The organism is Chloroflexota bacterium (assembly GCA_018829775.1).
GTDB lineage: Bacteria > Chloroflexota > Dehalococcoidia > Dehalococcoidales > RBG-16-60-22 > E44-bin89.
On the sequence record JAHJTL010000075.1, the window covers coordinates 1 to 54695 of the forward strand.

At 53.9% G+C, this 54695-nt stretch carries 70 protein-coding genes, 1 tRNA gene and 1 riboswitch (1 of these 72 running past the window's edge); of the genes, 29 read left to right on the plus strand and 42 right to left on the minus strand.

Annotated elements, in window-relative coordinates; translation table 11 throughout:
* The 6 genes from secA to KKD83_06985 all read left to right on the plus strand — a co-directional run.
* Positions 1-2523, plus strand: a 2523-nt coding sequence (gene secA / locus KKD83_06960; GenBank protein MBU2535886.1) for a preprotein translocase subunit SecA, incomplete at its 5' end; no start/stop codon positions are given.
* A gap of 9 nt (positions 2524-2532) precedes the next feature.
* Positions 2533-2865 carry a hypothetical protein gene (locus KKD83_06965; GenBank protein ID MBU2535887.1) on the plus strand — a complete coding sequence of 111 codons (333 nt, stop codon included), beginning with the start codon at positions 2533-2535 and terminating at the stop codon, positions 2863-2865.
* Between the two features lie 16 nt (positions 2866-2881).
* Entirely contained in the window at positions 2882-3793 is a 912-nt protein-coding gene (locus tag KKD83_06970) for a site-specific DNA-methyltransferase (protein MBU2535888.1), read from the plus strand.
* The gene (locus KKD83_06975; GenBank protein ID MBU2535889.1) at positions 3793-4599 is read left to right on the plus strand and encodes an MvaI/BcnI restriction endonuclease family protein; all 807 of its coding nucleotides are present in this window, start codon (positions 3793-3795) and stop codon (positions 4597-4599) included. The genes KKD83_06970 and KKD83_06975 overlap by 1 nt, the downstream gene beginning before the upstream one ends.
* Before the next feature lie 63 nt (positions 4600-4662).
* Entirely contained in the window at positions 4663-4956 is a 294-nt protein-coding gene (locus KKD83_06980) for a hypothetical protein (protein ID MBU2535890.1), read from the plus strand.
* A gap of 2 nt (positions 4957-4958) precedes the next feature.
* A complete protein-coding gene (locus tag KKD83_06985; protein MBU2535891.1) occupies positions 4959-5702 on the plus strand; it encodes a hypothetical protein in 744 nt (247 codons plus the stop codon).
* A 16-nt stretch (positions 5703-5718) separates the two neighbouring features.
* Here KKD83_06985 and KKD83_06990 read toward each other — a convergent pair whose 3' ends face one another.
* From KKD83_06990 to KKD83_07075, 18 genes are all read right to left on the minus strand, one after another.
* Positions 5719-6195 carry a universal stress protein gene (locus tag KKD83_06990; protein MBU2535892.1) on the minus strand — a complete coding sequence of 159 codons (477 nt, stop codon included), beginning with the start codon at positions 6193-6195 and terminating at the stop codon, positions 5719-5721.
* An 11-nt stretch (positions 6196-6206) separates the two neighbouring features.
* Entirely contained in the window at positions 6207-8879 is a 2673-nt protein-coding gene (locus tag KKD83_06995) for a valine--tRNA ligase (protein MBU2535893.1), read from the minus strand.
* Positions 8880-8987: 108 nt separating this feature from the next.
* On the minus strand, positions 8988-9416 hold the full coding sequence (locus tag KKD83_07000; GenBank protein ID MBU2535894.1) for a hypothetical protein: 429 nt from the start codon (positions 9414-9416) through the stop codon (positions 8988-8990).
* 24 nt (positions 9417-9440) lie between these two features.
* A complete protein-coding gene (locus KKD83_07005) occupies positions 9441-9662 on the minus strand; it encodes a helix-turn-helix domain-containing protein (GenBank protein ID MBU2535895.1) in 222 nt (73 codons plus the stop codon).
* Positions 9663-9673: 11 nt separating this feature from the next.
* The gene (coaBC, locus tag KKD83_07010) at positions 9674-10864 is read right to left on the minus strand and encodes a bifunctional phosphopantothenoylcysteine decarboxylase/phosphopantothenate--cysteine ligase CoaBC (protein MBU2535896.1); all 1191 of its coding nucleotides are present in this window, start codon (positions 10862-10864) and stop codon (positions 9674-9676) included.
* Between the two features lie 32 nt (positions 10865-10896).
* Positions 10897-11664: a type III pantothenate kinase gene (locus tag KKD83_07015; GenBank protein ID MBU2535897.1), complete on the minus strand. Its 768-nt coding sequence runs from the start codon at positions 11662-11664 to the stop codon at positions 10897-10899.
* Positions 11665-11690: 26 nt separating this feature from the next.
* Positions 11691-13253, minus strand: a complete 1563-nt coding sequence (locus KKD83_07020; GenBank protein MBU2535898.1) for an NAD(P)H-hydrate dehydratase — start codon at positions 13251-13253, stop codon at positions 11691-11693.
* Positions 13254-13343: 90 nt separating this feature from the next.
* Positions 13344-14390, minus strand: a complete 1047-nt coding sequence (locus KKD83_07025) for an aldo/keto reductase (protein MBU2535899.1) — start codon at positions 14388-14390, stop codon at positions 13344-13346.
* Positions 14391-14424: 34 nt separating this feature from the next.
* Complete coding sequence (locus tag KKD83_07030) at positions 14425-14862, minus strand: DUF1893 domain-containing protein (GenBank protein MBU2535900.1); 438 nt, start codon at positions 14860-14862, stop codon at positions 14425-14427.
* Positions 14863-14925: 63 nt separating this feature from the next.
* Entirely contained in the window at positions 14926-15909 is a 984-nt protein-coding gene (locus tag KKD83_07035) for a sugar kinase (GenBank protein ID MBU2535901.1), read from the minus strand.
* Between the two features lie 26 nt (positions 15910-15935).
* Complete coding sequence (gene eda, locus KKD83_07040; protein ID MBU2535902.1) at positions 15936-16586, minus strand: bifunctional 4-hydroxy-2-oxoglutarate aldolase/2-dehydro-3-deoxy-phosphogluconate aldolase; 651 nt, start codon at positions 16584-16586, stop codon at positions 15936-15938.
* Between the two features lie 57 nt (positions 16587-16643).
* Positions 16644-17177 carry a Mut7-C RNAse domain-containing protein gene (locus KKD83_07045; GenBank protein ID MBU2535903.1) on the minus strand — a complete coding sequence of 178 codons (534 nt, stop codon included), beginning with the start codon at positions 17175-17177 and terminating at the stop codon, positions 16644-16646.
* Positions 17152-17922, minus strand: coding sequence for an MBL fold metallo-hydrolase (locus KKD83_07050; GenBank protein ID MBU2535904.1), 771 nt, complete (start codon positions 17920-17922; stop codon positions 17152-17154). The genes KKD83_07045 and KKD83_07050 overlap by 26 nt, the downstream gene beginning before the upstream one ends.
* An 18-nt stretch (positions 17923-17940) precedes the next feature.
* Entirely contained in the window at positions 17941-18606 is a 666-nt protein-coding gene (locus KKD83_07055) for a queuosine precursor transporter (GenBank protein ID MBU2535905.1), read from the minus strand.
* Between the two features lies 1 nt (position 18607).
* Positions 18608-19570, minus strand: a complete 963-nt coding sequence (corA, locus tag KKD83_07060) for a magnesium/cobalt transporter CorA (protein ID MBU2535906.1) — start codon at positions 19568-19570, stop codon at positions 18608-18610.
* Positions 19571-19634: 64 nt separating this feature from the next.
* The gene (locus KKD83_07065) at positions 19635-20393 is read right to left on the minus strand and encodes an SDR family oxidoreductase (GenBank protein MBU2535907.1); all 759 of its coding nucleotides are present in this window, start codon (positions 20391-20393) and stop codon (positions 19635-19637) included.
* Positions 20394-20433: 40 nt separating this feature from the next.
* A complete protein-coding gene (locus KKD83_07070) occupies positions 20434-21285 on the minus strand; it encodes a 3-hydroxybutyryl-CoA dehydrogenase (protein ID MBU2535908.1) in 852 nt (283 codons plus the stop codon).
* A 20-nt stretch (positions 21286-21305) separates the two neighbouring features.
* Positions 21306-22079 carry an enoyl-CoA hydratase/isomerase family protein gene (locus tag KKD83_07075; protein ID MBU2535909.1) on the minus strand — a complete coding sequence of 258 codons (774 nt, stop codon included), beginning with the start codon at positions 22077-22079 and terminating at the stop codon, positions 21306-21308.
* A gap of 246 nt (positions 22080-22325) precedes the next feature.
* Positions 22326-22446: riboswitch (molybdenum cofactor riboswitch) on the plus strand.
* Positions 22447-22628: 182 nt separating this feature from the next.
* On the opposite strand from KKD83_07075, the gene KKD83_07080 reads away from it, so the two are divergent.
* The 6 genes from KKD83_07080 (at position 22629) to KKD83_07105 (ending at position 26135) form a co-directional block, all read left to right on the plus strand.
* Positions 22629-23480, plus strand: coding sequence for a substrate-binding domain-containing protein (locus tag KKD83_07080; GenBank protein ID MBU2535910.1), 852 nt, complete (start codon positions 22629-22631; stop codon positions 23478-23480).
* Between the two features lie 21 nt (positions 23481-23501).
* Positions 23502-23633: a zinc-ribbon domain-containing protein gene (locus KKD83_07085; GenBank protein MBU2535911.1), complete on the plus strand. Its 132-nt coding sequence runs from the start codon at positions 23502-23504 to the stop codon at positions 23631-23633.
* An 11-nt stretch (positions 23634-23644) separates the two neighbouring features.
* A complete protein-coding gene (locus tag KKD83_07090) occupies positions 23645-24331 on the plus strand; it encodes an ABC transporter permease (GenBank protein MBU2535912.1) in 687 nt (228 codons plus the stop codon).
* An 8-nt stretch (positions 24332-24339) separates the two neighbouring features.
* Entirely contained in the window at positions 24340-25413 is a 1074-nt protein-coding gene (locus tag KKD83_07095) for an ABC transporter ATP-binding protein (protein ID MBU2535913.1), read from the plus strand.
* A 36-nt stretch (positions 25414-25449) separates the two neighbouring features.
* Positions 25450-25521: transfer RNA gene (locus KKD83_07100), tRNA-Met, on the plus strand.
* Positions 25522-25721: 200 nt separating this feature from the next.
* On the plus strand, positions 25722-26135 hold the full coding sequence (locus KKD83_07105) for a hypothetical protein (protein MBU2535914.1): 414 nt from the start codon (positions 25722-25724) through the stop codon (positions 26133-26135).
* A gap of 65 nt (positions 26136-26200) precedes the next feature.
* Here the strand turns inward: KKD83_07105 and KKD83_07110 are convergent, their stop codons facing one another.
* The 5 genes from KKD83_07110 to KKD83_07130 all read right to left on the minus strand — a co-directional run bounded on the left by KKD83_07110 (position 26201) and on the right by KKD83_07130 (position 29193).
* Positions 26201-26530, minus strand: a complete 330-nt coding sequence (locus KKD83_07110) for a nitrous oxide-stimulated promoter family protein (protein ID MBU2535915.1) — start codon at positions 26528-26530, stop codon at positions 26201-26203.
* A gap of 32 nt (positions 26531-26562) precedes the next feature.
* Entirely contained in the window at positions 26563-26829 is a 267-nt protein-coding gene (locus KKD83_07115; GenBank protein ID MBU2535916.1) for a TIGR04076 family protein, read from the minus strand.
* 280 nt (positions 26830-27109) lie between these two features.
* A complete protein-coding gene (locus KKD83_07120; protein ID MBU2535917.1) occupies positions 27110-27976 on the minus strand; it encodes a DUF72 domain-containing protein in 867 nt (288 codons plus the stop codon).
* A gap of 18 nt (positions 27977-27994) precedes the next feature.
* Positions 27995-28816: a class I SAM-dependent methyltransferase gene (locus tag KKD83_07125; protein MBU2535918.1), complete on the minus strand. Its 822-nt coding sequence runs from the start codon at positions 28814-28816 to the stop codon at positions 27995-27997.
* 44 nt (positions 28817-28860) lie between these two features.
* Complete coding sequence (locus tag KKD83_07130) at positions 28861-29193, minus strand: hypothetical protein (GenBank protein ID MBU2535919.1); 333 nt, start codon at positions 29191-29193, stop codon at positions 28861-28863.
* Positions 29194-29284: 91 nt separating this feature from the next.
* Here KKD83_07130 and KKD83_07135 point away from each other — a divergent pair, with 91 nt between their 5' ends.
* The gene (locus KKD83_07135) at positions 29285-29512 is read left to right on the plus strand and encodes a hypothetical protein (protein MBU2535920.1); all 228 of its coding nucleotides are present in this window, start codon (positions 29285-29287) and stop codon (positions 29510-29512) included.
* Positions 29513-29541: 29 nt separating this feature from the next.
* Here KKD83_07135 and KKD83_07140 read toward each other — a convergent pair whose 3' ends face one another.
* From KKD83_07140 to KKD83_07190, 11 genes are all read right to left on the minus strand, one after another.
* Positions 29542-30663 (minus strand): hypothetical protein, encoded by a 1122-nt coding sequence (locus KKD83_07140; GenBank protein ID MBU2535921.1) that lies wholly within the window; start codon positions 30661-30663, stop codon positions 29542-29544.
* Positions 30664-30682: 19 nt separating this feature from the next.
* Positions 30683-31438, minus strand: a complete 756-nt coding sequence (locus tag KKD83_07145) for an ABC transporter permease (GenBank protein ID MBU2535922.1) — start codon at positions 31436-31438, stop codon at positions 30683-30685.
* A gap of 3 nt (positions 31439-31441) precedes the next feature.
* The gene (locus KKD83_07150) at positions 31442-32539 is read right to left on the minus strand and encodes a betaine/proline/choline family ABC transporter ATP-binding protein (protein MBU2535923.1); all 1098 of its coding nucleotides are present in this window, start codon (positions 32537-32539) and stop codon (positions 31442-31444) included.
* A complete protein-coding gene (locus KKD83_07155; GenBank protein ID MBU2535924.1) occupies positions 32536-33720 on the minus strand; it encodes an ABC transporter permease in 1185 nt (394 codons plus the stop codon). The genes KKD83_07150 and KKD83_07155 overlap by 4 nt, the downstream gene beginning before the upstream one ends.
* A 20-nt stretch (positions 33721-33740) precedes the next feature.
* Positions 33741-34658, minus strand: a complete 918-nt coding sequence (locus tag KKD83_07160; protein ID MBU2535925.1) for an ABC transporter substrate-binding protein — start codon at positions 34656-34658, stop codon at positions 33741-33743.
* A gap of 76 nt (positions 34659-34734) precedes the next feature.
* Positions 34735-35784: a selenide, water dikinase SelD gene (gene selD / locus KKD83_07165; GenBank protein ID MBU2535926.1), complete on the minus strand. Its 1050-nt coding sequence runs from the start codon at positions 35782-35784 to the stop codon at positions 34735-34737.
* A gap of 75 nt (positions 35785-35859) precedes the next feature.
* Positions 35860-36009, minus strand: coding sequence for a hypothetical protein (locus tag KKD83_07170; protein MBU2535927.1), 150 nt, complete (start codon positions 36007-36009; stop codon positions 35860-35862).
* 100 nt (positions 36010-36109) lie between these two features.
* Complete coding sequence (locus KKD83_07175; GenBank protein ID MBU2535928.1) at positions 36110-36355, minus strand: hypothetical protein; 246 nt, start codon at positions 36353-36355, stop codon at positions 36110-36112.
* 20 nt (positions 36356-36375) lie between these two features.
* Entirely contained in the window at positions 36376-37014 is a 639-nt protein-coding gene (locus KKD83_07180; GenBank protein MBU2535929.1) for a hypothetical protein, read from the minus strand.
* Between the two features lie 52 nt (positions 37015-37066).
* Entirely contained in the window at positions 37067-37633 is a 567-nt protein-coding gene (locus KKD83_07185; protein MBU2535930.1) for a superoxide dismutase, read from the minus strand.
* Positions 37634-37662: 29 nt separating this feature from the next.
* On the minus strand, positions 37663-38133 hold the full coding sequence (locus tag KKD83_07190; protein MBU2535931.1) for a universal stress protein: 471 nt from the start codon (positions 38131-38133) through the stop codon (positions 37663-37665).
* A gap of 248 nt (positions 38134-38381) precedes the next feature.
* Here KKD83_07190 and KKD83_07195 point away from each other — a divergent pair, with 248 nt between their 5' ends.
* Together KKD83_07195 and KKD83_07200 are read left to right on the plus strand one after the other, a co-directional pair.
* Entirely contained in the window at positions 38382-38831 is a 450-nt protein-coding gene (locus KKD83_07195; GenBank protein ID MBU2535932.1) for a 3'-phosphoesterase, read from the plus strand.
* 34 nt (positions 38832-38865) lie between these two features.
* Positions 38866-39435, plus strand: a complete 570-nt coding sequence (locus KKD83_07200; GenBank protein MBU2535933.1) for a flavodoxin family protein — start codon at positions 38866-38868, stop codon at positions 39433-39435.
* Here KKD83_07200 and KKD83_07205 read toward each other — a convergent pair.
* The gene (locus KKD83_07205) at positions 39432-41891 is read right to left on the minus strand and encodes an AAA family ATPase (protein ID MBU2535934.1); all 2460 of its coding nucleotides are present in this window, start codon (positions 41889-41891) and stop codon (positions 39432-39434) included. The two genes, KKD83_07200 and KKD83_07205, sit on opposite strands and share 4 nt — an antisense overlap.
* 314 nt (positions 41892-42205) lie before the next feature.
* Here KKD83_07205 and KKD83_07210 point away from each other — a divergent pair, with 314 nt between their 5' ends.
* From KKD83_07210 to KKD83_07275, 14 genes are read left to right on the plus strand one after another with little or no spacing between them, the layout of a single operon-like run.
* The gene (locus KKD83_07210; GenBank protein MBU2535935.1) at positions 42206-42718 is read left to right on the plus strand and encodes a Na+/H+ antiporter subunit E; all 513 of its coding nucleotides are present in this window, start codon (positions 42206-42208) and stop codon (positions 42716-42718) included.
* On the plus strand, positions 42718-42969 hold the full coding sequence (locus tag KKD83_07215) for a cation:proton antiporter (protein ID MBU2535936.1): 252 nt from the start codon (positions 42718-42720) through the stop codon (positions 42967-42969). Before KKD83_07210 ends, KKD83_07215 begins: the two co-directional genes overlap by 1 nt.
* The gene (gene mnhG / locus KKD83_07220; protein ID MBU2535937.1) at positions 42970-43338 is read left to right on the plus strand and encodes a monovalent cation/H(+) antiporter subunit G; all 369 of its coding nucleotides are present in this window, start codon (positions 42970-42972) and stop codon (positions 43336-43338) included.
* On the plus strand, positions 43331-43576 hold the full coding sequence (locus KKD83_07225) for a DUF4040 domain-containing protein (GenBank protein MBU2535938.1): 246 nt from the start codon (positions 43331-43333) through the stop codon (positions 43574-43576). The genes mnhG and KKD83_07225 overlap by 8 nt, the downstream gene beginning before the upstream one ends.
* 2 nt (positions 43577-43578) lie before the next feature.
* Complete coding sequence (locus tag KKD83_07230; protein ID MBU2535939.1) at positions 43579-43857, plus strand: hypothetical protein; 279 nt, start codon at positions 43579-43581, stop codon at positions 43855-43857.
* The gene (locus KKD83_07235; protein MBU2535940.1) at positions 43858-44319 is read left to right on the plus strand and encodes a sodium:proton antiporter; all 462 of its coding nucleotides are present in this window, start codon (positions 43858-43860) and stop codon (positions 44317-44319) included.
* Positions 44319-44672 carry a cation:proton antiporter subunit C gene (locus tag KKD83_07240; GenBank protein ID MBU2535941.1) on the plus strand — a complete coding sequence of 118 codons (354 nt, stop codon included), beginning with the start codon at positions 44319-44321 and terminating at the stop codon, positions 44670-44672. The genes KKD83_07235 and KKD83_07240 overlap by 1 nt, the downstream gene beginning before the upstream one ends.
* A gap of 3 nt (positions 44673-44675) precedes the next feature.
* The gene (locus KKD83_07245) at positions 44676-46244 is read left to right on the plus strand and encodes an NADH:ubiquinone oxidoreductase (protein ID MBU2535942.1); all 1569 of its coding nucleotides are present in this window, start codon (positions 44676-44678) and stop codon (positions 46242-46244) included.
* Positions 46245-46291: 47 nt separating this feature from the next.
* Positions 46292-46630 (plus strand): hydrogenase, encoded by a 339-nt coding sequence (locus KKD83_07250; GenBank protein MBU2535943.1) that lies wholly within the window; start codon positions 46292-46294, stop codon positions 46628-46630.
* Positions 46631-46657: 27 nt separating this feature from the next.
* Positions 46658-47092, plus strand: coding sequence for an NADH-quinone oxidoreductase subunit B family protein (locus KKD83_07255; GenBank protein ID MBU2535944.1), 435 nt, complete (start codon positions 46658-46660; stop codon positions 47090-47092).
* Complete coding sequence (locus tag KKD83_07260; GenBank protein ID MBU2535945.1) at positions 47093-47656, plus strand: NADH-quinone oxidoreductase subunit C; 564 nt, start codon at positions 47093-47095, stop codon at positions 47654-47656.
* An 8-nt stretch (positions 47657-47664) separates the two neighbouring features.
* The gene (locus KKD83_07265) at positions 47665-48909 is read left to right on the plus strand and encodes a nickel-dependent hydrogenase large subunit (GenBank protein MBU2535946.1); all 1245 of its coding nucleotides are present in this window, start codon (positions 47665-47667) and stop codon (positions 48907-48909) included.
* Positions 48906-49922 carry an NADH-quinone oxidoreductase subunit H gene (locus KKD83_07270; protein ID MBU2535947.1) on the plus strand — a complete coding sequence of 339 codons (1017 nt, stop codon included), beginning with the start codon at positions 48906-48908 and terminating at the stop codon, positions 49920-49922. Before KKD83_07265 ends, KKD83_07270 begins: the two co-directional genes overlap by 4 nt.
* Before the next feature lie 8 nt (positions 49923-49930).
* Positions 49931-50404 (plus strand): 4Fe-4S dicluster domain-containing protein, encoded by a 474-nt coding sequence (locus KKD83_07275; protein ID MBU2535948.1) that lies wholly within the window; start codon positions 49931-49933, stop codon positions 50402-50404.
* 19 nt (positions 50405-50423) lie between these two features.
* On the opposite strand, the gene hycI is transcribed toward KKD83_07275, so the two are convergent.
* The 7 genes from hycI to KKD83_07310 form a co-directional block, all read right to left on the minus strand.
* Positions 50424-50918: a hydrogenase maturation peptidase HycI gene (gene hycI / locus KKD83_07280; protein MBU2535949.1), complete on the minus strand. Its 495-nt coding sequence runs from the start codon at positions 50916-50918 to the stop codon at positions 50424-50426.
* A 31-nt stretch (positions 50919-50949) separates the two neighbouring features.
* Positions 50950-51702, minus strand: coding sequence for a 4Fe-4S binding protein (locus KKD83_07285; protein MBU2535950.1), 753 nt, complete (start codon positions 51700-51702; stop codon positions 50950-50952).
* Positions 51703-51704: 2 nt separating this feature from the next.
* Positions 51705-51950: a phosphohydrolase gene (locus KKD83_07290; GenBank protein MBU2535951.1), complete on the minus strand. Its 246-nt coding sequence runs from the start codon at positions 51948-51950 to the stop codon at positions 51705-51707.
* Positions 51951-52100: 150 nt separating this feature from the next.
* Positions 52101-52781, minus strand: coding sequence for a Crp/Fnr family transcriptional regulator (locus KKD83_07295; GenBank protein ID MBU2535952.1), 681 nt, complete (start codon positions 52779-52781; stop codon positions 52101-52103).
* 33 nt (positions 52782-52814) lie between these two features.
* Entirely contained in the window at positions 52815-53498 is a 684-nt protein-coding gene (locus KKD83_07300; GenBank protein MBU2535953.1) for a TIGR00730 family Rossman fold protein, read from the minus strand.
* Between the two features lie 29 nt (positions 53499-53527).
* On the minus strand, positions 53528-54463 hold the full coding sequence (locus KKD83_07305; GenBank protein ID MBU2535954.1) for an alpha/beta hydrolase family protein: 936 nt from the start codon (positions 54461-54463) through the stop codon (positions 53528-53530).
* Between the two features lie 6 nt (positions 54464-54469).
* Positions 54470-54695, minus strand: the final stretch of a protein-coding gene (locus KKD83_07310; GenBank protein ID MBU2535955.1) for a C-GCAxxG-C-C family protein. 317 nt of this gene lie beyond the right edge of the window; 226 of the gene's 543 nt are visible here — the last part of the coding sequence; its start codon lies beyond the right edge, outside the window — the gene reads right to left on this strand; its stop codon occupies positions 54470-54472.

The window sequence follows — 54695 nt, forward strand, 5'->3', positions numbered from 1 at the left end:
CTGCGGGCCAAGACGGATGAGTTCAGGGCACGTCTGAAGGACGGTGAGACGCTCGACCAGCTTTTGCCCGAGGCCTATGCCGCCGTGCGCGAGGCGGCCAAGCGGACTATCGGCCAGCGCCACTTTGACGTCCAGCTGACGGGGGGCATTGTCCTGCATCAGGGGAAAACCGCCGAGATGAAGACCGGCGAGGGGAAAACGCTGGTGGCTACCCTTCCCCTCTACCTGAATGCATTGACCGGCGGCGGCTGTCATCTGGTGACGGTGAACGATTACCTGTCCCGGCGCGACCCGTACTGGATGGGGACAATTTATCACCTGCTGGGATTGACCGTGGCCAGCATCTATCCGCAACAGACGCCGGACGAACACCAGCCATCGCGACTTTATGACCCGGAATATGATTCCGGAGAAAGCCGTTGGCAGCATTTTCGCCCTGTTTCCCGCAAGGAGGCGTATGAAGCTGACATAACCTATGGGACGAGCAGCGAATTTGGCTTTGATTACCTGCGGGACAATATGGTGGTGGACCTGTCACAGTGCGTGCAGCGCGAGCTGAACTACGCCATCGTGGATGAGGTGGATAACCTGCTCATCGATGAAGCCCGCACCCCTCTGATTATCAGCGGTCCGGCCGAGGAATCCGGCCAGATATACAACGTGTTTGCCCGCCTTATCCCTCGCTTCAAAGCGCAGATTGATTACATCGTTGACGAGAAGGAGAGGAACGTCAGCCTGACCGATGCTGGCATCAACACCATGGAGGCGATGCTGAAAAGGGAGGGATTGCTGAAGTCGCCGAACCTCTATGACCCGGCCAACTATATTTTCACCCGTTTTCTGGACAACGCCCTGAAGGCACACGTGCTTTTCAAGCGTGATAAGGAGTACGTGGTCAAGGACGGCGAGGTTATCATCGTTGATGAGTTTACCGGGCGGCTGATGTTCGGTCGGCGCTATTCCGAGGGACTGCACCAGGCGATTGAGGCGAAGGAGAACGTAAAGGTGCAGCGGGAAACTAAAACCTATGCCACCATCACCATCCAGAATTACTTTCGCATGTACGGGAAGCTGGCCGGGATGACCGGTACTGCCGCCACCGAAGCGGAGGAGTTTCATAAAATATACGGCCTGGAAGTTATGGAAATCCCAACAAATGAGAAGATGATACGTGATGACTTCCCCGACCAGATTTACAAGAACGAGCGGGGCAAGTTCAATGCCGTGGTGCGTGAAATCGAGCAGATGCACCGGGAAGGGCGTCCGGTGCTGCTCGGCACCGTTTCCATTGAGAAATCGGAATACCTGAGCGACCTCCTGAAGCGAAAAGGCATTCCCCATGAAGTGCTCAACGCCAAGCAGCACGAAAAGGAAGCCTCAATCATTGCCCGGGCGGGAGAACCGGGGGTGGTTACCGTGGCCACCAATATGGCGGGCCGGGGCGTTGACATTGTGCTCGGGGGGAGTCTGGACGGCCAGAGTGAAACCGAATGGCAGGAGAAGCATAACCAGGTGGTATCAAATGGAGGGCTGCACGTTATCGGCACGGAGCGCCACGAGGCACGGCGGATTGATAACCAGCTTCGAGGCCGGTCAGGGCGACAGGGCGACCCGGGAAGTTCGCGCTTTTTCGTTTCCCTTGAGGATGAAGTGGTGCGGCGTTTCGGCGGCGAGCGCATTAAAGGCATTATGGACTGGGTGGGGATGGACGAAAGCATGCCCATTGAGAACAAGCTGGTGAACCGCTCCATCGAGGGTTCCCAGGTCAGGGTGGAGGGATTCCACTTTGACATGCGCAAGCACCTGGTCGAGTATGATGACGTGGTCAACAAGCACCGCGAGCTTATTTATGCGGAACGCCGGAAAATCCTTGACGGCACCGACCTCAAGACCAACATTCTGCCCATGGTGCGGGATGAGATACGGAATATGGTGGGCAGACACATGGCCGATGAGCACGGACTTGGCTGGGACGTGGAAGGTCTGCTCGCCGATGTGGCCACGGTCTTTCCTATACCTCCAGCATTGACCCCAGACTCATTACTGGAAACAAAACCCAAGCAGATTGAAGAGAAACTCACCGAGTTGGCGGAGACGCTTTATGATGAGCGGGAAAAGGAGCTGGGGCCGGAAAACATGCGGGTGCTCGAGCGACTGGTCATGCTGCGCATCATTGATAGCCTGTGGGTGGAACACCTGACGGCGATGGAGAATATGCGCCTCCAGGCGGGGTGGCAGACGCTGCGCCAGACGCGGGCGGTAGATGCCTACAAGAGCGAGGGCTACCGGCAGTTTCAGACGCTGCTCGAAACCATCCAGCATGATGTGGTGCATACCATCTACCACGTGAACATTGCCAGGAAAGAACCGTCGGCGCAGGCACCGTCGCCGATGGCCCAGGTGGTCGGGCGGGATGCTGCCAGCAAAAAGCAGAAAGCCAGGGTAGGCGGCAGGAAGATAGGGCGCAATGAACCCTGCCCCTGCGGGAGCGGTAAGAAATACAAACACTGCTGTGGAAGGTGATATGAGAGCATGATAAGTGAGGAACAGTTAAAGGAATTGCGTCAGGAAGTAAGCGGAGAGATGGACGGGTTGGCCAATCTGGAAAGGCCGCTCACCAAAGAAGAGGAAAAGCACCGGAAAAAGCTGCAGTTCAGGAAGTACGTCCTGGATAAGATAAAGGAAGCCAGGGACAAGAACCAGAAAAGCGACGAGCTTTACAATACCACCTACTATCAGATGCTGGTGCCGTGGGGCGAGAAACACCCTGTTCTGTTCTTCCTCTGGATGCGCATTATCAGGGCGAGGTGGTGGGGTGTAACGGCATATAATTACGGGGATGCGTGGAAGGGGAAAGAGAAATAAAGATGGGGAATTCATTATGGTAATAATGGAAATGCCTACAACAATACGTGAAGGTAACAGCCTTCATAGAGCGAAATTAAATATCGGTTATAAAAGAACCTGTGCTTGTAAAACGAGCCATATTAATTGTATGACAGCAAAGCAATGGCTTAAGAGTCAGCTTGGTGTATGGCAGTTTAATTATGAAGCAAGGGATATTCGCAAAAAAACTATTCATCCAGCTACTTTCCCTATCTCCCTAGCTAAAAAAGTTATTGAGTTGTTCACTCATGAAGGTGAGCTTGTACTGGATCCGTTTGTTGGCAGTGGTACTACTCTAGTTGCCGCAGGGGATACAAACAGAAGCGCTGTTGGGTTTGACCTGCAAGGGAGTTATATTGATTTATGTGAAAAACGCCTTGCTCAATCTAGTCTTCTTGCAGAAACTAAGCAGATAGCTGTTCAAGATGATGCCATATTCATACAAGAATACTTTGAGCCAGAAACAATTAGTCTTATAGTAACGTCACCACCCTATGCGAATCTTCTGAATAGGGTACGACAGAATAAGTCTAGAAGATTCAGAAAGAACGAGCAGTTGGGTAAAATAGAGCAATATTCTCAAGATCCCAGAGACCTCGGGACAATGAATCTTGATGAATATACAATAGCTATGGGTAATATATTCGAATCACTCTTGACGCTGCTCCGACCAAAGGCACATTGTGTAATAAATGTGCCAGATATGTGGTGGGAAAACACTAGAATCACGATACACGTTTCGCTCATTGAAGAGTTAAGAAAACGCGGATATGAACTTAGAAACATAATAATCTGGGATAGAACAAATCTTGTCAACAAGATTGGAATATTTGGCTGGCCAAGCAATTACATTACTATGGGTGTAACCTTCGAATACCTTCTAGACTTTTGGAGACCGCCGAAATAATGAAGCTATATACGAAAGAACAACTTATCGAAGCTGCACGTGAGGTTTTTCGGCAGGGTTGGCACAAAAGTGTAAAAGAAACTTACGGTGCACGAAATGATGGTGCGGTGGGAAATACATTAGAAATGTTGCTCGGTATAGAGGAAAACAATTTACCAATACCCAACGCGTCCGAGTGGGAGTTAAAAGGGCAAAGGTCTCGTACAAGTTCATTAATTACTCTAAAACATGTTGAACCATCGCCCACCGCTGTGGGAATCGTGCCTAACTTACTACTTCCGTATTACGGCTGGAAGCATAAACAAGCTGGTAAGAAATATCCACCAACGGAGATGAGTTTTAGATCAACTACTAGTGCAACAGACTATACTAGTAGAGGTTTTATAATAGTCGCTGATAAGAAGCAGCAAAAGCTGCGCTTTGTATTTAACTCTACGAAAGCCAATATAAGCGATCCAGGGGTTACGTCGTGGTTGAGGACAGTAGAAGGAAGGGTTGGCCTTGACCCTCTTGAACCAGAACCTTATTGGGGATTTGAGGACTTGAGATATGTAATTGGGTCTAAGATCAGGAATTGTTTCTACGTCGTTGCGGACAGTAAAGTAGAAGCTTCGAGGGAGTTCTTCCTTTATAGAGAGCTGCATGTCCTATCTGGTTTCTCATTTGAAAGTTTCATTAGATGTATTGAAGATGGTTCAATTCTTGTCGATTTCGATGCGAGGACTGGGCACAACCACGGTACTAAATTCCGGATGAAACAAGGCCATTGGAGGGATCTTTACGAAGATGTCCAGCGTGTTATCTAAAGCACAGCAATGAAATTATGAAAGCTAACGAAGGTGGCATGGCTAGGAAAGAGGCTCTTCAAAATGACTAACTCTGAAATCGCTCAAATCTTTCTTGAAATCGCGGAGCTTTTAAAGCTCAAGAAGGACAACATCTTCAAGATACGGGCGTATGAGAAGGCGGCGTGGGCTATAGAGGAGCTGCCGGTGGATGCGGGGCAGCTCGTGGCGGAGGATAGGCTAAAGGAAATCCCGGGGGTGGGGGAGGCGATAAATAAAAAAGTAATTGAGCTGGTGACCACGGGAAAGCTGGACTTCTACGAAAGGCTGAAGGCCGAGTTTCCGGAAAAAGAGGGCTCTGTTCGGGGAAAAGGGTAATAATGAAGGTTGCATCGGAACAGGCGACATCTTCGAAATCGCTTCTGGCCAGCGATGCCGAGGCCATCAGGCACCTGGAACAGGAGATTGCCGGCGGCAGGCACTGGTATGTCGCCCTGCTGGAGGCGATGGGGATGTGGAGCTCCGCGATAGAAGACCATCAAGGCAGGATATACCGATACCTCATTGCCGGGGAGGCCTTCGACTGGCTGCTGCTGGCGGAGCGACTCTGCGGGACGGTTGACGACCTTCTGCCGGTGGACGAGAAAGAAGCGCTCCTTTTCTACGCCAGACCGCCCCTGAAACTCAATCCCGAAGAAGTCAGGGCGCTTATCGGACAGAGCAAATACAACCAGTACCTGAACTACTTCTACGGCGTCACTGTGGAGGGGGCAATGATAATGGCCGTCGAGGAGGAGGTGCTCAAAGAGAGGCGGGTATCCGGCTTTAACAACGATAGTGACGTCAACAACGAGGCATACCGTCGGATTTATGGGGAGAGCAGGCAGGTATTGCTCAAGTGCTTCCGGAAGGAAGCAGGTTATCCGCAACTGAGGTCAATCACGCTGGCCGAGATGAAGGAATTTTCCTACTGGCTGTTCAAATATCGTGTTGAGCAGTGTGAGCGTGCCAAGGTGGCCAGCGATACCAGGAAGGCGCTTGAATATCTGAAACGGCAATGGGCTCATAAAGGGATTTTTAGCGTGTTGGCGGCTGAGGATTTGGCCGCCGGGCGCAGGCATTGAGGTATCACTTCGCTCGCTAGGCATTCACTGTTTCTTTTGGCGCGCGTACCACCAGCACCGGTACACCTGCCGTACGCAGGACCTTGTCGGTGATGCTGCCGAAGGTAAGCCGGCTGAGCCCCGAACGACCGTGGGTTGACATGGCAATGAGGTCGACCTTGAGCTCATCCGCCGCTTTGACAATTTCTTCCGCCGCTTTCCCTGAAGCCGCTTTCGTTTTAACGTTGATGCCTTTGCTTTTAAGGCTTTCTCCGGTCTTATTCAGGTATTCCTTGGCCTTCTTTGTAATGTGTGTTATCTCTTTATCCGTATAGGGCACCTGAACGCTTGCCTCTCCGGCAATCACGTAATGGGCCAGCGAGGTCATTACCTGGAAAAGAATTACCTCGGTCTTTACGTCCGGTGCTATCTTGGAGATGAGCCTCTCCACGTGGTCCAGGGCCGCTTCGCCTACTTTAGAACCGTCCAGTGGGACCAGAATTCTCTCGAACATCTCCCACCTCCTCAGAGTTTACTGATCTGCTCTTTCAGTCGCTCCAGCCTGTCAATTATAGTGTACAGCTTCTGGCGCTCCTTATCAATAACTGATTTTGGCGCTTTGGCTAAAAATTCCTGGTTATCCAGCCGGGCTTTCAGGCGGTCCATCTCAACTTGGCTCTGGTCTATCTCCTTTTGCAGTCGCTTTTTCTCCGTTTCAAGGTCGAACATGCTGGACATGGGGATGATGACCTCGGCCTCCTTCAGGACCGATACCAGTGATTCTTTCCGTGAGGCACCTTCATCGCGTTGCTTTAAAAAGACGACTGGCCTGGCCCGTGCCAGCATCTGGATGGTCTCGGAATAGGGAACGATAGACGTGGTTAGCTTGTCGGCGTAAATCTGCGCCTCTACCCAGCGGTTGCTCTCCACGCCGTGATGAGCCCTGGCATTGCGGATGGCGCGGACGATTTCTATTATTGTCTCCATTACCCGTTCCGCCTCCCGGTCAACCGCCTTTTTGTTGGCCTCAGGATAAGCAGCAATCATTACGGACTCGGCTTCCTGCCAGCCGTCAGGCAGGGAACGTTTCAGGTTCTGCCACAACTCTTCAGTGACGAAGGGCATATAGGGATGCAGCAACCGCAGCGAGGTATCAAGCACGTGAATCAGGACCGGTAGCGGCGATGGCAGGTCGCTATCGGGGCGGAGGCGGATTTTGGCGAACTCAATGTACCAGTCGCAATACTCGCTCCAGAGAAAATCGTGTATCTGGCGCAGGGCTTCGCCAAGCTGGAATTCATTTATCAAGCTGCTCACACTGGCTACGGTGCGATTGAGTCGACTAAGAATCCAGAGGTCTTCAAGCGGCAGATGGTCCGGCATTTCGAGAGCGGTCGTTCCGGGTTCAATACTGCGGATTACAAATCGGGCAGCGTTCCACAACTTGTTGGCGAAGCTGCGGCCGGCTTCCAGCCTGGATGTGGCCAACTTGATATCATTGCCGGGTGCCGTGCCAGTGGAGAGGGCAAAGCGCAGGGCATCGGTGCCGTACTGCTCGAGCAGGACGATGGGGTTGAGCACGTTGCCCCTGACTTTGCTCATCTTCTCCCCCTTTTCATCGCGAATGAGGCCATGCAGGAAAACGGTGTGAAAGGGAATATCATCGCAGTCGGCAATCCCCATCATTATCATGCGGGCCACCCAGAAGAAAAGGATGTCGTAGCCGGTCTCCATGACCGAGGTCGGGTAGAAGTAGCGGAGGTCTTCGGTGTCGTCCGGCCAGCCGAGCGTAGAATGCGTCCACAGTGCCGAGCTGAACCAGGTATCCAGGACATCGGGGTCCTGCTCCAGCCTGGCTGAGCCGCATTTCTGACAGGCGGTGGGCTCCTCGACGGAAACGGTAAGCTCATCGCAGTCCTGGCAGTACCATACCGGGATGCGGTGTCCCCACCACAGCTGGCGGCTGATGCACCAGTCGCGGATGTTCTCCATCCAGTTGAGATATACCTTGGTGAAACGCTGAGGAACGATGGTTATCCGCCCGCTGGTTACTGCTTCAATAGCCGGTTTCGCCACGGGTTCCGCACTGACAAACCACTGCTGGCTGGCGATGGGCTCAATCATCGTCTGGCAGCGGATGCAGTGTCCCACGGCGTGGGAATGCGGCTCAACCTTGATGAAGAGCCCTTCTTTCTCCAGGTCTTCTATAATCGCTTTACGGCAGGCGAAGCGGTCCATCCCAACGTAGGGACCGGCATTTTCGTTCATGGTGGCGTCATCGTTCAGGATGTTAACCAGTGGCAGACCGTGGCGCTGGGCCACCTCAAAGTCTGTCGGGTCATGCGACGGCGTGATTTTCACCGCGCCGGTGCCGAATTTGGGGTCAACCGCCTCGTCGGCGATAATGGGGATGACGCGGTTTACGGCGGGCAGGATTGCCTTTTTACCAATCATATTTTTAAAGCGCTTATCTTTCGGATTGACGGCTACCGCCGTATCACCGAGTATCGTTTCCGGCCGGGTGGTGGCCACGGTGATAAATTCATTATCGCTATCGACAAGAGGATAGCGGACATGGTACAGGTGTCCGCTGATATCCCTGTGCTCCGTTTCAAGGTCGGAGAGGGCGGTGGAACAGCGGGGACACCAGTTGATGATGCGCTCACCCCGGTAAATCAATCCCCTCTCGTAGAGCCTGACAAAGGCGGTGCGTACCGCCCGGCTCGGGCCCTCGTCCAGTGTGAACACCTCCCGGTCCCAGTCGCAGGAGACACCAAGCCGCTGGTGCTGTTCCGAGATGGTGCCGCGGCAGCTATTGGCCCACTGCCACATCCTCTCCAGGAACTTGTCCCGGCCCATCTCATGGCGGTTTAATCCTTCTGATGCCAGCATCTTCTCCACCACCACCTGCGCCGCGATACCGGCATGGTCGACCCCGGGCAGCCAGAGCGTCGGCTCGCCCTTCATGCGATGCCAGCGGGTCAGAATATCCTCCATGGTGGCGGTCAGCGCGTGGCCGAGATGCAGCTCGCCGGTAACGTTGGGCGGGGGCATGATGATAACGAAAGGCTTCTTGTCCGGGTTTATTTCCGGCTTGAAGTAGCCCTTATCCATCCAGAACCGGTACCACTTCTGCTCTACCTTACCAGGCTCGTACGCCTTGGGCATTTCCTGTTGAGTATTAACTGAGTCTGCCATAACGACCTTTCTAGATTTGCTTTGGTAACCTCTCCCCCTTAATCCCCCTCTCCTTACGAAGGGCTTTGTATCATAACTGCCTTCTGTATCAAAAGTCGGGTAGTTGTATCAAAAGTCACCTACTTCTCTAGCAACCAACTGGAATATTCTCAACACATTCCATGCAGTAAGAGGCATAGGTGGCCCTGGTAAGAACCGCTTAATTCCAGCCTCTTTGAGTCTGACATCTTGTTCAGGCCGCCAAACCCAGATAGTCTTTGGGTCTAGCCTCATAATAGCTTTCCAATCCTCTCCAGTATCCTCTCCATAATCATATCGGTCTTCTTCCGTCATCTCATAAGCTGTCTCATGAACAACTGCACACCCTACAATGGCGCCTTCTATCTCAAAGAAAGCAAGAGAATTTGATGGCACGTCAAACACTCTGGCTAGCAGATATATACCATCTTTCCTTAAGCCTTTATCTAACCAACTTCGTAAATCCTCTTTACTATGGAATCCGCCTTTCTTACTATGAGAAAATAATCTAGCTTCCATACTGTTATTCCTCCTTCTCCTATATTAGCGGCTACCTTTAACGTAGCGCCTCTGTTTTGGTATTCGCCTCTTCTTCAACAGTTTATCCAACATTGCCAAGATAGCCTTAGCGTTAGTAGCGTTCCTATGACCAGCCCTCCAGTTTTCTACAGTGTCAGCCTTGACCCCTAATTCATCCGCAATAGATGCTAGTGTCCAACCATTCTCTGTTAACTGTGCTATTTTTGTTTGTATCTCGCTATTCATTTGTTTGCTCCCTACCTCTCACCTAGTAGCTCCACCACCTTATCCAGTATCTTTTCCGCAACCTCTCTCTTTGTCAGGAGAGGCAGGTTTTCTGCTTCCCCTTTTTTGTCAATGATGGTGACTTTATTGGTATCCACGCCGAAGCCGCTATCGGCGCTGGTGATATCGTTGGCCACTATCAAGTCGAGGTTTTTCTTCTGTAGCTTCTGCCGGGCGTTGGCGACCACATCCTCGCTTTCCGCGGCAAAGCCGACCCTGATAAATTTTCCCTCTACCTCGGTTATAATATCGGGCGTCCTGACCAGTTCCAGAGTCAAGCTATCGGACGCTTTCTTAATTTTGGACCTTGACGTGCTCTTCGGCTGGTAATCGGCGACGGCGGCGGCCATAATCAGGGTATCGGCTTTACCAACCGCTTTGGCGACCGCATCCTTCATCTGGCGGGCGGTCTGGATGTGAACCATTTCAATACCAGTTGGGTCGGGCAGGGAGGTGGGGGCAGTAACCAGTGTTACTTCCGCGCCTCTATCCCGCGCTGCCTCCGCCACGGCATAGCCCATCTTTCCCGAGGAGCGATTGCCGATGTGCCGTACCGGGTCAATCGGCTCCTGTGTTCCGCCTGCGGTGACCACGATGCGCCTGCCAGCCAGGTCTCCTTTCCTGCCCAGCACCTGTTTGATGGTACCGAGGATAACCTCGATATCGGCCAGGCGACCGTGTCCCATCTTGCCCGAAGCGAGGCGACCGTAGCCGGGTTCAACTATTATGAATCCCCGCGCTTTCAGTTTGGCTACATTTTCCTGCGTGACCGGGTTTTCCCACATGTTCACGTTCATCGCCGGGGCAATTATAACCGGCGACCTGGTGGCCAACACGATGCCGGTCAGCATATTATCCGCCATGCCGGCTGCTATCTTGGCAATGGTGTTGGCCGTGGCCGGGGCGATGACAACCGCGTCAGCGGCTTCCGACAATGATATATGCGTCTCGCCGTATTCAATGGGTGCGGTAAACATATCGGTGATAACTTTTGTGTGCGTCAGGGTACGAAAGGTGAGGGGTGCTACAAGCTTGGTGGCGGCCTCGGTCATGACCACTTCGACCCTGGCGCCGCCCTGCGTCAATTTGCTCGCTAGGTCGGCTGCCTTGTAGGCGGCAATGCCGCCAGTTACGCCTAATATTATGGTCTTATCATTTAACATAATGCCTCCTCAGCACCTGGACCGAGAGGATATCAGGTCTGATTCATATCATAGATCAATTTCAAGCCGATAAGCGTGATATCGTGGTTTACGGTATTGATAATGCTCGTCTCATTAGCGATTAAATCGGCATAGCCTCCGGTTGCGACCACCGCTGTCTTTTCACCCAGTTCCTCTTGAATTCGGGACACTATACCCTCAACCAGCCCGATGTAGCCGTAAATTATACCCGACTGCATCGCAGAGGTGGTATTGGTGCCAATAACGTGACTGGGGCGTACCAGTTCCACCCTCGGCAGCATGGCGGCGCGCATGAACAGCGCCTCGGCAGCGGTCCCGATCCCCGGCGCAATGACGCCGCCCAGATAGTCGCCTTCCTTGGAAACGGTATCAAAGGTGGTGGCGGTGCCGAAGTCGGTGATGATGACCGGTCCGCCGTAGAGACGGTGGGCAGCGGCAGCGTTGACGATGCGGTCGGCACCAACCTCGCGGGGGTTATCCATGCGGATACGCACACCAGTTTTTGCGCCCGCACCGACCACAAGCGGGGTCACATTGAAATACCGGTGACACAAATCAACAAATGTGGAGAGCAGCGGCGGTACCACGCAGCATAATGCTATCTCCTTGATGTTTTCCAGCTTCATATTCTGGTGCTGGAGCAGGTTCATCATCAGGGCAGCATATTCATCAGCCACGCGGTGAATCCGGGTGGCCAGATGCCAGGTCGCCCGAAGCTCTTCGCCCTCGAAGACTCCGAGTGAAATCTCAGTATTACCGATATCTATTGCCATCAACATTGTATCTATATTCTACAACAAAGTGTCTATCTGTTTTTAGCCGTTTCCCGAAGCTGTTTTATCACCAATGGCAGGACAGGCAGCAGGTCGGAGGCGAGCATACCGGTATCTCCTATGAGGTCTCTGATTACCTCACCGGCTTTGCCGTGCAGGTAAACACCGAGTGCCGCGGCGTCGTAAAGGGAAAGGCCCTGCGCCAGCAGGCCGGCGATAGCGCCGGTGAGCACGTCCCCGGTTCCCCCCGACGCCAGCCCCGGATTGGCAAAAGGACTGACCCGGCAACTGCCGTCCGGTGAGGCAATAACCGTGAAAGCCCCTTTGAGGACAATCGTTTTACCCCATTCCCGGGCATATTTTCGGGCGATGCCAACTCTGTCCGGCTGTGTTTCGGCGACGGTGAGACCGCTCAATCGTACCATCTCACCCGGGTGTGGCGTCAGTATGGCATCGCTGTGGAGCTTCTGCCACCACTCGGGGATTTGGGACAGCGCATTGAGCCCATCGGCATCAAGGACGAGCGGGGGCAGTTTTTCCCGGAAGAGCAGGGAGGGAATGAACTCACTCACCGACTCGCTCTGCCCCAGGCCGCAGCCGAGCAGCAGGACATCGTATGATTTCAGGTTATCGTTTATTATCTTAGCCGCTTCTTTAGCAATTATGCCCGCTTCAGCTTCGGGCAGCGGCAAGTAGGTTGTTTCTGTCAGTTTGGAGGCCAGGGCCGGCTGCAGGCTCGATGCCGTGGCCAAAGTCACCAGGCCAGCGCCAACACGAAGGGCACCATTACAGGCCAGGTAGGCCGCTCCGATATAGTTGACCGAACCGGCAACCGCCAGCACCCGCCCGAAAGTCCCCTTGTTGGCGTCGAGAGGACGTTTGGGGAGCACATTTACTGCCCAATCATCTGTAAGCAGTTCAAGGTTTATATCATCGGCTAGCTCAGCCGGAATGCCGATGTCCGCTATGCTCAATTTGCCCACCCTCTCTGCCCCGGGGAAACGGAACAGGCCGAGCTTGGGAAAAGCAAGGGTAACGGTATAATCGGCGAAAGGACAGACCGGGTCTACCTCACCAGTGTCGGCGTTGAGGCCGGAGGGCAGGTCAACGGCAATAAGCACCAGCGCCGGTTTTTTCTGTTTTAATTGGTTTACCCTGTCCAGAACCTGCGCGAGAACCCCCCGAATGGGACGGGCTTTGCCGGTGCCGAAAAGCGCGTCGACCACGCAATCGACCGATGTCAGCATTTCACTGAACTGGGACAGGTCCTTATCCTGGGCGGCGTCAATGCAGGGTATGTTTCGCTGCTGCACCTGCTCAAGGTTGGCGTCATCTTCTGGTCGCTGGCTGCACAGGCAGACGCTCACCTGAGCTCTCCAGTCGTGCAGGTAGCGTGTGACCACCAGCCCATCACCACCGTTATTGCCCGGCCCGACCAGAATCAGGAACTGCTTTTGCTCTATCGGCCCCAGAATTCGTCTGGCCTCTTCGGCGACGGCTCGGCCGGCGTTCTCCATCAGCACGTGCCCGGGCGTGCCGCGGCGGATGCATTCCCGGTCTATCTGCCGCATCTGTTCGCTGGTGACGATTTTCATGATGAAAAATCCATTACGTTGCTTATGTGAAGTGTAGCAATAACCTGAGGCACGGTCAAGATGTGGCAAGCAGGGGAGGGCACTTTGACCCTAACGTGAAGCAAGCTGCTTCTCGTATTCCCTTTTGCCCGCCTGGTGCATTTTCACGTGCTCCTTCATCATATCCCTGATGGACAGGTTGTAGGGGCAGCGTTCCTCGCACTCGCCGCAGTCGGTGCATTCGTCCGCTTTGACAAATGACTCGGCAAACTTGCCGGTGTAAAGGCGGACCTCAGGCAGGCGTTTGGCGAGGTTGGGGAACGACATTACATCCGCGATGGGTATTTCCGCCTGGCAGGGCTGGCAGTAATCGCAGCGACGGCAGAACCTGGCACCGAGCTCCTGTCTGATACGCTCTATCTCCTGCTTTTCCCCGGCTGTCATCTCCTTCGGCCCCTCGAATACCCGGGCGATTTCCTCTATTTCAGGCACCCGTTCAATGCCGGGGATAAGCACTATATCAGGAAACTGGAGCAGGTATTTAATGGCAATGGCGGCGTTATCTATCATCCCGCCGGCCAGCGGTTTCATGGCGATGAAGCCGACATCGTGCTGTTTGCACAAGGACAGCAGTTCTTCCTTGCCTTCGTAGGACATGAAGTTTAATGGAAACATGAGGGTCTCAAAGAGGCCGGTCTTCACCGCATCTTTGGCGATGTCAATCTGATGAGAGGTTATGCCAATGTGCTTCACCAGGCCGGCTTTTTTGGCGTCTTCGACTGCGCCTCGCGGGCCATCGGGGTCGAGAACGGTTTCCAGCGCTTTGGCATCGCTGATGTTGTGGAGCTGGTAGAGGTCTATGTAATCAACGCCGAGCCTCTCCAGACTTAGTTTGAGGTGTTTCTCGATATCTTCTCGGGTGCGGGCCAACGACTTTGTGGCCAGAAAGATTCCTTCACGATTTCCTTTAATTGCCTTGCCGATTCTCTCCTCGCTGGTGGTGTAACCGTTGGCCGTGTCCAGGAAGTTGATGCCCAGTTCCAGACATTTATGGACCACGGCGATGGCTTCCTCTTCGGGGACTCTCTGGATGGGGATGCCCCCGAATCCGAGTCCGGTCACCATCATCTCAGTTCTGCCCAGCCTTATCTTTCCCATAGATTTCCCTACTCCGTTTCGGTATGACTTTAACTTAAGAGCCCCTGGTTGCCGACCTGTTGATGATTTCCACCATGGTCTGGTAGAACTCTTCGGGTTCTTTGCCTATGGATAGTTTCTCCATAGGGCACATGTCCTCCCCATCGGCTCGCTGGATGGTGGGGACAATTCTGGCGAAGTTATAATTAATCCCGTATTTTTCCAGCGTATGTATGGCAAGCTCGCTGCCCAGTGGACTGAATACTTCCCGGCACTTCGCCCTGACAGCAAGCAGGGCTGCAGCATTGCCGATAATTTTATCGAAGATAACCACCCCTTCATGCTCCGGGGCGAAGCGGTCAAGGTATTCCATCAGCGGCAGCAACCGGTCTTTTCTGGAAGAGAAGACAAGCTTATCGCCTTCAAATACCCGCAGGGTATCATCACTGTTAACGAATTCCTGAAAGACCTGTTCGTACATCACCATATTCATTGTAAATGGGTTGCCCTGCCGCTGGCAAATGACGGCTTCAAAAATGTTAGCGAAGTCCGTTAATCAGCGACTGATGCGCAGGCCGCCGCCTTTGAGCAGGTTCTCCACCTCCTGCAGCGTCGCCCAGTTGGTATCACTGGGGATGGAGTGCTTCAGGGCCGAGAAGGCGTTCCCGTACTTGACGCCCTTTTCCACATCGCCGGTGAGGTAGCCATAAATGAACCCGGCAGTGTACGAATCGCCGGCACCAACGCGGTCCACTATCTCCACGTCGTAAGTCCGGTCGTCGTATATCTTGCCCGCTGCGTAGGCAATCGCCGTCCAGCGATTTCTCAACACAGATACGTCCTCGCGCAGGGTGATGCAGACGACCTCGAAGTTGAATTTTTCCGCCAATTTCTGGGCTACTTCGCGATAATCCTTGCCGGTGATGCCGAGTACCCTTCTGGTATCCTCCTCCGTTGACAGGAGAACATCGATATACTCCATCAACGGTTCCTGACATTTCCGGGCTTCCTCTTCCGTCCAGAGTCGGGCGCGGTAGTTGAGGTCGTAGCTTACCTTACAGCCGGCCTTCTTGGCGGTCTGCAGTGCCTCGGTGGTGACCTGGGCGGCACCGGGGCTCAGTGCCGGTGTGATGCCGCTGGTATGGAACCACTTGGCGCCCTTCAGGACTTCCTCCCAGTTTATCTCCCCGGGCTTTATCTGGCTGATGGCGGAGTGGGAGCGGTCATAGAGAACGCTGCTCGGTCTGGGCGTGGCGCCGAATTCCACGAAATAAATCCCGTTGCGGTCGCCTTTGGTCCAGACGATGTGTGAGGTATCCACGCCCTGCTCGCGAGCTTTATTGCGAATCATGCGGCCGAGGGCGTTGTCCGTCAGCCGTGAAACCCAGGCCGTGCTGATGCCCAGCCGGCTCAGGTCAGCGGCCACATTCCACTCCGCACCGCCGATATTAACATCGAGCACGTGAGTCTGTTCCAGCCTGAGGTAATCTGGCGGGGAAAGCCGCAACATGGTTTCGCCAAAAGTAACAACGTCAGCCATTTTTCAACTCCTCCTGTATTATTTAACTAACCTCCCCTTGCCTGCCTCACCGCTTCGCAGAATTTCTGTGCGGTCTCCGTGATGACAGCCCAGTTTTTCTCGCTCACCGCTTTCTTATCCACCAGCGATGAACCGGCAGCCACCGCCACCGCGCCGGCCTTGATGAATTCCGGCGTGGTCTGCAGGTTCACCCCGCCGGTGGGCACCAGCTTCACCTGAGGCAGTGGCCCCAGAATGTCCTTAAGGTATCCGGGGCCGCCTACCGATGCCGGGAACACCTTGACGATGTCCGCACCGGCCTCCCAGGCGGTCAGTATCTCAGTGGGGGTGAAGGTGCCGGGGATGACAATCTTGCTGTAGCGACGGCAGACCTTGATGACCTCGAGGTTAAGGGTGGGGCTGACGATGAACTCGGCGCCAGCCAGGATACAGGCGCGGGCCGTTTCCGGATCGAGCACGGTACCGGCGCCAACCAGTACCTCCTCCTTTACCGCGCTTCTGAATTCCCTGATGGCATCGATGGCACCGGGGACGGTCATGGTCACCTCAATCGGTTTAACACCGCCTTTGGCAATGGCCTGGCATACGTCCACCGCTTCCTGGGCGCTGCTGACCCTGACAATGGCCACCACGCCACAGTCTATGATGGTCTGTAAATTCTTCTCCTTATCACTCATAGCTGCCCTCCATCATTGATTATCCTGACAGTCAAATCGCAGCAATATCTTGGACTATTAGCGGCGCTTTGTCAATCGTTCCAGTTTGCCGAGCATCGCCTGCCAGTGCGTGCCGCGCCAGTAGATTCTATGGCAAACGGGGCACTCCATGTACTGCTGCTGTGTCTTGAAAACGTAGGACGGCACGCGGTCTTTGATTTCTTCTTTGCTCCTCTCCTCCAGTGGATTATTGCACTCAAGGCAGATGGTGAACGGCCTGGACTGGAAATCAAGGTGTAACGTTTCAATTACCTGGAGTACCTGCGGCTCCACTTTGTCGCTGTCAATCAGGATGGCTTTGAGTCGGCCGCTGGTGATAACGCCCCGTTTCATTACCTGGGTATCCCGGGTCAGTATCACCCGGTCTTCCTTCAACGCTCTGTCAATCATATAGGCGTCATCGTCGCCCTCGAAGAAAACGGCATCATAGCCCAGCATTCTCAGCCATTTGGCCAGCTTGCCCACATTGCTGTCCACGATGAATTTTGTACTGTCTGACACCGCGGCTTTCCTTGCCCCACCTCTATTATAGCTGAACCACCAGTCCTTCATAAGCGAGCCTTATCGACGTGCCAAGCTCATCGGATAATTGCTCGACCTCCGCTTCTATTTCCTTTTCCTGTCGCGGGTTCATATGGACCAGGAAGACCTGCGGGAGATAACCTTTCGATTTCTGGAAAACGAGCAGTTCCTCCTTCAGCAGATTTGGAGTGAGGTGCAGCATGCGGCGGCCAAACTCTTCATAACAGTTAGGCGCGGTAACCTCGGTGATGAGCAATTGTGGTGATACGTCAGGCCACGCCTCGGCCAGCCCCGGCCCGGTGTCCCCGGTATAGAATAGCGTTTTGCCATCTGGAGACGTAACTTGATAACCTACGGTGGGTGCCGAATGAGTTACCGGAACGGGTAGAATTTCATAGCCAGAAATCTTGAATGTTTTGTTTGGCTCAACGACCGTGAATTTGATTCTAGGGTTTTCCGGTGGCCTTTCCAAGAAGCTGGCATAGATGGTGCCATTGAGCCAGTGTGATGCCAGGGCATCCCTGACTGCCTGCGTGGCATAAACCGGGACGCTGGTCTCGTAGAAGAGCGCGTTCATGCCCAGCGCCGGCACATCTCTCATGTGGTCGTAGTGATGGTGGGTAAGCAGAATCGCCTCGAGATTTAGTTGGGCTTCAATCGACAGGCTGGAGGTGAGCCCGCCGGCATCGAGCGCCAGGGCATCATCAATCAATATGCTGACCAGCCTGGTGGTGGCCGATTCGCAGTTGTGCGCGCCCAGAAACTGAATTTTCAACTTATCTATTTCTCCTGTCTAGTTGGCAATGCGGAAAGGGTTGAACTTAGTATCGTAATCATAGGTATCAGTGGCCTCTCTCCTCTTCATCCAGTTGACCATGACGTAGGTGAGGGGGGTGGCCAGGGCTTCAATGAGCGTCTTGGCCAGCCAGTGATAGAGAATCATGATGGGTACAAAGGACGGCGTGCCGATGAAGGCCACGGTGACGAAAATCGCTGTGTCCAGCCCCTGCCCAATGATGGTGGAGCCGATGGTGCGACTCCACAGCCAGCGACCCCGCGTCATAATCTTCATTTTGGACAGAATGAAGGAGTTGGCGAACTCGCCGACCAGGTAGCCCAGAAATGAGGCGGCCAGCAACCTCGGCGTATAGCCCAGAATGCGCTGGTAGGCCTCCTGCCCTTCCCAGAAAGGCGCGGCGGGTAGTACCTGCCCCACCCAGACAAAGAAGACGAAGATAAGGTTGCAGAGAAAGCCGAGCCATATAACCCGGCGTGCCAGACGGTAGCCGTAGACCTCCGTGAGGGCGTCCCCGAAGATGTAGCTCAAAGGGAAGATGAAAATGGCCGCTGGCAGGAGGAATGGGCCAAGGCTGATGACCTTGACGGCGGTGACATTGGCGGTAATGAGACAGGTGATGAAGAGGGCGATGAATATCACCAGTCGGTGCGAGACACTCATATCATATCCAGCGGTTTCGGCGGAAGAAGTAGAGCATGCCGCCGATGATGGCGAGGCAGATGAAAAAGACAAAGAGTGCCGAGTATGCGGAATTGCCAAAAGGCCCCAGAGGGATGTTCATGCCGAAGATGCTCGCCACCACGGTAATCGGCAGCAGGATGGTGGCGATGACGGTCAGCATGCGTATGACCTCGTTGGTGCGGTTGGTGGCCAGCGAATCGTGCGTATCATTGAGGCCCTCAATGATTTCCTTGTATTCATCCAGGCCGTCCCATATCTTATCGACGTGGTCAACCGTGTCGCCGAAGTAGACGGCCAGGTCCATCTTGGTGAACCGCCGTATCTTCGGTTCCAGTGTAGCGATGACCGCCCTCATCGGCCAGATGATGCGGCGGAAGGAGATAACATCGCGCCTCAGGACGGAAATATCCTCGATGGCCCGCGGTATTCGTTTGCTGGCGAAGACATTGTCTTCGGTTTCTTCAATATTAGCGCTTATCCGATTTAGAATCGGAATACAGTAGTCAATGAGCCGGTCAATGATACGATAGAGCAGGTACCCCGACCCCTGGCTGAAGTTTTCCTGTCGTGCCTCCTCCTCAAGCTGGCACTCCCGGAACAGTTTCACCAGTGGCTTGAGGTCGCCTTTATGCAGCGTAATCAGGTAATTGGCACCGATAAACACGGAGACCTGGCTGGGCGTGGTCAGTCTGGCATCTTTGTTGAATACCGGGAAGTGCAGCACCAGAAACAGGTAATCCCGGTACTCATCTATTTTGGGCCGCTGGATGCGGCTGAGGCAGTCATCAAGGTCGAGGGGGTGGAAGGGGAAATTCTGCGCCAGGTATTCGGTATCCCGCTCGGTGGGCTTTTCAATATCGAACCAGGTCAGACCATTCCATTCGACCGATTCAATATTTAATCCTTTGCCTTTTTCTTTGACCTCGACCTCTCGAATTGCCATAGCGATATCCTCTCCTGGATTTTCAGGAGTATGTTATAGACACGATTTATTCTACCATAATATATTAGAAGGTGAACAGATTGGCGCCGCCGCTTACTTCAATGGTCTCTCCGGTAATGAAGCTCGATTCTTCCGAAGCCAGGAAAGCGAGGACGTTGCTCACCTCCTGCGGGTCACCCATCCGGCGCATCGCCATGCGCTTGATGATGCGCTCCTGAAACTCCGGAGTAACCTCATGAAAGCCACCGGCGTCGAAGACGCCCAGTACCAGCGCGTTGCAGGTAACACCCTTTCTGGCGCCCTCCAGTGCCGCCGTCCTCATAAGGCCGATGAGACCCGCCTTGGTGGCGGCATAGCTGCACTGTCCCATACCCCCCTGGGTGCCGGAGATAGAAGAAATATTGATAATGCGACCCCAGCCGCGCTCCACCATGCCCGGCATGCAGCATTTGATGGTGTTGAAAGCGCCGGTCAGGTTGACCGACAGGTCGCGGTCCCAGTCTTTCTTCTCGGTATTGATAATGGTAGCCGCGCGCACGATACCGGAAGCAGCGTTGTTGACCAGGATTTCGACAGGACCGAGTGCTTCTTCTATCTGCTTTACCCCCCGCTGCACATCATCCAGTTCCGACACGTCCATCTTGATGGCAGTGGCGTTTCTGCCCAGATTTTGAATTTGTTCGGCTACAGCCTCGGCCTTACCCATGTGAGTGTACCCGGCAACGGCCACGTGGCAGCCGACTTTGGCCAGGGTCAAACAGTGCACGCTGCCCAGTCCACCAGAGCCGCCGGTAACCAGAGCCACTTTTCCGTCAATGGTCATATGTCTTTTTCTCCTTGTCTCGACACGCTCGTCGGAAGTTCTACTTGTAATCGTAAAAACCCTTGCCTGTTTTACGCCCGAGCCACCCTGCGGTAACCATCTTCTCCAGCAGGACTGGGGGAGCAAACTGAGGGTCCTTGAATTTATCGTACATGGCGCTGGCGATATAGTAAAACGTGTCCAGGCCTACCAGGTCTGCCACGGCCAGCGGGCCTATGGGGTGATTTAAACCAAGCATCATGCCATTGTCGATGTCTTCTTTGCTGGCCACCCCTGCTTCCAGCATCCGGATGGCGTTCATTACCTGGGGAACCATCAGGCGGTTGACGATAAAGCCGGGTGAGTCCGGAGCGGTGATAACGGTCTTCCCCAGCGACCGCCCGAAATTCCGGATGATTTCCAGAGTCTCCTCACTGGTGGCAACTGTCCTGCCTACCTCCAGCAGTTTCATTAAAGGCGGTGGATTGAAAAAGTGCATTCCAAGCACTTTGTCCGGCCTGCTGGTGGTCATGGCCATTTCAATGATGGAAAGGCACGATGTGTTGGTGGCCAGGATGGCGTGTTTGGGGCAGACCGAGTCCAGTTCGGCGAATATCTTCTTTTTCAATTCCAGGTTTTCAATCGCTGCCTCGATGACGAGGTCGCAGCTGCTTAAGTCCTTCATACTGGTGGTGCCTTTGATACGGGAGACGGTAGCCTCTTTATCCTGCGGTGTGATTCTCTCCTTCTCCACCGCTTTGGCCAGTGACGAATTGATTGCGGCCAGCCCCTTGTTTAACAGCTCCTCATTTATCTCAGAGACAGTCACCTGGTAGCCGGACTGGGCGCTTACCTGTGCAATACCACCACCCATCTGCCCGCAGCCGACGACACCAACTTGCTTGATTTCCATAGCGCTCCGTCCCTCCAGTTTTATTTGGCTTTGAAGTCAGGCTTTCTCTTTTCCACGAAGGCGGTCGTCCCTTCGGTGAAATCTTCCGTGCTCATCACGCAGGCTTCCAGCGCGTTTTCCAGTCGCAGGCCGTCTTCAAGCGTGAGGCTGCTGCCTCTGATCATCGCCTCCTTGGCCGCCCGGACCGCCAGAGGTCCGGCTTGGCAGATTGTCTCCGCCCATTCCCGTGCCGTGGGCATCACCGTCTCCGGCGGAACAACCGTGTTGACCAGACCGATGCGGTATGCTTCCTGAGCGTCAATCTGTTTGCCCATAAGCAGAAGTTCGGCGGCCTTACATGGAGGAATCATTCTGGGAAGTCGTTGAGTAGCTCCCCAGCCCGGTATGAGCCCCAGGTTCACTTCGGGCGAGCCAAAACGTGCTTTTTCCGATGCGATGCGTAAATCGCAGGCCAGTGCAATTTCCAGGCCGCCACCCAGTGCCATGCCATTAATGGCAGCGATAAGCGGCTTCCAGAGGTCAAGCCCGCGCATGGGTGTATCCGGCAGCGCCCCTAGGCGCTGTTGTAGGCTTTCCTTCATGAAGGGCAGCATATCTTTGATATCGGCGCCGGCGCAGAACGCGCGGTCCCCGGCACCGGTGATTATGCCCACCCACAGTCCATCGTCATCCCGGAAATCGACCATTGCCTCGTGCAGTTCTCTGAACGCCTGCACATTGATCGAGTTCAAAGCATCGGGGCGGTTGATGGTGAAGATAGCAATTTTGCCTTCTTTCTGATAGTCGATAGCCACCTCAAACCTCCTTGCCTTTATTTGCGGGTAACTTTTGATGCGCAGGTTTATGGTGAGCTGATTGCTGAATCAAAACATTACCTCCCTTCAGGCGAGTGCTTCTCAATATGGAGGCTGTTTTACCTCAAGGGGTTTTTACTTCGTGCCGATTTTAACAGAAGCGGGATGTAGCGTCAAGACTGCATCCATCAACAGTTGTTGCAGTTATTCCTGAGGTTATGCTATAATCACCGCCAGAAAAGAATATAGGTTTTCTTTCTCCGAGCCTGTTCTCCTAAGGGCGTTAGCCTAGGGAGACCGGCCGATAGGGTATCACTGGAAACGGCGGTGCCTCCCGTATTTGGAAAGGAGAGATTATTTTGTTTCTGGAATTATTTTATAGCTTCATCACTCACCCTAAGTTCCCAATTTATCTTTTACTTTCCAGCCTTTTTATCTTATCCGTGCGCCGCCTTAACCTAAGAAACATGCGTGGCAGAATCATTCAGGAGGTGCACAGTTTTGCAGTTAAATTATAAAACGCAGTTTAAAGTAATAAGTATTACTGTTATGCTGTTGATAGTCGCCATCTCAGCAATGGGAGGCGTTGGCTGCGCCAGGTCCAGCGAGGCGGCGCCGCTGCCACCCAAGCAAAGGATAAGGGTGGCGACCACTACCAGTCTCTATGATACCGGCCTCTGGGGATACCTGGAGCCGATGTTCGAGGCGCAGCACGGCGTGGAACTGGACGTCATGTACGCCGGCACCGGCAAGGCGCTGGAGTACGGCCGGAGAGGTGATGTGGACATAGTAGCCGTCCATTCCAGAGCACGTGAAGAGGAATTCATCGCCGAAGGTTACGGGGTGGAGAGGGTGCCCTTTGCCTATAATTATTTCCTCGTTGTAGGGCCGTCCGACGACCCGGCCGGCATCAAGGGTATGAATCCTGAGGAAGCCTTCAAGAAGCTTATGGAGACCGGGAGCGGCAACTTTGTATCACGGGGGGATGATTCCGGCACCCATGCCAAGGAAAAGAGCATCTGGGAAAAAACCGGGTATGAATATGAGGCGGTTCAGCAGGCGGGTGCCTGGTACATCGAGGCGGGGACCGGGATGGGGCCAACGTTGATGATGGCCAGCGAGAAGCAGGCCTATACCCTGACCGATATCGGTACCTATCTGGCCTACAAGGGGAAACTGGACCTTGTGCCCATCGTGGACAAAGGTGACATCCTGCTCAATGTCTATTCCGCGATAGCCGTCAATCCGGAGAAGGTAAAGGGCGTGAAAATCGACATGGCCAATAACCTGGTCGGTTTTCTTACTTCCCCTGAAATACAGGAGCTAATCGGCGAGTACGGCGTTGAGGAGTACGGCATGCAGCTCTTTATTCCCTGCGCCGGCGCCGAACCCACAAATTAAAAATTGCTGTGGAGGGATAAAATGCCACTCATCGCTACGGTAGTAAAATGCAAAAAGTGCGGTTACGAAATCAGGTCGGACTGGAAATTCTGCCCCAGTTGCGGCGATAAAATCATCTGCACAGGCAAATATAAAGCCTGTGCCCAGAAGTAAAATTTGGTCTGATGGTTGAACTGTGGCATGGCCTGATAAAGGCCGTAGAACTGATCGTCACGCTTGATCCGGAGGTGATGGAGATAGCCGGGAGGTCGCTGGGAATCTCGGTGACCTCTGCTCTGCTCGCATCGGCCATCTGCGTGCCTCTGGCGAGCCTCATTCATTTCCACCAGTTCCGTGGTAAAAGGTTCCTGATAAGCCTGACTCAGACGTTCTTCAGCGTACCCACGGTGGCGGTGGGACTCTTTGTCTTCGTTATGTTTTCCCGGGCGGGGCCGCTGGGTGGACTTGGCCTGATGTTCACACCAACGGTCATGGTGCTGGGGCAGATGCTCCTCATCACGCCGATATTGCTCGGCCTGACCGTTTCCGCGCTCAGCGGTGTGGACCGGAGCATAATCGATACGGCACGGTCGCTGGGCGCCAGCGGTTTTCAGACGGCGATTGCGGTAACGAGAGAGGCCAGGTTCGCCGTTATGGCGGCTATCATCATGGGCTTCGGCCGGGCTATCTCCGAGGTGGGCATAGCCCTCATGGTGGGGGGCAATATCCGTGGTTTCACGCGGGTAATCACCACGGCTATCTCCCTGGAAACATCCAAAGGTGACCTGGAACTGTCGATTGCGCTGGGCATTATCCTGATTTCGATTGCCCTTATCATCAACGTCATCCTGAATCGAGTGCAGCAGAGATAACCATGGCTTTGATTGAGATAATAAATCTAAGTCAGCGATACGGCGAGCAGGATATCTTGAAGAATATCAATCTCAGTATCGAACAGGGGGAGGTTTTTGCCCTGATTGGACCTACCGGCGCCGGTAAAACGACGCTTTTACGCCTGATAGACCTGATAGATGAACCAACGTCCGGTAAAATAAACTTCGACGGTGTTAATACCGCTGCACCGGCCGCGGTGCGACTCGGCATGCGCCGACGGATGGCGTTTGTCCTCCAGAAGCCGGTGGTCTTCAACCTGAGTGTTTACGATAACATCGCCTATGCACTGAGGTGGCGGGGAGTCAAGGGAAGCAAGCTCAAAGAAAAGGTAAATCGGATTATTGATGTCGTTGGCCTTTCTGATTACCGTAACCGGAATGCTCGTAATCTTTCCGGTGGAGAGGTGCAGCGCGTGGCCATCGCCAGAGCGATTGCCATTGAACCGGAGGTTCTGTTGATGGATGAGCCAACGGCCAATCTCGACCCGCTTTCCGCAGCTCGAATCGAGGAACTTATCAGCAGCATTATCCGGCGGTTTGCCACCACCATCATCATGGCGACGCACGACCTGTCTCAGGGGCAGCGCCTTGCCGACCGGATAGGAGTGCTGATGAATGGGGAGCTCCTGCAAATTGGAAGCTCAAAGGACGTTTTCACCTCGCCGCGCAATAAGGAGGTGGCCGAGTTTGTCGGTGTGGAAAACATCATCGATGGCGTAATCGCGTCCAGCGAAGACAGGGTTGTCACCATCGAAAGCGGGGGAAAGTCCATCGAAGCGATTTCCGACCATTCGATTGGCGAAGGCGTGTGTGCCTGTATCCGGCCGGAGGATATCACGCTGGCTCTTTCCAGAATTTCCAGCAGTGCCCGGAACTCATTTGAAGGGGAGATTACTTGGCTGGTGAATATGGGGCCGCTGACCCGTGTTGAGCTCCAATGCGGATTTCCTCTGGTGGCAATGGTGACCAAAAGGTCGGCCGAGGAGATGGGCTTAACCAAGGGGAAAAAGGTTTACGCTGCCTTCAAAGCCACCGGTGTCCACGTTATCAGGAGAAATTGACATTTAAATTATATTGATGCTATATTCTACTCTGTTGGCAGCGTAGCTCAGAGGAAGAGCAGGGGACTCATAAGCCCTTGGTCGGCGGTTCGAATCCACCCGCTGCCAGTTAGTTTATTCTATTCAAATTCGTTCTTGGATAATGCCGTAAGTATTGTTGTGATTTCAGCTCATTATAATGCATGTGATGCCAGTAACATATACCCGTATCTCTGTTGATTCTCCACTCTCATGTTTCGCGATTGCATTTCACAGGCCGCAGGATTATTATTCATTATAAGACGATATTCCGGATAGGAGGGGAAAATATGATTGAGCGTGTTCATGAACATATCATTACCGAACTACAGCAAAATGCTCGTACCGACACCATCTTTATACTCGCCGCGATTCTCCTGAACCTTTTGGCTCTGGGCGTAAACTCAGCCGTGGCGCAAGGTTCAGACAAAGATGCTACTGCCTGGATTGTGTTCTTTACCTTTTTCTGCCTTGTCATCGCGGTCAATTTTGTTGTAGAGGTAGGACTATTAAAAGGAAAACAAACCAGAATCAAATTGATAAACGGACTGCTGAAGATGTACAAAGACCAGGGGGTCGAAGGATACTATGATGAGTCTCTGTTAAGTAATTACGCACTGAGATACAACCTCTTTCTTTTCGTGGTGGTATTCACGGGACTGATAGCACTCATCGTACCGCTGGTACTGATTATAGGAATTTAGACGAAACAAATAAACATGACACTGGTTCGAATCCACCCGCTGCCATGTCTATTTAACCTCAGTTCCTATTTGTGTGCGGGATGAACCGGTTCTTTTCTCGCTCCATCAATGAAGTGGAATAATGCCAGAATAGGATGTCTATAAGTCATACGGGGGCCTGAATGCCTCATTACGACTCTAACCTTTTCTCTCATAGCCGGCTTATAACAGTGTACGGGACACTTAACGCATGTCGTTTTACCCTCTTGGAACGGGCACTTATTAAGACGCTCCAGTGCATAGTCTAAAAGCTCTCCACATTCGGAGCACAGCTTGCTACCCCGGTGATGACTACGACAGTACATATCAATCATCACCTTGATGGTTTTGCCTTCTCTGGACATTCTACGTTGCATATCAGTCGTGCTGGTGATTAAGGTGAGGGATATTACTTCCGCAATCTGGTTAGTTCAAAGACTACCGGATTCTCGGCATCCGGGCAAGCGATTGTGGCAACGTCAGGGTTATTTTCCCAGGGGAAAGACCCGCCAAACTTCAATACTCGAATATTAGAAAAGAGAGAATCAAAGGCAGAAAGACAGATACCCTCAGGGGTCTTGTCGCCGATAACCCACTCATCGCCTACTTTATGGCCACTGCCACAGAGACCTTGTTGAGATATTACCTTTACCAAGACATCGTAACCTTCGGTCATCCAGGCCTCCTTTTGCTCTTGATGCTGCCAGTTGTGTTAACTAACTGCATAACCACTGGCTAGCCTATTAAATTCATTACCCAGTGTTTGATAAGGTTAATGCAGAAATCAGCATAATCGATGCTTTTCTGATAAATGGAGTAAACCTGAAAGCCCCCGTCTGTGAATATTGTAGTAAGTATTATGGCGATTGCAGCCCAGGCAAATGCCTGGGACATCGTTATCCTTGATTTAAGAGAAAGAAATTTCATGGTTCTGAACCATTATATCAGTATTACTACTACTCCTCATCAGGCAGCCTTTCCGGAACTGGGAGTTCCTGAACCGGCAGTTTCAACTCCTTCTTCATATCAGCAGCATTGCGCGGCGCATAGCCACGCCAGTGATTGTTGAAGAAGGCAAAGGTGAGCCTGGCCTGCTCAAAGGCAGGCCTCATTTTATCTGCCAGCTCCTTTATCTCTTCCGGAGAATACAGGTATTTATAACGCGTCTCGCTATCACCGGTCCACCAGGCTTCCTTGTTGCGACCATGAAAGCGGAAATAGGCCATGTCAGCCGTCGGTGGAATATCGGCGGCGATGGAGGACGGGAACTTCGGCTCGTCAATCTGCACCCAGGCGACATTATGTTCCCTGAGCAGTTCAGCGGTGTGCGCATCATCGCTCCAGCTTCGGTGTCGTAGCTCAACGGCAAGCCGGTACTGCCCGAACGTCCGTATCACGGCCGAGAGCATCTGCTGGCCGTAACGGCCATTCTTGAAGCTCGGTGGGAACTGGGCCAGCAGCGCCCCGAGTTTCCCCGCTTTATAGAGCGGCTCCAGACTGTGGTTGAACAGGTCGACGTCACTCTGCGATATCACCGCTGCCTCGCCGGTGGCTGCCTCGTACATTTTGGGATGGGTGAATTTCTGCCATAATTTCACCGCGAAGAGGAAATCCCGCGGCGTACGGCGTACCCAGTTATAAACGTAGCCCGGATTCGGCGGGCGGTAGAAAGAGCTGTTTATCTCCACTGTGTTGAAGAACTGGCTGTAATATTCAAGTTCATTGGTGGTGCCGGCAGGGTAGAAGTAGCCAGCCCAGGTGCCGGCGCCTCTGGGATAAGACCAGCCCGACGTGCCGATATAGATAGCGCCTTTTTCAGCCATACTGGTAAAAACCTCTTTTCATTCAGGACGACGGGATACGACCAGAAGCATCGGTGATTGCAGGATGTTGGCTTCTGCGGATAGAGATGCAACTTTTACTTGGTGAAATCCAGTGGCAAATCCGGGGTAAGTAGCTTTAAACTGCCAGCCGGTGTTGTTGAAAAGCGTGATAAGCTCAGGCAGGCTCCAGATACGGTGGTCAAGCTCGATTATCTTCTCCAGTTCAAAAGTCAGCTCTCCGGTTTGTTTTAGATAGAGCCAGGTATTGTGATTCCGCGATTTCTCGGTATCAAATCTTCTTTCCTCGAGAACAATCCAGTCGTTATTTCGTGAAAACCCCTTTTCCTCATAGTTCTGGAGGAACCAGTCCTTGTTCACAATATCCAGGGCGAAGAAGCCGCCAGGCTTCACCAGTTTGAGGCAGTCGCGCAGTATGTTCTCGTTGGTTTTGTCATCATAGAAGCCGAATGAAGTCCAGAGGCAGATAATGCCATCAAACGGCGGCTCATCGGGGAGGCTGGAAGCAATCTGACGCATGTCCGCCACCTTGAATTTCGCCCGGTCGGACAGCTTCTCCTCCTGGGCTTTACTGGCTGCGATTTGGATATAGTGGGACGAGATATCGGTGCCCAGAACCTGGATGCCACGCTGCGCCAGCGCCATGGAGTGACGTCCGATGCCGCAGTTCAGGTCGAGGACGCGTTCCGGCTGGAATCCCTGTTCTTTCAGGTAGTGGAGAAGGGCATCGGTTTCCTTCGGCGCCTGCGCGAGGCGCTCCTCGAAGGCGCCGACAAACAGCTCGGGATGCTCTTCAAAGAGCTCTTCCGTCCAGTGTGTCATCGCGGAAAACCTGTCGGCTTTGAATGGTATCTAGCGCGGCGGTATCAGAGATGTCGCCATTTGGAGAGCATCAGTTTCTCATCGTTGAGAAAAAATTTGCCTTCTTCGGTAATATCAACCACATCGGCCCTGATGAGGAATTGCAGGGCATTCTGGCTGTAATCACGTCGGGTGAACATCCTCCGGAATATGGACTTCGGTTTCAGCTCCAGCTCTTCGACGGTCATGGCATTATTTGCGCCGACGGCGTTCTTCTGTCGGAACGTCCTGATTACTCTGGGGACAGAGCGCATTATCAGCCAGTAGGGCAGGAAGAGGACCGATAAAATGAACAGTATAACAATGATTATAATGAACAGTATGCCTTGCGTATCCATAATCAAATCACCTCAATCCAGTGCTTACCTGTATAGAGCCAGAGAGCAAACCTCTTATATTGTACTACATCCGCTTTGTTTTTTATTACTTTTGCCAGTTGCTCACCAGCGGGATGAGGAAGGCAACACAACCGGCGAAAAAGACGATGCTGCCACCGAGACCAAGCAGGTTGTTGTCGGTAAGACTCTGCGCGATGAAGAATACGGCGCAGACGATAAACAGAAGCCAGCCGGCAAGGTGATAACGCTTCTCCGTTTTACTGATAGCAGCTACCTCCTGTCATGTAAATGCTGCGTTCGCCGTATCATTATAACATAATTGATTTTTTATCTGGTTGCCGTCTCTTGCTATTTCAGGTAGCCAATCCTGAACGGTTGGGGTGCGGCGAGCTCGGGTCGTCCGCAGAGCGGCGGGGTAATGTTGCGGCAGGTAACGTGGCAGTTGGCCGTGCACCCATCGATGGCCTGGAATCGGCCGTCTACCTGCTTGCGGGCGAAAGGCAATATGAAACGCTCGCAGTGAGGCAGGCCAAACGAGTCGGACTCAGCGGCACTGAGTTCCTGGCAGGTGGCGTAAGTCATCCCGGTTTCTTCTACCAGCGCTCGGAGTCGGTTGTGCAGTGCCAGACGAATATCCCTCCGCAGCAGGTATCCCTGGCTGGTACCGCCGCGCTCATAGCAGTATTCCCGTTCAAAGCATCGGGCTGCTTCAGGTGATTGGCGATGAACCACGTCCCGGATACGCTGCCACAGGCTTATGCCATCCGGGCTGGCTGACTTTTTGGACAGCCGGCCGGTGCTGCAGACGATGTGCTTGGCTCCGGTTCCGGCAAAGGTGCCAACAAGCTCTTCAATTTTCTGGAACCAGGCGTTGCCGTACAGTGCCTGGAAAAGGTGGATGAAGATGGGGTCGAAGCGAATAAGGGTATCGATGCCAAGAGCGGAAAGCTGGCGCACCGATGCCAGTCGCTGTTCCAGCGGAGGAGCCGCCGGCGAAAGCAGGTGCAGGATGTCGGCGGTGCCTTCAACGGTGATGGCGATGAATTTTGGCCGGTAGCTGATAAAGCCGGGCAGGTCCAGGAGAAAGCCCGGGTCACCCTTGGTGGTGATGGCAAAGCCGACGCCATAGTCCATCAACAACTGTATTAATCTCTTCACCTCGGCCCTGAGCTCCGGGATGGGCTGGCAGGGGTCGGAAACGTTGGAGATGGAGATGGGCGGGCAGAGGTTTATACGCTTTAAGTCTCTGGCCACGAGTTCCGGCAGGTTGCGATAAATGAGCGTTTCGGCTGCGTAGTTCGAGTAGATGGCCTCACGGGCATAGCAGTACAGGCAGTGGTGCACGCAGTGGGCCGGGCCGGGTGGGGTAACGTTGATAATCCAGAAGTGTGGGCACTTCCGGGCGGGGGTGCAATACGGGTAGTCGTGCAGCGTGGAGCCTTTTTTGTCGATGAGCTTTATCCCTGGCATTATTCAAATTATACACCAGTCAGGGCCTGGCTTCCTCAGGGATGTAGGCGAAGCTACCTTCTATATTGGCCAGAAGCTGGTCGGCGAGGACGGCCAGGATGGCCGCCGGCACGGCGCCTTCGATGATGTAGGCGAGGTTGTCCTGCACCAGTCCGGCAATTATCGGCGAGCCGAGCCCACCGGCCCCGATTGCCGCTCCAATCATGGCCGTGCCGATATTGATGATAACGCTGATACGCACGCCGGCCAGAATGACCCGTGCCGCCAGCGGAATCTCGATGCGAAAGAGCGCCCGCAGCCGGCTCATCCCCATACCATAGGCGGCATCGAGCACGTCAGGGGGCACGGAGCGCAGGCCGGCAATGGTGTTACGCACCACGGGAAGTAGACCGTAGAGAAACAATGCAACCACCGTCGGCAGCAGGCCAAAGCCGAGCATGGGTACGGCCAGGGCCAGAACCGCCACCGGGGGAAACGTCTGGCCGAATGAGGTGAGGTCGGTGATGATGGGCAGGAAATCGCGACCGCTGGGACGGGTTACCCATATGCCGAGCGGTACGCCGATGAGTATGGTCAGGCTGCTGGAGATGCCGACCAGCCCTAGGTGTTCCACGACCAGAGTTAGCAGTCCAGCGCGGGGGTGAAGTACCTGCGATTCCTGCGGGAACAGGTGCCTGAGGGATGCTTCCCATATCCCCATGTTGGCGATGAGGGCAACGAAGGCCGCGCTCGATATCGCCAGGATAATCCAGCGCCATGTCTGTCGGTTGCGCATGGGTTATTCCTCCGCCTCGGCGGTTGCCGCCTCGACATCGCTCATGGTTAACTCGCCAATGAGGTGCATATTATCATCGACCACGGGAATGCTCTTAAATCCCTGTCCCAGCATGCGGGAGAGGGCCTCACGTAACGTGGCGCTGCTCAGGAGGGAGATATCTTTAGTATCCTGGATAACAACGGCTTGCTTTACCGAAGTGACTTCCGACAGGCTGGCCCGGTCTATCCAGCCGATTAATCGACCATTTTTATCAACCACCCAGGCCGACCTTCCGCTACCGATAACGGTCTCCGCTTCTTTGGTGGAAGCGCTTAGCGCCACCGAAGCCGCCGGCCTGATGAAGCGTTCCACGCTGATGCGGGAGAGCCGTTTGAGAGCACGGTCCGTGCCGACGAAGTCGTGGACAAACTTGTTGGCTGGCTTAGAAAGTATCGTCTCCGGCGTGTCGTACTGTACCAGCTTTCCCGCCGCCATGATGGCGATACGGTCGGCCAGTCTGATAGCTTCATCGAGGTCGTGGGTGACCAGGATGACCGTTTTTTTCAGCTCCTGCTGGATGGCCACGAACTGGGCCTGCAGTCTTTCCCGGGTCAGCGGGTCGACGGCGCCGAAAGGCTCATCCATGAGCAGTATCGGCGGGTCGGCGGCCAGGGCACGGGCCACGCCAATCCGCTGTGCTTCGCCGCCGGAAAGCTGATTTGGATATTTGCCAGCATACTCGGCAGGTGAGAGCCCGACGAGCGTCAGCAGCTCTTCGACCCGATTGGCAATGCGTGGCTTATTCCAGTGCAGCAGCTCCGGCACGGTGGCGATATTGGCGGCCACGGTGAGGTGGGGAAAGAGCCCCACGCTCTGGATGGCATAGCCGATGGACCGACGCAGTTGCTCCGGTTTAACCTGACCGGCGTCCTTTCCATTGACCAGAATGCGACCGGCGGTCGGCTCGATGAGGCGGTTTATCATCCGCAGGGTGGTCGTCTTGCCGCAGCCCGACGGACCGATAAGGACACATACCTCACCCTCGTTCACCTCAAGGGAGAGGCCGTTGACGGCGACTGTCTCACCGTATTTTTTGGTAACTTGCTCCAGTTTTATCATGATGCTCCCGCTGCCAGTCCTTTCGGGGTGCTGACCCGGACCACCGTCCGCATCACCGCATCCACGACCAGCGCGAGGACGATTATGGGGATGGCGCCGAGTATGATGAGGTCGGGAGCGGCCTGCCCCAGCCCCTGAAAGACGAACCAGCCCAGCCCCCCCGCGCCGATGAGCGCCGCCACCGCGGTCAATCCCACCGCCTGCACCGAGGCGGTTCTGACCCCTTCCAGTACAAGCGGGGCAGCGAGGGGAACTTCAAGTCGACGGAAGACCTGGGGTCGGCTCATCCCCATGCCCAGACCGGCATCGATTACCGCCGGGTCAAGCTGGCGCAGGCCAACAAAGGTGTTCCTGACGATGGGCAGCAGCGAATAGATAATAAGGGCAATGAGCGCCGGTGCCACACCCACGCCTCGAATGCCGAATTCACGCAGCGCGGGGAAAGCAAAAGACAGGGCGGAAAGCGGCGCGATGAGCAGGCCGAAAAGGGCGAGGCTGGGTATGGTCTGGGTGATGTTGGCGAAGTAGATAATCGGTTTCTCGGCACGGCGACTCCGCGCCGCCCAGATGCCCAGCGGGATGCCGATGAGCGTGCCCGCCGTTACGCTGCCACCGAAGAGCAGAATATGTTTGACCACCTCCTGCTGGAACCGTGACTCGCGACCGAGAAACTCCTGAACCACGGATATGTTGTTCAGCCATCCGGTAAGCAAAAGAGTTACCACAGCGGCCAGTCCGGCCCAGGAGATAACATTCTGCCAGACTCTATCGTTCTGCAGGTTCTGGCGGGCGGCAAATATCAGAACATAGACGGCGGCCATGGTAATCCAGACACCGGTGCTCAGTGAAACGCGGGCAAACGCCGTACTGGTTGCGGTAAGCCTGGTTGCTTCCAGCCCGGCGAAGATGAAGGTCAGGATAAGGATCACATTGGCGGTAATGCCGGCGGTGATAGAGCGCCACTTATTTCTTTCCGTAAGGCTGAGAGCCAGACAGACAAGCCATAGTATAATAATGACCGCCACCACACTCCAGCCAAAAACCTCCCAGAGCGGCAGGCTCGTTCCGGCGGCAAGTCGGCTGGTCTTGAGCGTCAGCCAGCCAAAGGGAAGTGAAAAGAGGCCGATGATGGACCCGGTAACGGCCACGCTGTTACGGGTGACCCATTGCCGAATCATCATTCTTCATATCCTCAAAGGCGTTATTTCAGGAAACCATTGGCGACGAGGTAGTCGCGGGCCACATCAACGGCGCCCTGTCCCTCAAAGGCGATCTTGGCATTCAGGGCCTGCAGCGTCTCCAGGTCAAGGGTTTGGAATACCGGGTTGAGAATGGACTCAATCTCCGGGTGCTTTTCCAGGACTTCGTCGCGGATAATCGGTGCCGGCTCATAGACGGGCTGGACATTTTGGGGGTCGCTCAGGACAACCAGACCGAGCGCTGCCAGTGAACCATCGGTGCCGTAAGCCATGGCGGCGTTAACGCCATCCGTCCCCTCAGCCGCCGCCTTTTCTGTCTGCGCCGTGTTGCCGCCGGAGAGCGTTAAGAGCTGGTCTTCTTTAAGGGTGAAACCATAGGCCTCCTGGAAGGCGGGGAGGGCAACGGGACTGGTGACAAACTCCTCTGAGCCGACCAGCTTGACGTAACCGCCACGGTTTACATAATCAGCAAAGTCCTCCAGGCTGCGGATGCCTTCCTTCTCAGCAAGTTCCCCCGGTATGGCGATGGCCCAGGTGTTGTTGGCCGGTGCTGATTTGAGCCAGACGATGCCGTACGCCTCGAAGTCGAGCTGCTTCACCCGTTCCCAGCCCTTCTGGGCATCATTCCAGACATCCGATTCCGTCTCATCGAAGAAGAAAGCGCCGTTGCCGGTGTATTCGGGGTAGATGTCAATCTCGCCGCTCTGAATCGCCTTGCGCACCACCTGCGTTGGCCCGGTCCCTGACTTATCGACGACGTCAAACCCGTTATCCTGCATCAGTAAAATAATCATTTGGGACAGCAAGGCACCTTCGGTATCTATCTTTGAACCCACGACAATACCTTTGCCGCCACAGCCGGTTACCACAAGCACCAGCAGCACTATCGCAATACCCGCCAGGAGTAAAACTCTTTTCATCACTCGACCCCCTTAACAAAGGAATTACAATGCACCATTTAATCAGGATAAGCTGTTTTTGTCAATTAACAGCGGTTTAATCTACGATTATTTTTCCCTTCGGTTCGGCAAGGACTTCACCAACCAGAGCCGCTTCCTCAATACCTTCCTGATGCATTCTTTCCAGCAGCTTCCGGGCTTTCTCGGGTGCCACTGATATAAGCAGCCCTCCTGACGTCTGAGGGTCAAAAAGGATATCGGCCATATAATCCGGGACGGACCTCTCCATGGAGACCATACTGGCGCGGAATTCGCGATTGCGGTGCAGCCCACCGGGAGTCAGGTCCTTTTCGGCATACTCTCTGGCTTCAGCGAAGAAAGGCACCGCTGCGGAATGGATTACCATGCCAACGTCGCTGCCCTCAATCATTTCGCAGGCGTGGCCGAGAAATCCGAAACCGGTGACATCAGTGCCGGCATGAACACCTGTCTCCTGCATCAGTTCGGCCGCTTTTCGATTGAGTGTGGTCATACTCTTCACGATTTTGGCTTCCGCACCGGCACTCGCTACACCGCCTTTTATTGCGGTGCTGATAATGCCAGTGCCCAGCGGTTTGGTCAAAATCAGTTTGTCGCCAACCTGGGCACCGGTATTGAAAACCACTTTTGCCGGGTGGATGACGCCGGTAACGGAAAGTCCGTACTTCAGTTCGGCGTCTTCAACGGTATGGCCGCCCACCAAAATGGCACCCGCCTCGTGCACTTTTTCCAGTCCGCCGGCCAGAATCTCTTTCAGGACAGATATGTCCATGGTCTTTATCGGGAAACAGACGATATTCATGGCGGTAAGCGGTCGGCCACCCATGGCGTACACGTCGCTCAGCGCATTGGCCGCAGCCACCTGCCCGAATGAATATGGGTCATCCACGATAGGCGTGAAAAAGTCCAGCGTCTGGATAACCGCCAGGTCGTCGGTCAGCTTGTACACGCCAGCGTCTTCGGCTCTCTCCATGCCCGCGATCAAGTTGGGATGAGAGACTAAAGGAAGATCGGCTAATGCCTTGTTGAGGTCTCCCGGACCTATTTTACAAGCTCAACCCGCGCCATGAACGGTCTCGGTGAGGCGTGGTCGCGTCTCATCACCCATCCATTTCCTCCCTAATCATTACATCAAGTAATATTATAGACGCTGAGCAGCCTCACCTCAACCCGCTGGACAATTTTATTTCTTCTCTTCTTCTACAATTTCACAGCAGCCACACTCGCACTGTCCACCCGTAGCACAGGGCTTACAGCAGTAAAGAACACCCTCTTTTGCGTGGCCCTCGCCGGTAATGGCGCAGCCGCAAGCCGGACAAATTTGCTCTGTCATCTGGGCACCTCCTCTTTTTTATCTATCTATCATACGCCTGTTGCTGACATCCGGTCAGCGACTTTTGTCTCACCCCACATGGCGACTGTTTCCGGGGGTTTTAGCCGGGCCAGCCGAAGAAAATTAAAGCGAGGACCGCGTGCACCATCACGGAAGGCCAGAACACCTTCCAGAGGTGACAGTGCCATTTGTAGAAGCTTTTGTATAGCCGGCGCTGCATCAGGGCAGCGCCTATCTTTGAACCCGGCAGGCAACGGCAGGAGAAGAAAATGAGCAGGCCTGTTAACAGGTTCACAATGCCGAGAAGAAATATAACCCGTGGAGCAATGTCATAGAAAGATTCCATAGCTACCTCCGTTGTACAGGTTAGCGCGGCGGAAGGTCGATTTCACCGTAGCCGCGGTTGGAGTGCTTCAGGCTAAAATCATCGCGAGAACCGAAAGACCAGATTATCTGATTTTTACCGCTGGATAGCTCCTGGTCATACTGGTCCCCAGTGGCCAGTGCCCGTTTGAATTCGATGGTGGTGTAGCCATCCGCTTCCGCACCCCCGTACTCAATGATGTCATCGGTGCCGCCCAGCTCGGTGTCAGGGGGGTGGGGACCGAAATTGCCGGTGCTGTACAGGTCGAGAACGGTGACCTCTCCATCCTCAACGTAGCCGAAGACCATATCGGCGTCCTTCATTTTGCTCCCGGGCTGGACCGCCATGGCCACCCAGCCGCTGGTCTTAGCCCTCATGCCAATATATATATACTGCTGGTCACTGTTCCAGAAAAGTTCGTGAGCCCCATTCGCATGAGACGCCTCACTCAGGTACTCACCGCTGCCGATTACGCCATCAGGTTTCCACTCCTCCGATGGTTCTTGATGTGTGGCTGGGCTTTGTGCTGGTGCTGGCTCGAGTGCCGATTCCCGACAGGATATGCCGAAGATGGACAATGCCAGTAATAACAGCGCAAGGGAGGCCACGTACAGATGCTTCATCAGAGCACGCTTATTCATAAAACTGCCTCATCGTAGCATTGCCATGTATGAGCCATAATGCCAGAAAGCATCAGCTGAGCCTTTTTTCAACGATTTCCCAGTTTATGTTCTTGAAAAAGGCAGCGATGTAGTCGGCACGTTTCAATCCGTAATCGGTCATGAAGGCATGCTCGAAAACGTCCATGACGAGAATGGGCTTGCAGCCGGCGAGGTGACCAACCTCGTGCTCATTTATCCACTGGTTGAAAAGCTGGCCGGTAACATTGTCCTGGTATAGAATCGCCCAGCCGATACCGCGCATTGAGCCGGTGGCCTTGAAATCCTGCTCCCAGGCTTCATAGCTGCCAAACGCCTCCTCCAGCTTCTTGGTCACCGCTTCCGGTATGGTCGTCGGACAGATAAAGTTCTCGAAATAGTATTCATGCAGCCTCATACCGTTGAACTCAAAGCCAAAACGTCGCTTCAGCTCTGCATATTCCGGATTCGTAGCATCCTTCGCCTTGCTGTTCAGCAGTTCCATCAGCTTGTTGGTGTTGTTGACATATCCCTGATACAAAGTGAAATGGTTTTTCAGCAGCGTTTCGCTGAAACCTTCGATGCCTATGAGATAGCTGTAGTCCTTTGCCTGATAGGCCATAGTACATCCCTCCTTATAGTATTTTTAAATCAAGAGCGTGGTGCGCATCCGGGAGAGCGCACCATCAGAACCGGTACGTGTGCCGAGCGAAGCAATCGGTCGGCCACGCTTCCCCAGACCCATCGGCTTACTCCGGAGCGACCATGTGTGGCCACGATAATGAAGTCGATATCATTCTTGCCAGCATATTCGGCCAGCTGCTCCGCTGCCCTTCCGACCAGAACCTCTTTTTGGATGGCGACCTTTCCGTAGTCAAGTCCGCTCACCAGCTGTTCAAGATAGCTCTCCGCAACCGCTTTGCTTTTGACATCCACCTGTTTCATTTCCTCTTCGGTGAGCCAGCCCGTTTCCCCGCGAACCGGCATCATACTGAGTGGCTCCACGACGCGAACGAAGACGACCGTCTGCACTCCCTTGGCCTCGGCTATGGTCTGGACGTGCGCCAGCACACATTCCGCCAGCTCAGAGCCGTCCATTGGTACCATTATTTTCTTATACATCTGTTCATCTCCCTTTCCGTTTTCAGAATAGCTAAAGTTTGTTAAACTACTTCACCGATTTTATTTATTATAGGCTGTCATAAGATGGCCTTCTGTGATTTATATCACATTGCAGACATTTATTTATTGTGGCAATATAATATGCCTGTACCCTTCGCATGTCAAGAGGTCACTTTACTTGACTGGCAGAAAAGCTGGCACTATAATATCACTCACCATTGGCGTCGCCACTCGGTTGCGAGGGAAACATGGGACTTGATGAGTACTGTCAGAAGCGAAAATTCGACAAAACGCCGGAGCCAGCGGGTGAGGTGGATAGTGAAGAGGGGAATCGCTTCGTGGTGCAGAAGCACCAGGCAAGCCATCTGCACTACGATTTCCGCCTGGAGATTGAAGGCGTGCTGAAAAGCTGGGCGGTGCCCAGGGGTGTGCCGGACGCGCCCGGCGTAAGGCGTCTGGCTGTGCAGACGGAAGACCATCCTGTGGAGTACATAGACTTCGCCGGGACCATACCGGAAGGTGAGTATGGTGGCGGCACAGTCGAGATATGGGACAGTGGTACGTTCCGGCTGGATAGAAAATCCCCCAAAGAACTTGAATTCGACCTGCAGGGACAAAAGCTATCCGGGGCCTACGTGCTCATTCACACCGACGGTAGAAACTGGCTCCTCATCAAGCGAAAGGAAAAGCCCCAGTAATATATATTAAAATATATAAGGAAGGGAAAGAACTTTGAAAGTCCTGGGAATAATGGGCAGCCCGAGGGTAAAAGGCAATACCGACCTGCTTCTGGAAGAAGCTTTGAGAGGGGCACAGAAGGGGCAGGCCGAGGTAGAAAAGCTCGTTGTGGACAAGATGAAGATAACGCCCTGTCGCGAGTATTACGGCTGTCTCAAGGATGGCAACTGCGTCATCCGCGACGATATGGACATTATTATCCCCAAGCTTCTGGAGGCTGACGGCATCATCGTGGCGTCGCCCATGTTCTTCTATGGAGTTACCGCGCAGTTGAAAGCGCTCATCGACCGCTGCCAGGCGCTGTGGGTGAGAAGGAACGTGCTGAAAACTCTGCCTGACTCTACGAAGAAGGGTGTGTTCATCGGTGTGGGGGCGACGAAGGGAAAACAGTTATTTGAGGGCTCAATACTTACCATAAAATACTTCTTCCAGGCCTTCGGCGTGGAGTATAGCGATGAGCTGCTGGTTCGGGGGGTGGACAAAAGGGGTGAGATAAAAGAACACCCTGATATGCTGAAAGAGGCGTTTACGCTGGGCGAGAGGTTGGCTCAATATATCGGTTAACGTGCTGGCTTCTTTTTCTCCCTTTCCTCATTGGATAGGCCGTAGAATTTCTTTAGCTTATCCGCCATTTCCTTCAAGGTATCGGCCACTTTGCGATTGATAGTGCCCGCCGGGTATTTGCCGTTCTTCCCCCGCTTGCCCGCCGCCACGCCGGTGAGGACCTCAATGCCCTCGTCAACCGTGCTGACGGCATAGATATGGAACTTTCCTTCCTTTACTGCCTCTGTCACCTCGGGACGCAGCATCAGGTTTCTCAGGTTGGCCCTGGGTATTACCACTCCCTGGTCGCCATTTATTCCCTTGGCACGGCAGACCTGGTAAAACCCCTCGATTTTTTGGTTGACCCCGCCAATGGGCTGGACTTCACCCTTCTGGTTCACCGAGCCGGTCACGGCGATGTTCTGCTTGAGCGGTATGTCCGAAAGACTGGAAAGCAGAGCGTAGAGTTCGGTGGATGAGGCGCTGTCTCCCTCCACGCCCTCGTAGGACTGCTCGAAGCACAGGCTTGCCGAAAGAGATAGAGGGTGCTCCTGGGCGTACCTCCAGCCCAGATAGCCGCTCAGGATGAGGACACCCTTGTCGTGGATGCGACCGCTGAGCTGGGATTCCCGCTCGATATTGATGACGCCGCTGCGGCCGAGGAAAGTCTTGCAGGTAATGCGGGAGGGCTTGCCAAAGGTAACGTCCCCCAGACTGTAGATAGCCAGGCCGTTCACCTGGCCGACCACTTCGCCGGTGGTATCGATGAAGATGGTGCCGCGCTCGATAAGCTCGCTGATGCGCTCATCGGGCAGGTTATGGCGGAAGCGCCGCTCCTCCGTTGCTTTTTCCACATGCCCGGCGCTGACCAGCGATGCTCCATCACGCCGCGCCCAGAACTCCGCCTCCTCCACCAGCTCTTTTATCCAGGAAAAACGGGAAGACAGCTTCTCCTGGTCGCCAACCACGCGCGCCGCGTACTCCACCACCTTGGCCACGCCGGCGCGGTCGAAATGGTGCAGCTCGCACTCCTCACAGTAGCCGGCGATGAAGGCGGCAAAGGCCTTGAGGTTCGGGTTCGTTTTGTCGAGCTGGAAATCGAAGTCGGCTTTTACCTTGAATATCTCCCAGAAGTCCTCGTCGTACATGGAGAGGAGCTGGTAGAGCATGCCATCACCGATGAGGATTACTTTGACGTTGGTCGGCATCGGCTGTGGCTTCAACCCCTGCGGAGCGATGAGGCCAAACTGCTCAAAAGGGTCTTCAATGCGGACTTCTTTGGTTCTGATGGCGCGTTTCAAAGCCGGCCAGACGGCAGGATTGGTCAAGACATCATTGGCACTGAGCAGCAGGTAGCCGCCGTTGGCCAGCTGCAGCGCTCCCGGCTTCAACATGGTATGGTCGCTGAGGTAACCGCCAAAGAGGAAGCGACGCTCGATTTTGCCAAACAGGTTGGCGTAGTTTGGGTTTGGCTCCGTTATCACGGGCGGCCCCTCGGTGGCGCTGTTATCGACAAATATATTCACCTGGAAAGGCAAAAAAGGCTCTCGGCCGCCCATCATCTGGCTCGGGGTGATGCCAAGCATCGGTGATGGCTGCGGCTCTTCCCTTTCCTTGAACATATCCAGGTTATCCAGGGTGAAAGACTTGAGGTCATTGAGGTACTGCATGATTTTTTCCGAGCCCTTGTAGGCATTGAGCAGGTCCCGGAAAAGGCGGGAGATGGTGAAATCGGCGACCGTTTTATCCGTGTTCTGTAGCTTTTCCACGGTCTGGCTTTCAACTTCACGTATTTTCTCAAAGGTGGCACGCACTCTCTTGAGCAGCTCGTTTCGTCTCTTCTCTATTCCCTTGCGCACCGACCTGTCCAGTGCCAGATAATCGGCCTGGGAAACGGCCTTGCCGTCAACCACCGGAAACAGCGCCGGTCCCACCGAAGTCATCTGCAACTGAAAGCCCTGTCGCTGTGCTTCCTCGGCGGTTTCTTCAAGGAGCTTCTGCTGCCTGGTCTGGCTTTCCTCCACCGCCTTTTTTCTCTCCGAGGTGTACTCCTCGCCGGAGAAAGCCTTGGCCAGTTCCTCTTTGAGTTTTTGCAGCAGGTTTTTTATCTGGTCGCGAAAAGGCTTCCCCTTTCCCTGCGGCAGGCTTATAATCTGTGGCCGGTCGGGGTCGGCGAAGTTATAAAGGTAGCACCAGTCTTCAAGCTGGCGTTTCTCCTCCACTTTTTTTCTTTCCACCAGCCGCTGGATGTAGGTTTTCACCACGGTGGTCTTGCCGGTACCGGTCAGGCCGGCAACATAGATATTGTAGCCCTCACGGTCCATGGAAAGGCCAAACTCAATGGCACGTATCGCGCGGTCCTGACCAACGAACTCGCGCAGCGGAGCCAGGTTCTTGGTGTGATCGAATTCAAAGATATTCGGGTCGCATTCCCAGCGCAATTTACTGACTGGAACTTCATATTTCTTGATATCCATGCTTTCCCCCGGTCTGATGCCTGTTTGCAAGACGTTTGACACTATTGTTATACCACTAGTTATAGGCTTATTCAAGGAGGAATGCCAGCGAAATTTTATCCTTAAATGCTTCCGTCATTCTGCTCGTTTTGATTATACAAAATACCTGAAATTCATAAATTTTTTGATTTGTTTTAAAATAAATTTTACAGTAATATTGACAAGAATATGACGCATCTGGTATTCTATTCGATAATTGTGTGCCCGAAGCATAATTAGCTTGCTCAAACCGTTACCGTAACTTAGCCGGATAATTTTTTTAAATATAGTTCGGTATGAGATTTTTAATAACAGCGGTTGTTGCCTATTTACTGTACCTAATTCTAACTATCGGTTCCGGCAATTTACTTCTTTGGAATAGAGCAGAGTTAATCATCGGGGCAATCTTTGCCCTGGCGGTTGCCGCTCTGGTCAAGAACAGATACCTCAAGAAAAGCCTGCGCATGCTCAATCCAGCCAGGTGGTTTATCTGGCTCATTTATCTGTTCCCCTTTTTCTTTGCCATGGCGCAGGCAAATATTGACGTTGCCTATCGTGTTCTCACCGGCAGGATAAATCCGGGCATCGTGAAAATCTCCCCCAATTTGAAAAACGACATGGCGCTCACCATCCTGGCCAATTCCATCACCCTGACGCCGGGGACTTTGAGCGTTGACGTGGACGAGGAAACCAACGACCTGTACGTGCACTGGATAAACGTGCAACCCGATGTACTCAAGGAGATGCCCAGAGACTACCATCCGATTTGTAACAATTTCCCCGACTGGGCAAGGAGGATAGCGGGATAATGTGGCTTCCGGTAACAATCGTGGTGGCAGTCTGCGTTCTAGTGTGCGTTGCCAGGGTATTCATCGGGCCGGGAGCGCCAACCCGCCTTGTTGCCTTTGACACCACCAATACGCTGGTTGTTGCCCTTCTGGTGGTCCTGGCAATAATGTTCAATCAGGTCGTCTTTGTTGATGTCGCCATTGTCTATGCGGTGCTCTCGTTTATAATGACGCTTTACATGGCCAGATTCATCGAAGGAAAGAAGTTTTAAATGGGTGCATTGAATGTAATAACCTATATATTTATTGTGATTGGCCTGTTCTTTAACGTGGTCGGTGTCTTCGGGCTGCACCGATTTCCCGACGTGTACACCAGACTGCACGCCGCCACGAAGTGCACCACATTTGGCTCGATATTCCTTATTCTGGCTGTTATCGTACAGTCAGCCGGCATCTGGGCAATGGAAGGAACTTACTCATCCCAGTCCATTCTCTCCATACACGCCGTAATTGCGCTTGTTATTCTGCTCGTTACCAACGCGACGGGTGCGCATGCGATTGCTCGGGCAGCGCATCGCAGCGGCGAAAAGCCCGCCAGAGCCGTTGTTGATGACCTTGAAGGGAAGGAAATTAATGATTGAAGCCGCCGTCCTGCATATCATAACGCCGCTGGCCATAGTTATCTGCGCCATATTTGTGGCCATATTCCGGGACCTTCTGTATGCCACAATAGCACTGGCGATGATGAGTCTTCTCATGGCAGTAGAGTTTTATCTGCTGCGTGCCCCTGACGTGGCTATTGCTGAAGCTGGCATTGGCGCGGCGGTAACGACGGCTATCTTTATTATTGCCATCAGGGCAACGAAGCGTATGGAGTAACGATGAGACAGGTTTTTGCTTGGTTTGTTTTGATAACACTGGTGGCGTTCCTCATCACCGGGGCGCTGCTCATGCATCCGTTTGGCTACCCGCCTTCCGATATGGATGATTATATGATTGCCAATTCTCAGGCGGAAACGGCAAACAACAATGTAGTGGCGGCAGTGCTGTTTGATTACCGAGGTCTGGACACGCTGGGAGAGGCTACGGTGCTCTTCACGGCAGTGACCGGGGTGTTAATGCTCTTCCGGGCTTTGAAAAGGAAGGAGAACAAACTGTAGATGCTGTCTAAAATCGTGCGCACCATATCGAACCAGCTGATACTGTTTATATTGATATTTGGACTGTATATTATCATGCACGGGCATGTCACGCCGGGCGGAGGCTTCCAGGGTGGTGCCGTCGTCGCTTCCGGTGTGGTAATGCTAATCGCGGCGTTTGGCTCCAGCGAGATTAAAAAATCGCTTCGCGAGAGCCATCTCTCTGTGGTGGAAAGCAGCGGCGCACTGATATTTATCGGCATGGCCTTTGCCGGTATGGGCACCATCTTCTTCTACAATTTCCTGGTTGGCACCCCCGTGTTCGGCGGTATTCCTCCCACCGGCCCCAATCCGGGTAACGTATGGACGGGAGGAGTCATTCCGCTGATGAACTTCGGTGTCGGGCTGAAGGTTATGGCTGGACTATCGGCGATTGTTCTCGCCATGGCGCTATTTTCCAGCGGGGAGGAGATGGAAGAATGATGCAGTATATTCCTTTTAATATCCCATTTGTTGCCGCAGCGCTCCTGGTGGGTGTGGCTCTGTTCATTTTTCTGTTCAAGCGGAATCTTATAAAAATCGTGATGGGTGTCGCCATTTTAAGCTCCGGGGTCAACCTGTTTCTGATAGCTCTGGGGTACCGGGCGGGGGGCGTTGCTCCCATCTATACGGCTACACCGGAGGGCGTTATGGTGCTGCCCGTGCCGCAGGCACTGACCCTGACCAACATCGTCATCACGGTTTCCGTGATTGCACTGATGCTGACCATGGTGATGTATATCTACCGCCACATGGGAGATATTGACGCCAAAAAATCGAGATTGCTGAAAGGGTAGAGTTTGGAGTACTTAACCGTACACTCGCCGATACTGATTGTGGCTATACCGCTGCTGGCAGCATTTATCATACCGCTGCTCAGCCGGTTAGGCAGTAAGGTAAGAGATACCTTTAATGTCTCTCTTCTCGGCTTTGTCACGTTCCTGGTTGCCATCCTGGCCATAGATATCTATGCGAACGGTGCTCGCATCTATACCCTGGGCGCTTCGGTACCGGAACTGGCCAGACCGGAAGGGTATATGGTGCCGGTGCGCATCATGTTCCAGGTGGACGGCATCTCCATATTCATGGGCCTGACCATAACGGTGGTCGCGCTGGCAGCGCTGGTCTACTCCCTCCAGTTTGTGAAAAATGAGACCGGGCAGGACCGGTTCTATTCGCTGTTCATGCTTTTGTATGTGGGAATGATTGGCTTGGTATTCACCGGTGACATGTTCAACCTGTTCGTCTTCCTCGAGATACTGTCCATCGCCGGTGCTGGCCTTGCCTCATACCGCGTCAACCTGGCTGATGCCGTAGAGGGCGGTTTCAAGTACATCGTCATTTCTGCGGTCAGTGCTCTGCTGGTGCTCTTTGCCATTGGCATATTATACGGTCAATATAATTTGCTGAGCATCGCCGCGCTGGCAAATACTATGCAATTCAACACCCTGGACATGATTGCCCTCGCCATGCTGGCCATCGCCTTCGTCATGAAGCTGGCAGGTGTTCCCCTGCATATGTGGGCGCCGGATACATACGCCGTGGCGCCGGCTGGTATCACGCCCATGATTTATATGTCCAGCGCCGCCTCCATGTATGCCCTCTACCGGGTTACCTTTACCCTGTATGGCGGCCAATTTGATACCATGCCAATAGGCTGGGTGGTCATCATCCTGGGCGTGCTCAGCATGTTTATCGGCGTCATGATGGCGATTTATCAGACGGATATCAAGCGCCTCATGGCCTACCACGCCATCTCGCAGAGCGGTTACATGCTGCTCGGCGTGGGCGTGGGGCTGGCAGTGCTCACCGACCCCGTAGCGCTGGCCAACTACGGAAGGGATGCCATGAACGGTGGCATATTCCACATCATAAACAATGCCCTCTATAAGGGTATGCTCTTCCTCACCGCGGAAGCCATCTTCTTTCGCATCGGGACCAGGGATTTGAACAAGATGGGCGGCCTGGCCCATAACATGAAATGGACGACGATTTTCTTCATCATCGGGGCGCTCGCCATTTCCGGGATTCCACCGTTCAACGGGTTTGCCTCGAAGCTGCTTATCTATGAATCGGTATTCCGGTTCAATCCGTTGCTTTCCATCATTGCCATGTTTGTATCGCTGGTGACACTGGCTTCCTTCACCAAGGTATTTTATTCCGCCTTCACCGGGCCGGAAATGCCCGCCTACCGCGAGGTTCGGGAAGTCCCCAAGTCGATGATTATCGGCATGGGCATAATGGTGGCCTGCATCATCTTCTTCAGCATCTTTCCCGGTCTGGTGGTGGATACCATCGTTGCGCCGGCGACGGACGCCCTGATTGACCAGGCGTCATACATTAACGGTGTTATGGGGGCTGCGCCCTAGAGGTAATTAATAAAGGGAAAGGTAAATAGAGGTCAGGAGATAGGGAGTTGTCAGTTTTAATGTACGGATATGCGGTCTGGAGCCCAATCGTCTGGCTGGTGGCGCTGCTGGTTCTGGCAGCCATTGCGCTCTATGTGAGAAGTCGCGGTCAGAAACGGTACAAGAAAGGGACGGCGCAGACCGATGTCTTTCTCTCCGGCATCCAGGTTCCACCAGCCGAACAGCGCCACATTCCGGCGCATAACATATACTGGGGCTTTTTCGAGGCGCTGAAAGGATTTTACAGCACCATGATGCGACCACATACCGGGATTATCAATGACTATATGCTGTGGCTGGTAGCCATAATAGCGCTCACCGTTCTGATACTGGTCTTGACAAGTTAGAATGGAGAATATATTTCAGGAAGGACGATGAATTTAAAGGCATTTAACCGAGCACTCTGGGTATACCACCTCAACACCGGTTCCTGTAACGGCTGTGATATTGAGATTCTGGCCGTGCTGACGCCACGCTACGATGTCGAGCGTTTCGGCATCATGCTGGTGGGCTCGCCGCGCCACGCCGATGTCCTGCTCGCTACCGGGCCGGTGGGGCGCAGCATGGAGGATAGCGTGCGACGTGTTTACGAGCAGACCCCCGACCCTAAAGTGGTTATGGCGATAGGCAATTGCGGTATTGAAGGCGATGTCTTTCATGAAGCTTACAGTCTGGTTGGGCCAATAGACCAGATAATACCGGTGGACGTTTACGTTCCCGGCTGCCCTCCCCGGCCGGAGGCGATTATCGAAGGGGTGGTAAAGGCCTGGGCCAAGCTGGAAACGCTGGCTAGGCAGGAGGTTTCATAGTTGGAGAGGCTCACTCCTCAGGAAATCGTTGATAGCTTCAAGAAAGCGCTGGGCGACGATTTTATTGACGGCACAATCTACGAACGCGAGGTCGCCGTCAAGAAGAACCGTTTCCGCAGCATCTGGATACATGTCAGGAAGAAGGCATTCCGGAATGCGGTGGAGCATATCTGCCGCATTCAGCAATATCCTCATTTCGCCATTATCTCATCGAGCGACCTGGGAAATGACGTGGAGCTGATATACCACTTCACCATATACTACGGCAATCATCTGGAGGAACTAAGCCTGGGGCTTCGGGTTACCCTGCCCAAGAAAGACCTGACGATACCAACCATAACCGACCTTATCCCCGGCGCCATCTTCACCGAGCGCGAGACGCAGGAGATGATGGGGGTAGAGGTTATCGACATACCGGACGGAAGGAGATTATTCCTTGTTGGTGACCTTCCTGAAGGTATATACCCGTGGAGAAAAGATGAGAAGAAACTGGAGGAATACCTCCGGGTGCTGCCGGGAAGAAAGCCAAAGGGGAAAGATAAGGGGAAAGATAAGGAAGGGTAGTAGCTAATATGGCAGTCAATGAGACGGAAAAAACGACCTATACCATACCGATAGGGCCAATTCACCCGGCGCTCAAGGAGCCGGTACAGCTCGACCTTGAGATAGACGGTGAGCAGGTAGTCGACGTTGATATTCACCTGGGGCAGGTTCACCGCAGCATTGAATGGCTGGGGATGAACCGCAACAACCCCATCCAGACGCTGTACCTTGCCGAGAGGATATGCGGCATTTGTAACGTCTGCCATCCATACTGTCTGGCTCTGGCCGTGGAGCAGGCGGCGGACATCGCGGTGCCGGACCGTGCCGAGTATATCAGGGTCATCGCCGCCGAGATGGAGAGAATCCACTCCCACATTCTGTGGGCGGGGGTAGCCGCCCATGAGATAGGCTTTGACACCGTCTTTTATCTGACCTGGAGAGTCCGTGAAGAAATCATGGACGTGATTGAGTATGTCTTCGGCAACCGGATAACCAAGGCAATTTTCCAGTTCGGAGGCGTCAGAAGGGATATTACCGCGGAGCAATTGCCGCGGATACGTCAGGGTCTGGACTACTACAAGAGCATTTTCGAGCAGCTGAGGCGGATTTTCCTCGAGGACGAAACGGTAAAGATGAGGACCAGGAACGTCGGCATACTGAGCGCGGAGGATGCTTTGAAGCTGATTACAGTGGGTCCGACGGTGAGAGCCAGCGGTGTGCCGAAGGATGTAAGGCAGGACCAGCCGTATTCGGCCTATGCTGATATGAACGTCAAGGCGATTACACCCGATATCGTCACCGGTACCGTGGTTGGCGATGTCTATGACCGCATCATCGTCCGTCTGCTCGAGGTAGCGCAGTCGATTGAAATCATCGAAGAGTGCATTGCCAATATGCCGGAAGGCCCCATAATCACGGAGCCGAAGATAACGAGGCTGCAGCGTATGCTTACCGATGCCGCCGGCGAGGGTGTGGGGCGCGTTGAAGCGCCGCGCGGCGAGGACATCCACTATGTACGCCTGGAGTCAGGAGAGAGCACCCTCTCCACATGGAAAGTCAGGGCGCCGACCTATGTCAACCTGATGGCCGTGCCCACCATGCTCAAGGGCATGCAGATTGCAGATGTACCCATCGCGTTTGCTTCTATTGACCCGTGTATGTCCTGCACCAATCGGATGATTATTACCGACCGGGCCACGGGAAAGAAGTCCGTAATGGACTATGAAGAGATGCACCGGCTCTCCGTACAAAAGACGAAAGAGTTGCGAAGATGAATTTATTAGGAGACACCCTGTGGATTAATGCCATAGTCATCATCATTGGCTCCGCCATTGTCGTGGCCATTGGTGCTTTCTTCGGTATGCTGTATCGGGGCGTTGACCGCAAGCTGGTGGCACATATGCAGGGAAGGGTCGGCCCTCCTATAGTACAGCCCTTCCGCGATGTGCAGAAGCTGCTCATGAAAGAGAGCATTATACCGAGGGGCGCCATTCCGTGGCTGTTCACGGCGGCACCTTTCCTCGCCGTCATTTCCACCGGTGTGCTGCTCCTGTATATTCCGCTTTTCGGTCAGCAAGCATTGCTTGGCCGGTACGGCGATGTGATACTGGTGCTGTATCTGCTCATCGTGCCCTCGCTTGCCTTTGTCGCCGGTGGGTTCGCTTCCAGTTCCCCGTATGCTACTGTGGGCGCCCAGCGGGAGATGATAATCATGATGAGCTACGAGCTGCCGCTGGCAGTGGTGGCTCTGACCATCGCCTGGAAAATCAGCCAGGTCACCACCGCGAACCCGTTCCTCCTGACCACCATAACAGCGTATCCGATATGGAGCCTGCTGGGACCGGTGGGCATTGCCGGGGCGGCGTTGATGCTGCTTGCTCTTGGGGTAGTGACCGTCGGAGAGGCAGCCAAGGTTCCGTTTGACATCGCCGAGGCGGAAACGGAAATCGCCGGCGGGATGCTGGTTGAATATTCGGGAAGAAACCTTCTCCTGTTCTACTTGGCGGACGTCATCAAGGCCTTTGCCATGGTAGCGGTGGTGGTGGCGCTGTTCATCCCCTACAACCTGTCGCCCTATATCGGGGTGCAGATGGCGCTGCCGGCGGGCATCATCGATGGGCTGTTCTTCCTGGTCAAGGTCTTCGTTATCATGTTCTTCAGTATCACGCTGATACGTGCCGGTATGGCGCGATTTAAAATCACGCAGGCCAGTGCGGTATACGTTCTTGCCATGACCGCCGTAGCACTTGTCGGCATGTTGCTTATCTGGGTTGACTCCATGTTTTGAGGTATGATATGTGGGAAGCTGCGATTACGATAATTAAACAGCTTTTTTTGAAACCGGCGACCAATCTCTTTCCGGCCAAATATGCGCCGGAGTCGACACTCGACCTGCTCGATAAGGTGGCCAAGCAGGAAGTGGCATTGAATCCGCCGATTGCGGTGCCGCCGCAGTTCCGGGGTAAAATCGCCTACGACCGGGAGAACTGCACCGGCTGTCAGCTATGTGTGAAAGTCTGCCCCACCAGCGCCATCGAGTTTCTGCCTGAAGAGAGAAAGGTCAAGATATTCATCTCCCAGTGCTGCTTCTGTGCCCAGTGCGTTGATGTGTGCCCCGTGCATACGCTGGCCATGACCGAGGAGTTCCTGCTCTCCAGCTATGATAAATTCGCCGACGAACTGATAGTCACCGACAGCGGCGAACTCCCCGGCTCAGTAAAGAGGAAAGCAAAAGGCGCCGAGGCGGAGTCCTCATCGGAAGAAGAATAAACTGGCATCTAAGGCTCGCTTACCCCAGCGCGCTGATTTCGTCCAGGCGGTCGTTCAGTATCAAATCAACCACACGCTCACCGCTTTTTCGCACCGGTCCGGAAAGCCTGTCCCCGGTTTCCGTCCGCTCAGGCTGAATGCCAATAATGTACACCTGTCCACAGAACTCGCTGACGTATGAGACGAATGCCGATAATGGCATACTGTGCGTGGAAAAAGATAAGGTGGCAATTTTTTCCGGCGATAATAACCTTATTGACCCCGGGGATAGCCCCATATCCGCGGCATCAACCAGTATTAACTGTTCCGGCCGATTCCTGCGGATGATTGAAGTGTAGTTCTCTGGCGCGGTGCCGGCGTCTATGGCGGTGATATCCTGTTGGCGGGAAGCCCCTGGACGTTCGGCACCGGCTTTTCCCTGCCGCTTCTCGTTTACTCTTCTGACGACAAATGAGCCAACGGCATCGTCGCCGCCCAGCGGATTACCGATGCCCAGAGTAATTTTATGGCTCACCAGAGTATTCTAGTTATTTGGCCTTCGCTTATCAAGTCGAAACCGATAGCACCGGTTCGTCGCGCGATAGTATGGTTCCTCTGACGCCAACGGTCACATCGTAAAGCGGGATATTTGAGCCGCTGGCCTCGATGGCCTTTTGCGCCATGTACACCAGTCCGGAGCAGCAGGGCACCTCCATGTGCACCACGGTGATGCTGCGGGGTTCCGCCTGATGCAGAATGGCGACCAGTTTATTCAGGTGGGCACCAAAGTCGTCCAGCTTGGGGCAGGCTACCAGCAGGGCGCGATTTTGCAGGAACTCCCGGTGAAAATCAGCGTAGGCAAAGGGAACGCAGTCGGCGGTCAGCAGGATATCAGCCCCCTGCAGAAACGGTGCCGAAGGCGGCACCAGGGTCAACTGCACCGGCCACTGGGTGAGCATTGATGCGATGGGTCCGGTTGCGGCTGATTCCGGCAGCTCCGATGTTTCACGCTGGAACTGCGCGACAGTCGCCGAAGGGCAGCCGCAGGGAAGTTCAGGCTCATGCGCGATAGGATGCAGATGATGGGCCACTGCTTCCTCGTCGAATTCTTCGACTTCTCGCTCTTCAATGATAAGTGCTCCCTGTGGGCACTCTCCCAGGCAGGCACCAAGGCCGTCGCAGTACTGCTCGCGCACCAGTTTTGCCTTACCATCTATTATCTGGAGGGCTCCCTCGGCACAGGAAGGCACGCAGAGGCCGCAGCCATTGCACTTCTCTTCATCAATCTTGATTATTTTCTTAAGCTGTCTGGTAGTCATGTTCACTTCTCCTTTGCTGTTTGCTCTTCACCTTTGAGTTGTTTCCATCTCTCCTCACCGAGGCACTCGCGGGCGGCAGCGCACCAGTCAATGCAGGACGGAGTTTTCTCCTTGTACACATACTGTCCGCATTTCTGACATTTCACCCGCATTTCATCAGAGAAAATCTCCACCTCGGCGCCGCAGTTCGAGCACTTGTGGAGAGAAACCCTCAGTTTTCGCATATCCTGGCCGGGACACCGTATCATAAAAACCACCCCCAGTGTTTGATGGAATCATTTATTTCTACTACCATGATACCTTCGTTTTATGCTGCCGACTATGATTTACATCACATAAGCGCCAGAACAGTGCCATTTTTGCCGTGGAATTGATATAACGGGATATGAATTTGTTGCTTATACGGTTGGCGGGCCTTCGGCAAGCAGCCTGAGTTTAGGCTCATCAACGATGACGAGCTGACCTCGAGAGGTACGGATGATACCCCTCTCGCGCAGCCCGCTGGTCAGGCGGATAGCCGTCTCCGTGGTCATACCGGCCATATCGGCTAACTCCTGTCGTGTAAAGGGCAAAGTGTTGCCCATTCTGGAGGCCAGCATCAGCAGAATGCGGGCCAACCTCTGCTGAACTCTCTCCCCGGCAAGGTCCTTGAGCCGACCCTGCGCATCGCGGAGGCGACCGCCAAGAATGTTGATAATACGCAGTGCCACCTGCGGGTGGGTGGCGAGAAAATCAAGAAAATTCTGCCTTTTGATGCCCAGCACCTTGCTGGCCGAAATCACTTGAGCGGAAGCCGGATAGGGCTTACCTTCAAAAACGGCTACCTCGCCGAACATTTCGCCGGGACCAAAGAAGGCGATGATGAATTCTTTGCCCGAGGACGAGTGCTTGACCACTTTGATTCTTCCCCTGGCGATTACGTAGAAGTAATCAGGTTCATCGTCCTCCCAGAAGATGAATTCATCAGGCTGGAAGCTGCGCTCAACCGCCAGGTCGACCAGTTCGGAAAGCTCTTCCTCGTTCAGGCTGGAGAAAATCAGCGACTTCTTTAGAATCTGGGATTTTTCGGTCGGTAACAAAGCCCACCCCCTCAATTGTGCCAGCGCTTGTAACTATCTGGCTACAGCACTTCCACCGGCAATTTCCTGGTTCAGATACCATTGACGGACCGCATCAACGATTTCTTCGGCATCGTCGTAAACACGGAGCAGGTGCAGGTCTTCTTTGGAAATGTAATTATTATCCAGCGTGCAGTCCCGCAGCCAATCGAGAAAGCCGTTCCAGTAGCCGCTGCCGTATAGGAGCACGGGGAAAGGCTTTATCTTGTGAGTTTGCATCAGCGTCAGCACCTCGGTTAGCTCATCGAGTGTCCCGAGGCCGCCGGGCATGATGATGAAAGCGGTGGCGTATTTCACCAGCAGCACCTTGCGGACAAAGAAATGGCGCAGTGAAAGAGAGATATTGGAGTAAGTATTGGGCATCTGTTCCTCAGGCAGCTCGATGTTCACGCCCACGGATTTCACACCAGCTTCGGAAGCACCCTTGTTGGCTGCCTCCATAATGCCGGGTCCGCCGCCGGTGATTACGGCGAATCCCGCCTCGCCAAGTCGGCGGGCGATTTCTTCCGTTTTCTTGTACAATTCATCACCCGGTTTCACTCTGGCCGAACCGTAAATGGATACGGCCGGTTCTACTCCCGAGAGCCGGTCAAATCCCTCCACCAGCTCACCGATGATGCGGAACATACGCCAGGATTCCTCTTTGGCCAGTTCATTGATTTCATATTCCTGTGGCATGGTTGTCTCCCTGTCCCGATAATTAAAGATTATACAGTACTTTCAGTATCAAAAGTGGATACCAGAAAACGGGAAATTTTACGATGGATTAATGGATACCAGAGCCAGAAGGTGGTGTGCGTTCCCGGGAACCAGCTTATGGCTGGTTTGCCGGAGGCCTCCCAGAGGTCAAGCGTGGCCTCTCTTGGAATGTATTCGTCCCAGAGGGCGTTGAGCAACAGTACAGGGCGTTCCTGCAGGCAGTGACCGAAGGTCATCGGGTCAATAAGAAAGCTCCGGTCGGGGGGTGTTACGTTCTCGAAACCTTTCTCAGCGACCTCACCCAGATATTGCCTGTAAACCTGCTGGTTGCGGTTGTACTCTTCCTCAGTTACTTTGTAACCTTTCCTCATGGAGCGCTTCCGGCTGAAACGCCCTATCTTCTGTGAATTCCCGCCGGCGATGAGAAAAACCCCCGCCTTGATTCGGTCGTCTATGCCCATGGTAATCGCGGAGATGAAGCCGCCGAAACTTGTGCCGATTATCCCCACCTTCTCCGTGTCTATCTCGGTACGGCCTTTGGCCCAGTCAATTGCCTGTCGTACGTCGGTTACAGAAATGACATAGTTTTCAAACCACTCGTCGGGGGTGAGAGAAGGGTAGCGGCGTTTTACCTCATCCGGCATGCGCCGGGAATGAAACACCGAGTAAAGGACGAAGCAGGCCATGCCTTTCTTGACCAGCGACCGGGCCAGTAGCCTGCAGGGGACGAGGAGCTGGTCGCCGACGCCGTGGAACAGGATGACCAGCGGGGCACCGATGGCATTCAGCGGCCGGAAATACTCAGCCAGGACAGTTTTGTTCTTTTCATGACGCGTCGGGCAGGCGGTGGGGTAATGAACCGCATAGCTCGCCCACTCCCGGTGCGTCTGCTTCAATTGCATATGGGCGTGCAGCCCGTCGCTCGAATAATGGAATGGGTTCATAGCCTGTTACACTTTGTCCAGGATGCTCAGGTTGGGATTCTCCAGCATGGCAGCGGCTCTTCTGGCCGTCTTGGCCACAATCTTCGAGCAGTGTTCATGGATACCCAGCTCTTTCATCCATTCTCTTTGCCACGGAATTTCGCGGTTAAGTTCCGTTCCCGTGAACGCCTTGCGAATGTCGCGGCAGACGATGCTGCCGAATTCCCGCTCAAACCATTTGGCCAGTTTGGCC

Excerpts from the sequence above, each read along its gene's own strand:
- KKD83_06965 (MBU2535887.1), top strand. The coding sequence starts at position 2,533 with ATGATAAGTGAGGAACAGTTAAAGGAATTGCGTCAGGAAGTAAGCGGA.
- KKD83_06970 (MBU2535888.1), top strand. The coding sequence starts at position 2,882 with ATGGTAATAATGGAAATGCCTACAACAATACGTGAAGGTAACAGCCTT.
- KKD83_06975 (MBU2535889.1), top strand. The coding sequence starts at position 3,793 with ATGAAGCTATATACGAAAGAACAACTTATCGAAGCTGCACGTGAGGTT.
- KKD83_06980 (MBU2535890.1), top strand. The coding sequence starts at position 4,663 with ATGACTAACTCTGAAATCGCTCAAATCTTTCTTGAAATCGCGGAGCTT.
- KKD83_06985 (MBU2535891.1), top strand. The coding sequence starts at position 4,959 with ATGAAGGTTGCATCGGAACAGGCGACATCTTCGAAATCGCTTCTGGCC.
- KKD83_06990 (MBU2535892.1), bottom strand. The coding sequence starts at position 6,195 with ATGTTCGAGAGAATTCTGGTCCCACTGGACGGTTCTAAAGTAGGCGAA.
- KKD83_06995 (MBU2535893.1), bottom strand. The coding sequence starts at position 8,879 with ATGGCAGACTCAGTTAATACTCAACAGGAAATGCCCAAGGCGTACGAG.
- KKD83_07000 (MBU2535894.1), bottom strand. The coding sequence starts at position 9,416 with ATGGAAGCTAGATTATTTTCTCATAGTAAGAAAGGCGGATTCCATAGT.
- KKD83_07005 (MBU2535895.1), bottom strand. The coding sequence starts at position 9,662 with ATGAATAGCGAGATACAAACAAAAATAGCACAGTTAACAGAGAATGGT.
- coaBC (MBU2535896.1), bottom strand. The coding sequence starts at position 10,864 with ATGTTAAATGATAAGACCATAATATTAGGCGTAACTGGCGGCATTGCC.
- KKD83_07015 (MBU2535897.1), bottom strand. The coding sequence starts at position 11,664 with ATGTTGATGGCAATAGATATCGGTAATACTGAGATTTCACTCGGAGTC.
- KKD83_07020 (MBU2535898.1), bottom strand. The coding sequence starts at position 13,253 with ATGAAAATCGTCACCAGCGAACAGATGCGGCAGATAGACCGGGAATGC.
- KKD83_07025 (MBU2535899.1), bottom strand. The coding sequence starts at position 14,390 with ATGGGAAAGATAAGGCTGGGCAGAACTGAGATGATGGTGACCGGACTC.
- KKD83_07030 (MBU2535900.1), bottom strand. The coding sequence starts at position 14,862 with ATGAATATGGTGATGTACGAACAGGTCTTTCAGGAATTCGTTAACAGT.
- KKD83_07035 (MBU2535901.1), bottom strand. The coding sequence starts at position 15,909 with ATGGCTGACGTTGTTACTTTTGGCGAAACCATGTTGCGGCTTTCCCCG.
- eda (MBU2535902.1), bottom strand. The coding sequence starts at position 16,586 with ATGAGTGATAAGGAGAAGAATTTACAGACCATCATAGACTGTGGCGTG.
- KKD83_07045 (MBU2535903.1), bottom strand. The coding sequence starts at position 17,177 with ATGAAGGACTGGTGGTTCAGCTATAATAGAGGTGGGGCAAGGAAAGCC.
- KKD83_07055 (MBU2535905.1), bottom strand. The coding sequence starts at position 18,606 with ATGAGTGTCTCGCACCGACTGGTGATATTCATCGCCCTCTTCATCACC.
- corA (MBU2535906.1), bottom strand. The coding sequence starts at position 19,570 with ATGGCAATTCGAGAGGTCGAGGTCAAAGAAAAAGGCAAAGGATTAAAT.
- KKD83_07065 (MBU2535907.1), bottom strand. The coding sequence starts at position 20,393 with ATGACCATTGACGGAAAAGTGGCTCTGGTTACCGGCGGCTCTGGTGGA.
- KKD83_07070 (MBU2535908.1), bottom strand. The coding sequence starts at position 21,285 with ATGGAAATCAAGCAAGTTGGTGTCGTCGGCTGCGGGCAGATGGGTGGT.
- KKD83_07080 (MBU2535910.1), top strand. The coding sequence starts at position 22,629 with ATGCTGTTGATAGTCGCCATCTCAGCAATGGGAGGCGTTGGCTGCGCC.
- KKD83_07085 (MBU2535911.1), top strand. The coding sequence starts at position 23,502 with ATGCCACTCATCGCTACGGTAGTAAAATGCAAAAAGTGCGGTTACGAA.
- KKD83_07090 (MBU2535912.1), top strand. The coding sequence starts at position 23,645 with ATGGTTGAACTGTGGCATGGCCTGATAAAGGCCGTAGAACTGATCGTC.
- KKD83_07105 (MBU2535914.1), top strand. The coding sequence starts at position 25,722 with ATGATTGAGCGTGTTCATGAACATATCATTACCGAACTACAGCAAAAT.
- KKD83_07110 (MBU2535915.1), bottom strand. The coding sequence starts at position 26,530 with ATGCAACGTAGAATGTCCAGAGAAGGCAAAACCATCAAGGTGATGATT.
- KKD83_07115 (MBU2535916.1), bottom strand. The coding sequence starts at position 26,829 with ATGACCGAAGGTTACGATGTCTTGGTAAAGGTAATATCTCAACAAGGT.
- KKD83_07120 (MBU2535917.1), bottom strand. The coding sequence starts at position 27,976 with ATGGCTGAAAAAGGCGCTATCTATATCGGCACGTCGGGCTGGTCTTAT.
- KKD83_07125 (MBU2535918.1), bottom strand. The coding sequence starts at position 28,816 with ATGACACACTGGACGGAAGAGCTCTTTGAAGAGCATCCCGAGCTGTTT.
- KKD83_07130 (MBU2535919.1), bottom strand. The coding sequence starts at position 29,193 with ATGGATACGCAAGGCATACTGTTCATTATAATCATTGTTATACTGTTC.
- KKD83_07140 (MBU2535921.1), bottom strand. The coding sequence starts at position 30,663 with ATGCCAGGGATAAAGCTCATCGACAAAAAAGGCTCCACGCTGCACGAC.
- KKD83_07145 (MBU2535922.1), bottom strand. The coding sequence starts at position 31,438 with ATGCGCAACCGACAGACATGGCGCTGGATTATCCTGGCGATATCGAGC.
- KKD83_07150 (MBU2535923.1), bottom strand. The coding sequence starts at position 32,539 with ATGATAAAACTGGAGCAAGTTACCAAAAAATACGGTGAGACAGTCGCC.
- KKD83_07155 (MBU2535924.1), bottom strand. The coding sequence starts at position 33,720 with ATGATGATTCGGCAATGGGTCACCCGTAACAGCGTGGCCGTTACCGGG.
- KKD83_07160 (MBU2535925.1), bottom strand. The coding sequence starts at position 34,658 with ATGAAAAGAGTTTTACTCCTGGCGGGTATTGCGATAGTGCTGCTGGTG.
- KKD83_07170 (MBU2535927.1), bottom strand. The coding sequence starts at position 36,009 with ATGACAGAGCAAATTTGTCCGGCTTGCGGCTGCGCCATTACCGGCGAG.
- KKD83_07175 (MBU2535928.1), bottom strand. The coding sequence starts at position 36,355 with ATGGAATCTTTCTATGACATTGCTCCACGGGTTATATTTCTTCTCGGC.
- KKD83_07180 (MBU2535929.1), bottom strand. The coding sequence starts at position 37,014 with ATGAATAAGCGTGCTCTGATGAAGCATCTGTACGTGGCCTCCCTTGCG.
- KKD83_07185 (MBU2535930.1), bottom strand. The coding sequence starts at position 37,633 with ATGGCCTATCAGGCAAAGGACTACAGCTATCTCATAGGCATCGAAGGT.
- KKD83_07190 (MBU2535931.1), bottom strand. The coding sequence starts at position 38,133 with ATGTATAAGAAAATAATGGTACCAATGGACGGCTCTGAGCTGGCGGAA.
- KKD83_07195 (MBU2535932.1), top strand. The coding sequence starts at position 38,382 with ATGGGACTTGATGAGTACTGTCAGAAGCGAAAATTCGACAAAACGCCG.
- KKD83_07205 (MBU2535934.1), bottom strand. The coding sequence starts at position 41,891 with ATGGATATCAAGAAATATGAAGTTCCAGTCAGTAAATTGCGCTGGGAA.
- KKD83_07210 (MBU2535935.1), top strand. The coding sequence starts at position 42,206 with ATGAGATTTTTAATAACAGCGGTTGTTGCCTATTTACTGTACCTAATT.
- KKD83_07215 (MBU2535936.1), top strand. The coding sequence starts at position 42,718 with ATGTGGCTTCCGGTAACAATCGTGGTGGCAGTCTGCGTTCTAGTGTGC.
- mnhG (MBU2535937.1), top strand. The coding sequence starts at position 42,970 with ATGGGTGCATTGAATGTAATAACCTATATATTTATTGTGATTGGCCTG.
- KKD83_07225 (MBU2535938.1), top strand. The coding sequence starts at position 43,331 with ATGATTGAAGCCGCCGTCCTGCATATCATAACGCCGCTGGCCATAGTT.
- KKD83_07230 (MBU2535939.1), top strand. The coding sequence starts at position 43,579 with ATGAGACAGGTTTTTGCTTGGTTTGTTTTGATAACACTGGTGGCGTTC.
- KKD83_07235 (MBU2535940.1), top strand. The coding sequence starts at position 43,858 with ATGCTGTCTAAAATCGTGCGCACCATATCGAACCAGCTGATACTGTTT.
- KKD83_07240 (MBU2535941.1), top strand. The coding sequence starts at position 44,319 with ATGCAGTATATTCCTTTTAATATCCCATTTGTTGCCGCAGCGCTCCTG.
- KKD83_07255 (MBU2535944.1), top strand. The coding sequence starts at position 46,658 with ATGAATTTAAAGGCATTTAACCGAGCACTCTGGGTATACCACCTCAAC.
- KKD83_07265 (MBU2535946.1), top strand. The coding sequence starts at position 47,665 with ATGGCAGTCAATGAGACGGAAAAAACGACCTATACCATACCGATAGGG.
- KKD83_07270 (MBU2535947.1), top strand. The coding sequence starts at position 48,906 with ATGAATTTATTAGGAGACACCCTGTGGATTAATGCCATAGTCATCATC.
- KKD83_07275 (MBU2535948.1), top strand. The coding sequence starts at position 49,931 with ATGTGGGAAGCTGCGATTACGATAATTAAACAGCTTTTTTTGAAACCG.
- KKD83_07285 (MBU2535950.1), bottom strand. The coding sequence starts at position 51,702 with ATGACTACCAGACAGCTTAAGAAAATAATCAAGATTGATGAAGAGAAG.
- KKD83_07290 (MBU2535951.1), bottom strand. The coding sequence starts at position 51,950 with ATGATACGGTGTCCCGGCCAGGATATGCGAAAACTGAGGGTTTCTCTC.
- KKD83_07300 (MBU2535953.1), bottom strand. The coding sequence starts at position 53,498 with ATGCCACAGGAATATGAAATCAATGAACTGGCCAAAGAGGAATCCTGG.
- KKD83_07305 (MBU2535954.1), bottom strand. The coding sequence starts at position 54,463 with ATGAACCCATTCCATTATTCGAGCGACGGGCTGCACGCCCATATGCAA.